General features: G+C 26.0%; 52 protein-coding genes and 1 tRNA gene (1 of these 53 running past the window's edge). 12 read left to right on the top strand and 41 right to left on the bottom strand.

What is annotated here, in order from left to right; all coding sequences use genetic code 11:
• The 3 genes from Q4E08_RS01215 to murI form a co-directional block, all read right to left on the bottom strand.
• A protein-coding gene (locus Q4E08_RS01215) for a DedA family protein (RefSeq protein WP_303127300.1) crosses the window boundary here: on the bottom strand, nucleotides 1–187 show its start. 458 nt of this gene lie to the left of the window's left edge; the window shows 187 of its 645 coding nt (coding positions 1–187); the start codon lies at nucleotides 185–187; its stop codon lies off the left edge, out of view.
• Nucleotides 188–384: 197 nt separating this feature from the next.
• A complete protein-coding gene (locus Q4E08_RS01210; RefSeq protein ID WP_303127298.1) occupies nucleotides 385–657 on the bottom strand; it encodes an STAS-like domain-containing protein in 273 nt (90 codons plus the stop codon).
• A 233-nt stretch (nucleotides 658–890) separates the two neighbouring features.
• On the bottom strand, nucleotides 891–1,664 hold the full coding sequence (murI, locus tag Q4E08_RS01205) for a glutamate racemase (RefSeq protein WP_303127296.1): 774 nt from the start codon (nucleotides 1,662–1,664) through the stop codon (nucleotides 891–893).
• Between the two features lie 255 nt (nucleotides 1,665–1,919).
• Here murI and Q4E08_RS01200 point away from each other — a divergent pair, with 255 nt between their 5' ends.
• Nucleotides 1,920–3,821, top strand: coding sequence for a glutamine synthetase (locus Q4E08_RS01200; protein WP_303127294.1), 1,902 nt, complete (start codon nucleotides 1,920–1,922; stop codon nucleotides 3,819–3,821).
• 85 nt (nucleotides 3,822–3,906) lie between these two features.
• On the opposite strand, the gene Q4E08_RS01195 is transcribed toward Q4E08_RS01200, so the two are convergent.
• The 9 genes from Q4E08_RS01195 to proB all read right to left on the bottom strand — a co-directional run bounded on the left by Q4E08_RS01195 (nucleotide 3,907) and on the right by proB (nucleotide 14,575).
• Nucleotides 3,907–4,149 carry a hypothetical protein gene (locus tag Q4E08_RS01195; protein WP_303127292.1) on the bottom strand — a complete coding sequence of 81 codons (243 nt, stop codon included), beginning with the start codon at nucleotides 4,147–4,149 and terminating at the stop codon, nucleotides 3,907–3,909.
• Between the two features lie 233 nt (nucleotides 4,150–4,382).
• Entirely contained in the window at nucleotides 4,383–7,598 is a 3,216-nt protein-coding gene (gene carB / locus Q4E08_RS01190) for a carbamoyl-phosphate synthase large subunit (protein ID WP_303127290.1), read from the bottom strand.
• 23 nt (nucleotides 7,599–7,621) lie between these two features.
• Entirely contained in the window at nucleotides 7,622–8,671 is a 1,050-nt protein-coding gene (gene carA / locus Q4E08_RS01185) for a glutamine-hydrolyzing carbamoyl-phosphate synthase small subunit (protein ID WP_303127288.1), read from the bottom strand.
• A 345-nt stretch (nucleotides 8,672–9,016) separates the two neighbouring features.
• The gene (locus Q4E08_RS01180) at nucleotides 9,017–9,820 is read right to left on the bottom strand and encodes an HAD family hydrolase (RefSeq protein WP_303127286.1); all 804 of its coding nucleotides are present in this window, start codon (nucleotides 9,818–9,820) and stop codon (nucleotides 9,017–9,019) included.
• 11 nt (nucleotides 9,821–9,831) lie between these two features.
• Complete coding sequence (locus Q4E08_RS01175; protein ID WP_303127284.1) at nucleotides 9,832–10,608, bottom strand: SDR family oxidoreductase; 777 nt, start codon at nucleotides 10,606–10,608, stop codon at nucleotides 9,832–9,834.
• Between the two features lie 284 nt (nucleotides 10,609–10,892).
• Nucleotides 10,893–11,813 carry a TraB/GumN family protein gene (locus Q4E08_RS01170; protein ID WP_303127282.1) on the bottom strand — a complete coding sequence of 307 codons (921 nt, stop codon included), beginning with the start codon at nucleotides 11,811–11,813 and terminating at the stop codon, nucleotides 10,893–10,895.
• Nucleotides 11,814–12,043: 230 nt separating this feature from the next.
• Complete coding sequence (locus Q4E08_RS01165; protein ID WP_303127280.1) at nucleotides 12,044–12,493, bottom strand: GNAT family N-acetyltransferase; 450 nt, start codon at nucleotides 12,491–12,493, stop codon at nucleotides 12,044–12,046.
• 18 nt (nucleotides 12,494–12,511) lie between these two features.
• A complete protein-coding gene (locus Q4E08_RS01160) occupies nucleotides 12,512–13,756 on the bottom strand; it encodes a glutamate-5-semialdehyde dehydrogenase (RefSeq protein ID WP_303127278.1) in 1,245 nt (414 codons plus the stop codon).
• Complete coding sequence (gene proB, locus Q4E08_RS01155) at nucleotides 13,757–14,575, bottom strand: glutamate 5-kinase (RefSeq protein WP_303127276.1); 819 nt, start codon at nucleotides 14,573–14,575, stop codon at nucleotides 13,757–13,759.
• Nucleotides 14,576–14,950: 375 nt separating this feature from the next.
• Between proB and Q4E08_RS01150 the strand changes: the two genes are divergently transcribed.
• Both Q4E08_RS01150 and glpK read left to right on the top strand, forming a co-directional pair.
• On the top strand, nucleotides 14,951–15,658 hold the full coding sequence (locus Q4E08_RS01150) for an MIP/aquaporin family protein (protein WP_303127274.1): 708 nt from the start codon (nucleotides 14,951–14,953) through the stop codon (nucleotides 15,656–15,658).
• A gap of 33 nt (nucleotides 15,659–15,691) precedes the next feature.
• A complete protein-coding gene (gene glpK, locus Q4E08_RS01145; protein ID WP_303127273.1) occupies nucleotides 15,692–17,191 on the top strand; it encodes a glycerol kinase GlpK in 1,500 nt (499 codons plus the stop codon).
• A gap of 81 nt (nucleotides 17,192–17,272) precedes the next feature.
• Here glpK and Q4E08_RS01140 read toward each other — a convergent pair whose 3' ends face one another.
• Nucleotides 17,273–17,461: a hypothetical protein gene (locus Q4E08_RS01140; RefSeq protein WP_303127271.1), complete on the bottom strand. Its 189-nt coding sequence runs from the start codon at nucleotides 17,459–17,461 to the stop codon at nucleotides 17,273–17,275.
• Between the two features lie 217 nt (nucleotides 17,462–17,678).
• On the opposite strand from Q4E08_RS01140, the gene Q4E08_RS01135 reads away from it, so the two are divergent.
• A complete protein-coding gene (locus Q4E08_RS01135) occupies nucleotides 17,679–19,034 on the top strand; it encodes a YjiH family protein (protein ID WP_303127269.1) in 1,356 nt (451 codons plus the stop codon).
• Nucleotides 19,035–19,074: 40 nt separating this feature from the next.
• Nucleotides 19,075–19,344: an ATP cone domain-containing protein gene (locus Q4E08_RS01130; protein ID WP_303127267.1), complete on the top strand. Its 270-nt coding sequence runs from the start codon at nucleotides 19,075–19,077 to the stop codon at nucleotides 19,342–19,344.
• A 194-nt stretch (nucleotides 19,345–19,538) separates the two neighbouring features.
• Here the strand turns inward: Q4E08_RS01130 and Q4E08_RS01125 are convergent, their stop codons facing one another.
• From Q4E08_RS01125 to Q4E08_RS01085, 9 genes are all read right to left on the bottom strand, one after another.
• Complete coding sequence (locus tag Q4E08_RS01125) at nucleotides 19,539–19,787, bottom strand: spore coat protein (protein WP_303127263.1); 249 nt, start codon at nucleotides 19,785–19,787, stop codon at nucleotides 19,539–19,541.
• A 13-nt stretch (nucleotides 19,788–19,800) separates the two neighbouring features.
• The gene (locus Q4E08_RS01120) at nucleotides 19,801–19,986 is read right to left on the bottom strand and encodes a hypothetical protein (RefSeq protein ID WP_303127261.1); all 186 of its coding nucleotides are present in this window, start codon (nucleotides 19,984–19,986) and stop codon (nucleotides 19,801–19,803) included.
• Nucleotides 19,987–20,128: 142 nt separating this feature from the next.
• Entirely contained in the window at nucleotides 20,129–20,449 is a 321-nt protein-coding gene (locus Q4E08_RS01115; RefSeq protein WP_303127259.1) for a DUF5661 family protein, read from the bottom strand.
• Between the two features lie 89 nt (nucleotides 20,450–20,538).
• A complete protein-coding gene (locus Q4E08_RS01110; RefSeq protein ID WP_303127257.1) occupies nucleotides 20,539–22,545 on the bottom strand; it encodes a molybdopterin-dependent oxidoreductase in 2,007 nt (668 codons plus the stop codon).
• 29 nt (nucleotides 22,546–22,574) lie between these two features.
• Nucleotides 22,575–22,784: a hypothetical protein gene (locus Q4E08_RS01105; RefSeq protein WP_303127255.1), complete on the bottom strand. Its 210-nt coding sequence runs from the start codon at nucleotides 22,782–22,784 to the stop codon at nucleotides 22,575–22,577.
• 38 nt (nucleotides 22,785–22,822) lie between these two features.
• Nucleotides 22,823–23,782, bottom strand: coding sequence for an alpha/beta hydrolase (locus Q4E08_RS01100; protein ID WP_303127253.1), 960 nt, complete (start codon nucleotides 23,780–23,782; stop codon nucleotides 22,823–22,825).
• A 155-nt stretch (nucleotides 23,783–23,937) separates the two neighbouring features.
• A complete protein-coding gene (locus Q4E08_RS01095) occupies nucleotides 23,938–24,105 on the bottom strand; it encodes a bacterioferritin-associated ferredoxin (protein ID WP_303127251.1) in 168 nt (55 codons plus the stop codon).
• A gap of 73 nt (nucleotides 24,106–24,178) precedes the next feature.
• A complete protein-coding gene (locus Q4E08_RS01090; protein ID WP_303127249.1) occupies nucleotides 24,179–25,882 on the bottom strand; it encodes an ABC-ATPase domain-containing protein in 1,704 nt (567 codons plus the stop codon).
• On the bottom strand, nucleotides 25,882–26,463 hold the full coding sequence (locus Q4E08_RS01085; RefSeq protein ID WP_303127247.1) for a DUF1836 domain-containing protein: 582 nt from the start codon (nucleotides 26,461–26,463) through the stop codon (nucleotides 25,882–25,884). The genes Q4E08_RS01090 and Q4E08_RS01085 overlap by 1 nt, the downstream gene beginning before the upstream one ends.
• Before the next feature lie 214 nt (nucleotides 26,464–26,677).
• Between Q4E08_RS01085 and Q4E08_RS01080 the strand changes: the two genes are divergently transcribed.
• On the top strand, nucleotides 26,678–27,325 hold the full coding sequence (locus Q4E08_RS01080; RefSeq protein WP_303127245.1) for a hemolysin III family protein: 648 nt from the start codon (nucleotides 26,678–26,680) through the stop codon (nucleotides 27,323–27,325).
• A gap of 22 nt (nucleotides 27,326–27,347) precedes the next feature.
• Here the strand turns inward: Q4E08_RS01080 and ybaK are convergent, their stop codons facing one another.
• A complete protein-coding gene (gene ybaK / locus Q4E08_RS01075; protein ID WP_368410140.1) occupies nucleotides 27,348–27,827 on the bottom strand; it encodes a Cys-tRNA(Pro) deacylase in 480 nt (159 codons plus the stop codon).
• A gap of 426 nt (nucleotides 27,828–28,253) precedes the next feature.
• Here ybaK and Q4E08_RS01070 point away from each other — a divergent pair, with 426 nt between their 5' ends.
• Complete coding sequence (locus Q4E08_RS01070) at nucleotides 28,254–29,843, top strand: ABC-F family ATP-binding cassette domain-containing protein (protein WP_303127243.1); 1,590 nt, start codon at nucleotides 28,254–28,256, stop codon at nucleotides 29,841–29,843.
• 58 nt (nucleotides 29,844–29,901) lie between these two features.
• Here Q4E08_RS01070 and Q4E08_RS01065 read toward each other — a convergent pair whose 3' ends face one another.
• Nucleotides 29,902–30,687: an HAD-IIB family hydrolase gene (locus Q4E08_RS01065; RefSeq protein WP_303127241.1), complete on the bottom strand. Its 786-nt coding sequence runs from the start codon at nucleotides 30,685–30,687 to the stop codon at nucleotides 29,902–29,904.
• A 71-nt stretch (nucleotides 30,688–30,758) separates the two neighbouring features.
• Nucleotides 30,759–32,513: a ferredoxin hydrogenase gene (locus Q4E08_RS01060; RefSeq protein WP_303127239.1), complete on the bottom strand. Its 1,755-nt coding sequence runs from the start codon at nucleotides 32,511–32,513 to the stop codon at nucleotides 30,759–30,761.
• 277 nt (nucleotides 32,514–32,790) lie between these two features.
• On the opposite strand from Q4E08_RS01060, the gene Q4E08_RS01055 reads away from it, so the two are divergent.
• Entirely contained in the window at nucleotides 32,791–33,681 is an 891-nt protein-coding gene (locus Q4E08_RS01055) for a phosphatidylserine decarboxylase (protein WP_303127237.1), read from the top strand.
• A gap of 20 nt (nucleotides 33,682–33,701) precedes the next feature.
• Here the strand turns inward: Q4E08_RS01055 and Q4E08_RS01050 are convergent, their stop codons facing one another.
• The 11 genes from Q4E08_RS01050 to Q4E08_RS01000 all read right to left on the bottom strand — a co-directional run bounded on the left by Q4E08_RS01050 (nucleotide 33,702) and on the right by Q4E08_RS01000 (nucleotide 43,872).
• Entirely contained in the window at nucleotides 33,702–34,823 is a 1,122-nt protein-coding gene (locus Q4E08_RS01050; RefSeq protein ID WP_303127235.1) for a DUF1887 family CARF protein, read from the bottom strand.
• 161 nt (nucleotides 34,824–34,984) lie between these two features.
• Complete coding sequence (gene pssE, locus Q4E08_RS01045) at nucleotides 34,985–35,452, bottom strand: PssE/Cps14G family polysaccharide biosynthesis glycosyltransferase (RefSeq protein ID WP_303127233.1); 468 nt, start codon at nucleotides 35,450–35,452, stop codon at nucleotides 34,985–34,987.
• Nucleotide 35,453: 1 nt separating this feature from the next.
• Entirely contained in the window at nucleotides 35,454–35,924 is a 471-nt protein-coding gene (gene pssD, locus Q4E08_RS01040; protein ID WP_303127231.1) for a PssD/Cps14F family polysaccharide biosynthesis glycosyltransferase, read from the bottom strand.
• 9 nt (nucleotides 35,925–35,933) lie between these two features.
• Nucleotides 35,934–37,085 (bottom strand): CDP-glycerol glycerophosphotransferase family protein, encoded by a 1,152-nt coding sequence (locus Q4E08_RS01035; protein WP_303127229.1) that lies wholly within the window; start codon nucleotides 37,083–37,085, stop codon nucleotides 35,934–35,936.
• Between the two features lie 57 nt (nucleotides 37,086–37,142).
• A complete protein-coding gene (locus tag Q4E08_RS01030) occupies nucleotides 37,143–38,162 on the bottom strand; it encodes a ribitol-5-phosphate dehydrogenase (protein ID WP_303127227.1) in 1,020 nt (339 codons plus the stop codon).
• Nucleotides 38,152–38,874, bottom strand: a complete 723-nt coding sequence (locus tag Q4E08_RS01025; protein ID WP_303127224.1) for a 2-C-methyl-D-erythritol 4-phosphate cytidylyltransferase — start codon at nucleotides 38,872–38,874, stop codon at nucleotides 38,152–38,154. Before Q4E08_RS01025 ends, Q4E08_RS01030 begins: the two co-directional genes overlap by 11 nt.
• Nucleotides 38,875–38,919: 45 nt before the next feature.
• Nucleotides 38,920–40,608 (bottom strand): CDP-glycerol glycerophosphotransferase family protein, encoded by a 1,689-nt coding sequence (locus Q4E08_RS01020; RefSeq protein ID WP_303127222.1) that lies wholly within the window; start codon nucleotides 40,606–40,608, stop codon nucleotides 38,920–38,922.
• A gap of 9 nt (nucleotides 40,609–40,617) precedes the next feature.
• Nucleotides 40,618–41,802: an ABC transporter ATP-binding protein gene (locus Q4E08_RS01015; RefSeq protein WP_303127220.1), complete on the bottom strand. Its 1,185-nt coding sequence runs from the start codon at nucleotides 41,800–41,802 to the stop codon at nucleotides 40,618–40,620.
• A gap of 12 nt (nucleotides 41,803–41,814) precedes the next feature.
• Complete coding sequence (locus tag Q4E08_RS01010) at nucleotides 41,815–42,630, bottom strand: ABC transporter permease (RefSeq protein WP_303127218.1); 816 nt, start codon at nucleotides 42,628–42,630, stop codon at nucleotides 41,815–41,817.
• A gap of 213 nt (nucleotides 42,631–42,843) precedes the next feature.
• Nucleotides 42,844–42,918 (bottom strand) — tRNA-Arg (locus tag Q4E08_RS01005).
• Between the two features lie 114 nt (nucleotides 42,919–43,032).
• Nucleotides 43,033–43,872 carry a sensor histidine kinase KdpD gene (locus Q4E08_RS01000; RefSeq protein WP_303127216.1) on the bottom strand — a complete coding sequence of 280 codons (840 nt, stop codon included), beginning with the start codon at nucleotides 43,870–43,872 and terminating at the stop codon, nucleotides 43,033–43,035.
• Between the two features lie 210 nt (nucleotides 43,873–44,082).
• On the opposite strand from Q4E08_RS01000, the gene Q4E08_RS00995 reads away from it, so the two are divergent.
• A complete protein-coding gene (locus tag Q4E08_RS00995) occupies nucleotides 44,083–44,958 on the top strand; it encodes a DegV family protein (protein WP_303127458.1) in 876 nt (291 codons plus the stop codon).
• A gap of 62 nt (nucleotides 44,959–45,020) precedes the next feature.
• Nucleotides 45,021–45,635, top strand: a complete 615-nt coding sequence (gene rbr, locus Q4E08_RS00990; RefSeq protein WP_303127214.1) for a rubrerythrin — start codon at nucleotides 45,021–45,023, stop codon at nucleotides 45,633–45,635.
• Between the two features lie 45 nt (nucleotides 45,636–45,680).
• On the opposite strand, the gene Q4E08_RS00985 is transcribed toward rbr, so the two are convergent.
• From Q4E08_RS00985 to Q4E08_RS00975, 3 genes are all read right to left on the bottom strand, one after another.
• Nucleotides 45,681–48,809, bottom strand: a complete 3,129-nt coding sequence (locus tag Q4E08_RS00985) for an SbcC/MukB-like Walker B domain-containing protein (protein ID WP_303127212.1) — start codon at nucleotides 48,807–48,809, stop codon at nucleotides 45,681–45,683.
• A 3-nt stretch (nucleotides 48,810–48,812) separates the two neighbouring features.
• Nucleotides 48,813–50,012: an exonuclease SbcCD subunit D gene (locus Q4E08_RS00980; protein WP_303127210.1), complete on the bottom strand. Its 1,200-nt coding sequence runs from the start codon at nucleotides 50,010–50,012 to the stop codon at nucleotides 48,813–48,815.
• An 87-nt stretch (nucleotides 50,013–50,099) separates the two neighbouring features.
• Nucleotides 50,100–50,885, bottom strand: a complete 786-nt coding sequence (locus tag Q4E08_RS00975) for a DUF1189 domain-containing protein (protein WP_303127208.1) — start codon at nucleotides 50,883–50,885, stop codon at nucleotides 50,100–50,102.
• 153 nt (nucleotides 50,886–51,038) lie between these two features.
• Between Q4E08_RS00975 and Q4E08_RS00970 the strand changes: the two genes are divergently transcribed.
• Both Q4E08_RS00970 and Q4E08_RS00965 read left to right on the top strand, forming a co-directional pair.
• Nucleotides 51,039–52,250: a L,D-transpeptidase gene (locus Q4E08_RS00970; protein WP_303127457.1), complete on the top strand. Its 1,212-nt coding sequence runs from the start codon at nucleotides 51,039–51,041 to the stop codon at nucleotides 52,248–52,250.
• 85 nt (nucleotides 52,251–52,335) lie between these two features.
• Nucleotides 52,336–53,673 carry a CCA tRNA nucleotidyltransferase gene (locus Q4E08_RS00965; protein ID WP_303127207.1) on the top strand — a complete coding sequence of 446 codons (1,338 nt, stop codon included), beginning with the start codon at nucleotides 52,336–52,338 and terminating at the stop codon, nucleotides 53,671–53,673.
• Between the two features lie 42 nt (nucleotides 53,674–53,715).
• Here the strand turns inward: Q4E08_RS00965 and Q4E08_RS00960 are convergent, their stop codons facing one another.
• On the bottom strand, nucleotides 53,716–56,424 hold the full coding sequence (locus Q4E08_RS00960; RefSeq protein ID WP_303127205.1) for a YfhO family protein: 2,709 nt from the start codon (nucleotides 56,422–56,424) through the stop codon (nucleotides 53,716–53,718).
• A gap of 15 nt (nucleotides 56,425–56,439) precedes the next feature.
• Nucleotides 56,440–57,438, bottom strand: a complete 999-nt coding sequence (locus Q4E08_RS00955) for a glycosyltransferase family 2 protein (RefSeq protein ID WP_303127203.1) — start codon at nucleotides 57,436–57,438, stop codon at nucleotides 56,440–56,442.
• Nucleotides 57,439–57,671: the final 233 nt, after the last annotated feature.

Raw genomic sequence — 57,671 nt, 5'->3', positions numbered from 1 at the left:
CCGCAAAGGCTGCTGATGCAAATATTAAAGAGTCACCTGGTAAAAATGGAGTAACAACTAACCCTGTTTCAATTAAAATTATAAAGAACAATATAGCATAAACCCATATACCATAGTTCATAATAAATATGTTTAAATATTTATCTAAATGAAGTATAAAGCTTATTATTTCACTTATAATACTCATTTTATCACTCCTAATAATATAATAAATTTTTATTTATTATTATAATTCAAACATGTTAATAATGAATTAATTTTAAATGATAACTTTATTAGTTTTTTCATTATAATTTTTTATAAAAAATAAGAAGTTACTATCTTTATTTAAAAAGACTATAACTTCTTATGATTATAAAAATTCATATTATTTTACTCCATTTATTAATTTAAAAATGTTGTTCCCATTACTACTCTTGAAAAATCATTATAGTTTGTTAAGTTCTTAACATTAATAGCGTTAAAAATTGTTTCTCTTCCATTTCTATTTATTAATTCACTAAAAAGACAAGTTAAGAATGTACTTGGTACTCTATCTAGTCCTTCAAAGTCTAAAACTACTTCTTCATTTAAATTATTTTTTATTTGTTCCCTTAGTACTATAGCATCTTCAACAGCAAAATTTTCTCCTAAAAACTCTCTAACATTTATAATCATATAAATCACCTCATAAATTAATTCTTATATATAAACACTTTAAATTTTATTTGTTTTTCAAATTTTCTGACAATTCATTTTACAATTATAATATACCAAGTTCATTTTTATTTGTCAACTATTTAACAAACTTTTTTAAAAAATTTTTCTCTCTTAATTAATTATATGATTAAAAATTAAATATGTTTCATATTAATAAAAAATAATAGTACTAAATTTAGTACTATTATTTTTTAAGATTTCAATAATCTTTCACTCAATTTTATTATTTCATTATCTTCTAATGAATTATAGAAAGTTATACTTCCCCTTTCAGTTGAATCATTTATTAAATCCTTTAAACCCATCCTTCTTCTAAGCTCTCTCACTGTACCTTCCCCTCCATCTATTATAGGAACATCTTTCCCGACTATTTCTATTAAACGCTCTTTTATAAATGGATAATGTGTACAGCCAAGAACTATTGCAGCTATATCTTTATCTTTATAGTCTTTAAATTTATCTCTAAGATAATTTTTAAGTTCTAAACTATCTAAATCTCCACGTTCTACAAATTCCATTAATCCCCCACAAGGCATAGGAGTTATATTCGCCTCATTTTTATAGCCTTCTAAAAGTCTTTGGAATTTTCTATGTGTTAATGTAAATGGAGTTGCCATAATTATTATATCTCCATCTTTATGTAATTCAACTGCAGGTTTTACAGCTGGTTCTATTCCTACTATAGGTAAATCTTTATATACTCTCCTAAGTTCAGCAACAGCTGCGCTAGTTGCTGTATTACAAGCCACAGCTAAAGCCTTTATTCCTTTACTTAATAGAAATTCAACCGCATTAAAAGTTAAATCTCTAACCTCTTTCATATCCTTTGTTCCATATGGAGCATTTTTAGAATCTCCAAAATATATGTAATTTTCATTTGGCATAAGTTTTATAGCTTCTTTTAATACACTTAAACCTCCAACTCCTGAATCAAAAAATCCTATTGGCAATTGTTTTTTATCCAAAGCCTAATCACTCCACTCTTTATAAACTAATATACTTCATATTCTATAACTTTAATAAAAATAAATCTATATGTACATAAATATTTTTATTTTCATTTATTGACTATAAATATATCTTGTAGTAAAATTTTTCTAAGATTTTAATTCCGAACATTTAACGAAATGTTCATAATTTCATTCGACTTAACTGTAGAAAGGATGTGACTTATTTCTAGATATAATTTTAAATATAGCATAATATCTAGAATATGTATTATGATTGACAATTTAATTTACACACTACCAAAAGAAACACATAATAAAAATAGTATAAAAGAAATATTAACAGAAAATCCACAAATCAAATTTGTATCCTTAGTTGGAATTGATTTATCAGGAAATGATACTGACGAAAAAATACCAGTATCTCTTTTTTTAGACGATATTGATTCCTTCCTAAATGGCGTTGCAGTTCAAACTGACGGTTCTTCAGTAGTACTACCTAACATAGCTACTCTAAATAACGCTAAAGTCGATATGATTGCTGATCTAGATTGTAATTGGTTCATTGACTATAATTATGATAATATAGACCCTTCAACTAACAAACCTGTCGGAACACTTAGAATTCCTTGTTTCTTATATCATGATAATAAACCTGTTGACTCAAGATTTATACTTAAATCCTCTGTTGAAACCTTCCAAAAGAATTTATTAGAAGAATTTAATAAAAATCCAAATCTTTTAGCTACTTATAATATAAGTATTGATGACTTAGAAGATATAAATTTAACTTCTGCTACAGAATTAGAATTTTGGGTTAAAACACCTAATGATGTTGCTTTAATAGAAGAATTATCAACATCTCAAGTTTTACAAGAACAATATTGGACAAGAACTAAAGGTAGTGTAAGAACTGCTTTAGAACAAACTTTAGATTTAATGGATAAATACGGATTTGAACCAGAAATGGGTCATAAGGAAGTTGGAGGAGTTAGAGCAAAACTTGATAGCTCAGGTAACTTTAATCATATAATGGAACAGCTTGAAGTTGATTGGAAATTCTCATCTGCATTACAAGCTGCTGATAACGAACTTTTTATTAGAGTTTTAATACAAGAAACATTTAGAAGAAATGGTCTTGATGTAACATTTATGGCAAAGCCTATTGACGGTGTAGCTGGATCAGGTATGCATACTCACTTAGGAGTTAGTGCCAAATTAAAAGATGGAAGAAGAATTAACTTATTCCATATGGGAAAAGAACACTTCTTAAGCGAAATAGGATATGGAGCTATAATGGGTATTCTTAAAAATTATGAAGTTATGAATCCATTTATATCTTCAACTAATAATTCATTAAAAAGATTAAAACCTGGATTTGAAGCACCTATTTGTACTGTTACTTCTTTAGGCACAGCACCTGATAATCCATCAAGAAATAGAACTATACTTGTTGGATTAATAAGAGATTTAGATAAGCCTATGGCTACTAGGTTCGAGCTTAGATCTCCAAATCCACATTCAAATACATATCTTACTATCGCTATTTCATATATGGCTATGCTAGATGGTATTTTATATGCATCAGAATCAAAAAAATCAAAAGATGAGTTATTAGCTGAACTTTCAAAGAAGCCTGGTGAAGATGCAACTTACCTAGAGAAATCTAGAGCCTATAGAACTGAAGAAGATGTGTTTGAAGATTTTACTGAAGAAGAAAGAATAAGCTATTTTGGAAAAGCACCTGCAACTGTAGTTGAAAATGTAATGCAACTTGATAGTAATAAAGAAAAAATAAATGCATTAAAAAGAAATCCAGCACTTACTGATCAAATTATTGATAGCTTTAAAATTGCAGCTTTAAATAGATGGTCAACTGAAATAGAACATAGAGTTATAATTAACTATATGAAGGAAATAAGAGAAACTAAGGCTCTTCATGCAGCTGAAAAAGCTCTTGATTTAGATATTACAAGATGGACTGAAATAAATAAATTAAGACACCACTTAATGAAAGATACTTATAACGAGAAATGCTTATTTACTCAAATCAAAGAAGCATTTAAAAATTCTAATTTTGAATTAGCATCAGAACTATATTTAGAAATTGAAAGTAAAATGAGTACTTTAAGAGATCTTTATTCTTCATATGAAAAAAATCTATTAGATATTTAATTATCAATTATAAATATATAATATTAAAATGAAGAATAGATATTAAATATCTATTCTTCATTATTTATATAAATTAACGCTTATTTTAGTTATACATAATAGCTTTATGTCTCGTGTTCTTAAAAGTGCTACTATTTACTATCTCCTCGGCTTCTTTGAAATCTTTTGCTTTAAATACTATTGTCCATCCATTTTTGTCGCATTTTCCAGCACACATTAAATATTTTTTTGATTCTCCAAAATTACCTTGTCTATCTATAATAAGACTTCTAACTTCACCAATATTTTTGTAATTTAATTTTACAAAAACGCTTGAATCTGATTTCATAAATAACACTCCTTTTATACGAACACACGTTTGATTATATTTTATCGAACAGAGGTTCGCATGTCAACATATTTTTTTCTTATGTTAACAATATATGTTTTATTTAATTATATATTCCTAATTATTTTTTTATTTTTATAGCAAAAACTTTGTCGATTAAAATATCTATATGTCATATAAAAAAATGCTATACAAATACAATTTGCATAGCACCTTAAATTTTATTAATATTTTTATATTTCAGCTATATTAAAAACCTCTAAATCATTCCTCTTATTTAATTTTTCTTTTCTTACATTTATCATAGCCCTTAATGTATCTAAAGCTGTTATAACTCCAATATTTCTCTCTACAGCAGCCCTTCTTATTAAGAATCCATCCCTTTTTGAATCATTTCCCTTTGTTGGTGTGTTTATTACTAAATCAACTTCTTTATTCTTTACTACATCTAATATATTTGGATTTTCTTCATTGATTTTTCTTACTTCTTCAGCTTCAATTCCATTATCTTTTAATAATTTACATGTTCCTTTTGTTGCTACGAATTTATATCCAAGTTTTGAAAGTTCTATTGCCATTGGTAAAAATTCTTTCTTATCATGTTTCTTAATTGTTGCAAGTATTTTTCCGTTATCAATATTGCTTAACATACCAGCAGCAACAAATCCTTTATATAAAGCTTCTTTTATATTTCTTCCAATTCCTAAGACTTCCCCTGTTGATTTCATTTCAGGTCCTAAAGATACTTCAACATTTGGAAGTTTTTGAGTTGAGAATACTGGAACCTTAACTGATACAAGATTTGGCTCTTTATATACATCTACTCCATATCCTAAATCTTTAATTTTATATCCAAGCATTGCCTTTGTTGCAAGGTCTACTATTGGTACTCCAGAAACCTTACTTATATAAGGAACAGTTCTTGAAGCTCTTGGATTAACTTCTATTACATAAAGATTTCCTTCAAACTCTATAAATTGAATGTTTATCATACCTTTTATTCCTATTGAAGTTGCAAGTTTCTTTGTATATTCTAATACTTTATCTTTTATTTCTTTACTTATATTTTGACTTGGATACATTGTTACACTGTCACCTGAATGAACTCCTGCTCTCTCTAAGTGTTCCATTATTCCTGGTATTAATATATCACAACCATCTGATATAGCATCAACTTCTATTTCTCTACCCATTAAATATTTATCTATAAGAATTGGATTTTTTGTATCTTTTTTAAAAGCATTTGTTAAGTAGTATGTTAATTCTTCCTCATCATGAGTTATTTCCATACCTTGACCACCAAGTACATATGAAGGTCTAACAAGTACTGGGAATCCAAGAATTTTCGCTTCATTTAAACCTTCTTGAACTGACCATACACCCTTTCCTTTTGGTCTAGCTACACCAAGTTCTTCTAATAGCTCATCAAATTTTTCTCTATCTTCTGCCATATCAATTTGATCTGCTGTTGTACCAAGTGCTGGTATATTTTTTTCTTTTAAAAAATTTGCAAGTTTAATAGCTGTTTGTCCTCCAAATTGAAGAATTACTCCATCTGGATTTTCTTTTTCAACTATATTTAATACATCTTCTTCTGTTAATGGTTCAAAGTATAATTTATCTGATATATCAAAATCTGTACTTACTGTTTCTGGATTATTATTCACTATTATTGTTTCTATTCCCATGTTCTTTAATGACTTAACACAATGAACTGAAGCATAGTCAAATTCAACACCTTGTCCTATTCTAATTGGTCCTGATCCTATTACTATAACCTTCTTTTTATCCTTTGTTACTTTAACCTCGTCATATTGTTCATAAGTTGAATAATAATATGGTGATAGTGCTTCAAACTCTCCAGCACAAGTATCAACCATTTTATATGCCGGTTTAATGTTCCATATATTTCTTAATTTATATACTTCTTCTGGACTAACATTTAAGAAGTCTGCAATTGCTTTATCTGAGAATCCTTTTTTCTTTAATGTTAATAACCAATCTTTGTTTAAATCTTCAATTTTACTTAACTTTAATCTTTGTTCTTCATCTACTATCCATTTTATTTTTTCTACAAAGAACTTATCCATTCCTGTTATATGGCATACCATATCAATTCTATAATCTCTTCTAAGCATTTCTGCTAATGCAAAGATTCTTTCATCATCTGGAACCATTACTCTTTCTTTAAGTTCTTGCATACTTAAATCTCTAAACTTCTTGTAATCTAATGAATATCTTCCGATTTCTAAACTTCTTATTCCTTTTAAGAAAGCTTGCTCAAAATTTGCCCCTATTGCCATTATTTCACCAGTTGCCATCATCTTTGTTCCAAGAGCTCTATCAGCTCCAAAAAATTTATCAAATGGCCATTTTGGTATTTTGCAAACTACATAATCTAATGAAGGCTCAAAGCATGCGTACGTCTTCTGAGTTACTGCATTTTTTATTTCATCCAATCCATATCCAAGTGCTATTTTTGTAGCAAGCTTTGCTATTGGATATCCTGTTGCTTTTGAAGCAAGAGCTGATGATCTTGAAACTCTAGGATTTATTTCTATTACTGCATATTCAAAACTTTCTGGATTTAAAGCAAATTGTACATTACAACCACCTTCAATTCCTACTGCGTTTATTATATTAATTGATGCAGTTCTAAGCATTTGATATTCCTTATCTGATAATGTTTGTGATGGTGCTACAACTATACTATCTCCTGTATGTATTCCTACTGGATCTATATTTTCCATATTACATACAGTTATACAGTTTCCGTATGAATCTCTCATTACTTCATACTCAACTTCTTTCCATCCTTTAACTGACTTTTCTAAAAGAACCTGTCCTATAGTACTTAATTGAAGACCTGATTGTAATATTTCTATAAGTTCCGCTTCATTGTCTGCAATTCCCCCACCTGTTCCTCCAAGTGTATATGCAGGTCTTACTATAACTGGATACCCTATTTTATTTGCAAATGAAATTCCAGCATCTAAGTCAGTTACAATTTCACTTTGTATAACTGGCTCATTTATTCTGTTCATCATATCTCTAAATAACTCTCTATCTTCTCCTTCTTTTATTGATTCGATAGATGTACCTATTACTCTTACGTTATATTTATCTAAAATTCCAGCATCATAAAGCTCTACTGCAAGATTTAACCCAGTTTGTCCCCCCATTCCTGCAAGTAAACTATCTGGTCTTTCTTTTTCTATTACTTTTTCAACAAACTCTAATGTAAGTGGCTCTAAATAAACCTTATCTGCAACTTCCTTATCTGTCATTATTGTTGCAGGATTTGAATTTATTAAAACTACTTCTATTCCTTCTTCCTTTAACGCTTGGCAAGCTTGAGTTCCTGAATAGTCAAACTCAGCTGCTTGTCCTATAATAATCGGTCCTGATCCTATAACTAAAACTTTTTTAATATCTTTATTTAATGGCATAACTTCAATCCTCCTAAAGTATCTTATAGTGCATAATTTAAAAATCTATCAAATATATATTCTGAATCCTTAGGTCCAGCTGATGCCTCAGGATGGAATTGAACTGAATATATTGGCATAACTTTATGCTTCATTCCTTCTACTGTTTCATCATTTATATTTACATGAGTTACTTCTACATCCTTTGGAATGTTATTTACGTAATAACCATGATTTTGTGATGTTATATGTACTTTTCCTGTTTCTAAGTCTTTTACTGGATGATTTCCACCTCTATGTCCAAACTTTAATTTAGCCGTCTTCCCGCCTAAACTTAATGCTAAAAGTTGATGACCAAGACATATTCCTACTACCGGCTTCTTTCCTATAATATTTTTTATAGTTTCTATTTCTACTTTTAAATCTTCCGGATCTCCAGGTCCATTTGATAAAAATACTAAGTCAGGATTTACACTAAGTACTTCATCTGATGATACATTTGATGGAAATACCGTTAACTTACATCCTCTCTTTTTAAAACATCTAAGAATATTAGTTTTTATACCATAGTCGATTACAGCTACGTGCTTTCCTGGACCCTCAATTTCATATTTTTCTTTAGTACTTACAATATGTACTGCCTCTTTATTTGAAAAACCCTCAATTTTACCCTTAACGTCTTCTAATTTAGAATCATCTAATACAATAATTCCTCTCATTGTTCCATTGCTTCTTAGAATTTTAGTTAATGCTCTTGTATCTATACCCTCAAGACCAATAATTTTATTTTGTCTTAAATAATCATCTAATGTTAATTCGCATCTAAAATTATTAGGTATGTCACATTTTTCTCTAACTATGAATCCACTCACTTGTGGCTTGTTTGATTCCATATCCTCTAAATTTATTCCGTAGTTTCCTATTAAAGGATAAGTCATAGTTACTATTTGTCCATGATATGATGGATCTGTTAAAACCTCTTGATAGCCAGTCATTCCTGTAGTAAATACTACTTCTCCAACATTTTCTTTAAGATATCCGAAGGCTTTTCCTTCAAAAATTACTCCATTTTCTAATATAAGCTTTGCTTTCATGCTTAGCCCTCCTCAAAAATTTAAGTTACTTGCTAAAAATACACTTTAAAGATAAATTTAAATTTTTGCATAACAAAAAGGACAATAAAGAGACCAAATTACTTTAAATTGAAATTGCTCTCCCTATTGCCCTGGTATATTCATTCTTATTTAAATTTAACTTATTAAACAAAGCTATAATATTTCCATTAAATAATAGCATAGTTCTATACTCCTTTCTGGCCTCACAGGACCAATTTAAAGTGTACTTTAACTTTTCTAAATTTATTCTTTTTTTACTATTTTAGTTTATATAAATTTCCATGTCAAGAAATTTAAAAATTTAATTATCATTATGATAATTAATTACTTTATATTATTTTCAATCCATTCTACTATAAATTTAATAGGATTATCATTGTTGCTTGGAGCTTTATACTTAACCTTATCTAATAATTTTTTATTTCCGTTTTTAACTATAAAACCATAGTCTGCATTTTCTAAAAACTCTTTATCATTCATATTATCTCCAACAGTTATAACCTTTAAATCATTGAGTTTATATTCATTTATTAAATCATTTAAAGCCTGTCCTTTTGAAGTATATTTTGGTACAATTTCAAGAAACCTTTCTCCACTTCTTATAGGTATTTCACTATCATATTTTGTAAAGTTTGCTTCAAGTTCATCCAATATACCTTCTTCACCAACAACTAATATTTTAGTCCACTTTGCATTCCAAATACTATCATCTATATCATATATTACTTTATATCCTTTTCCAGTAAATCTTTTTGTATATTTACATTCTTTAAATATATATATTTTTTCTTCAGAATAAACTTCAATTCCTATTTCTTTATTTTCCTGAAGTAATTTATTTATAACTACTTTTCTTTCTTCTTCTAAAAAATACTCCTTAATTACCTTTTCACTTGTATAATCATAAACTTTACTTCCATTATAAAGTATTATGGGCAAACTTAAATCAAGCTCTCTTGCAAACCTACCAGCTGATTCTAGCATTCTACCAGTTGCTATAGTAAATAAACCTCCATTTTCTTTAAAATACTTTATAGCATTTTTATCATCATCTGATATTTTTCTTTTATCATTTAATAAAGTTCCATCCATATCTGAAACTAAAAGATACCCTTCAAAAATCCCCATATTTTACACTCCTACTTATTTGTATTAAATATTATTTTTCTTATTATACTCCTTGGAAAAAACTTTGTAGCTATAATCATAACTTTATTTTTAAAACCTGGAATTATAATGTCTTTCTTTTTTTTATAGCCATTATACCCACACTTTGCTACTATTTCTGCATCCATTAAATATTTTCTTGCTTTTTCAGACTTAATAATTCCAGCATTTTTTTGAAAAGATGTTTTTACAGGTCCAGGACAAAGACAACTTACTGTTACTCCAAACTCTTTTGCTTCTTCATATAAAGCTTCAGATAAAGTCAGTACATATGCTTTTGAAGAATAATATGTGCTCATTTTTGGTCCCCCAATAAATGCTGCAGTTGATGCAACATTTAATATTCCACCATCATTCATTTTTTTTAATTTAGGTAAAAAATATTTTATAAGTTTAGTTAATGCTATAATATTTATATTTATAAGGTTTAAATCTTTTTTCTCATCTATTTCGTCAAAATAACCAAAACTTCCGACTCCAGCATTATTAACTAAGTTATCCACAATTAAATTTTTTTCTTCCACAAAATTTATAATTTTTTCAACGGAGTTATCCACACTTATATCTAAATCTAATATTTCCACAAATATTTTATATTTATTTTCTAAAAACTCTTTAACTTCCATAAGTTCATTAACATTTCTTGAAACAATGATTAAATTGTTACTATCCCTTGCAAATAATTTTGCAAGTTCAAATCCAATCCCCTTAGTCCCACCAGTTATTAAAGTGTAATTATCCTTTACCATATAATATCCTTTCCATAATTAGTTTTTATATTTTCTTTATTTATAAATTATACATTCTTTTTATACAATATCAACGAAATAGCTGACTTAAAAATTTATTTTAGGAAAAATATTTTTATTAATATCCTTATAAAATAATCTATATATAGATTATTTAGAATTACTGGATTTTTTAATCAAACTCAGCTCATTAAGCTTCAAGCTATATTTATACTCAAGCTGAAGAATTTCTTTAATATAAAAATTTAAATTTATGCAAATAAAAAGTGGCTTAAAGCCACCTTTTATTCTATAGAGTTAACCGTATAACCTTTATTCTCTAACATCTTTATTATACTTTCATCACCAAAGAAATGTAATGCACCAACAGCTACAGTATATGTTTCATTATCTAAAAAAAGCTCATCTATCTTTTTAGTCATAACTTTATTTCTATTAGTTATCATTATCCTATAACTTAATGGATTTTTCTTTTGTAATTCTATTGCCTTTTCCATAATAGCTTTATTACCTTTAGCATATCCATCCATAAGTTCTTTTGAATATTTTATAGTTTCTTCTCCACTTTCTAAAAATTTTCCCTTCTTATAATTATTTAAATTTAACTTTAATGATTCAAGTCCATTAATTTTACTTAAAAGATCCATTTGAAATTCCATATTTTCTAATTGAACTACTCTTTTTCCTTTACTAACTATAGTATCTTTTAACATATCATCAAAAGTTTCCATTACAAGATTTGCTTTATAATATAAAACAGATTCTAATTTATTCATAATTATATGAGGCTTTAAATTTTTTATATCTTTATAATCTATACCTATTTCATTACATATACTTTTTAAATTTTTTATTTGATTTTTATTAAGTTCATCTTCTATACTATGTCCATTTATATATACATTTTTTGCATTAATATTATCTATTTCCTCTTTAGATGGATTTATTTCAACTGCTAATACATCAGTTTTTCTTATTATATCTTTTACATTTTTATTGAAATAATTATATTCTTTATTTATAGGATGCATAGTCCCTATTAAGTACATACTTTTATTGTTTTTTGTAACTTCCCATTGAAAGCCTTTTGCTTCAGGCTTAAAATCTGATTTTAAATCAAGATTAGAAAAATATATTACTATACCTAAAAAAATAAAAATATCTATAAAAGCATATATTACTTTTTTATATTTTTTTATCGTCATATCATCCCACTTCCTATTTTTTAAATTTTTTCAATTTAATTGTAACATGTTTTAATATAAATACTATAATGTAGTATGAATTTGATTTTATTTTAAATTTATAGTATAATTTGTTTGAATATTCAGAAAATTATAGTAAGGGCAGCTACTAAAATTTTAGAGTTGACCACACTTACTATTTCAATACTATCTTAATTAAGCCTTCAGTTTATAAACTGAAGGCTTTTAATTTATCCTTTATACATCATTTTTATATGTGGTATTCCTGCCTCATCATATATATCTGATATTGCAACAAATCCAAGTGATTCATATAAACTTCTTATATACTCCTGAGAAGATAATTTTATTTTTTCATTATTAAAATTATGTTTAATATATTTTATAGCTTCTCTTAAAACAACTTTTGCTAAACCATATCCTCTATATTCTTTTTTTACTAAAACTCTGCCTATTCCTACTGCATCCTTATATCCAACACCTTTAGGAAGTATTCTAAGATATGCAGCTATTTTATCTCCGTCTTTTGCATATAAATGTATACAATCCTGATCTTTTCCATCAAATTCATTTTCACATGTTATTTTTTGTTCACAGGCAAAAACTTCAAACCTTTCTTGAAGTATTTTATATAAATCATCATTTGTAAATTCATCAAATTTTTGAATACAAAGTTTCATTTAATACCCTCACCACTTTTATCTTATTTGTCCGTTACCATATATAATATATTTTATTGTTGTTAACTCTTTAAGTCCCATAGGGCCTCTAGCATGTAGTTTTTGCGTACTTATTCCAATTTCAGCTCCAAAACCAAATTCTGACCCATCAGTAAATCTAGTTGATGCATTAACATATACAGCTGCTGCATCTATTCTTTGAAGAAATTTTTGTGAACTCTCATAACTATTTGTAACTATTGCTTCTGAGTGTCCAGTATTATGTTTATTTATATGATTTATAGCCTCGTCTATATCTTTTACTATTTTAACACTTATAATATAATCTAAATATTCTTTATAAAAATCTTCTTCTGTTGCCGCTTCAATATCACTAATTATTTTTCTTGAAGCTTCGTCCCCTCTTAAAATAACATCTTTTTCTCTTAAAGACTTCACTAAAATAGGAAGTATTTCTTCTGCCACATCTTGATGTATAACCAAGCTTTCTGCAGCATTACATACAGCAGGTCTTGATGTTTTTGCATTAACAACTATATTTTTTGCCATTTCAAAATCACAATCTTTATCAATATAAATATGACAATTTCCTGTTCCAGTTTCTATAACGGGAACAGTTGCATTTTTAACAACAGCATTTATAAGACCTGCTCCACCTCTTGGAATTAAGACATCTATATAGTCATTTAGCTTCATCATTTCCGTTGCAACTTCCCTACTTGTATCTTCAATAAGTTGAACTGAATCCTCTGGAAGACCTGCTTCTTTAAGTCCTTCTCTTAAAACTTTTGTTATTGCTATATTTGAATTTATTGCCTCTTTTCCACCTCTTAATATAACTGCATTTCCAGCTTTTAAACAAAGTCCAGCTGCATCACACGTAACATTTGGTCTTGCTTCATATATTATTCCTATAACTCCCATAGGAACTCTTTTTTGACCTATTTGAAGTCCATTTGGTCTATTCCACATAGAAATAACTTCTCCTACTGGATCTTGCAAATTAACAATTTGCTTAAGCCCATCAGCCATTGATTCTATTCTTGATTTATCTAATGATAATCTATCTAGCATAGCCTTATTAGTACCATTTTGAATTGCCTTTTCTAAATCTTTTTTATTTGCTTCTATTATTTCATTGCTTTTTTCTAATAGATTATTTGCCATTTTTTCTAAAGCTTTATCTTTATCTGTAGTTGTAAGATTAGCTAATATATATGCTGCTTCTTTAGCTTTTTGTCCCTTTAATATTAATTCACTCATCTAATTCTCCTTTCCATTCTTTAAAAATAAAGTACCAATTTCTTCACCATTTACAATATTAAATAATATTGAAGGCTCCTTACCATTAGCAAGAACCATATTTACTCCTTCATTATTTGCAGTTTTGGCCGCTGAAAGTTTTGTAATCATTCCACCTGTTCCAAAGCTTGTTCCTGCTCCACCTGCTGCCGCCTCTAATTCTTCTGTTATTTTAGATACTTCACTTAAAAGCTTTGCATCTTCATTACTTCTTGGATCTTTATCATAAAATCCATCTATATCTGAAAGTATTATTAAAAGATCTGCATTAACAAGCCCTGCAACTATTGCAGAAAGGTTATCATTATCTCCAAATTTAACTATATTTTCTATCTCATCTATTGCTACTGTATCATTTTCATTTACTATAGGCACTATTCCCATTTCTAATAATGTATTAAATGTATTACATACATTATTTCTTATATGATCATCCTCAACTACATCTCTTGTAAGTAACACTTGGCCTACAGTATGACTGTATTCTCCAAAAAATTTACTATATATATGCATTAATTCACATTGTCCAATTGCTGCTACTGCTTGTTTTTCTCTAATACTTTGGGGCTTTTCTTTAAGCTTTAATTTGCTACTTCCAACACCTATAGCTCCTGATGTTACAAGAACAACTTCTTTTCCTGAATTCATTAAGTCTGAAATAACTCTTGCAAGTTTTTCAATTCTTGTTAAATTAATATTTCCATTTTCATAAGTTAATGTTGACGTTCCTACTTTTACAACTATTCTCTTGGAATTTTTTATTTCTTTTCTAATGTTCATTTTCTTTACAACCCCTTGTATTATTTTTTAACTTCTTTTATTATATAACCTTATTTTTTTATTTTCTATTATGTTCTTAATTTTAGCATAATATATTTTTAATTTAATATATATTTAATAAAAAAAGATTTTTACAATTATGTTTAAATATGATATACTATTCTTGTAAATGTTTTCATTAAAGTGTTTACATTCAAATTGAATATATTAGGTGTTTATGTGGTAGAGATTTAGAGTTAAGCATAAATTAGGATAGCTTATTTTCCTATGCTTAACTTTTTTGTTTTTTAGATATAGGTTTAATTAACGAATATATTTCATTAACAATTATAGTTAATGTTTGTATTATAAAACTAATCTAATGGGGGTATTTTTATGGTTAACTTTCTAGCAGAAATGATAGGCACAATGTTCTTAATTTATCTTGGAGATGGAGTTGTTGCAAATGTTGTTTTAAAGAAAACAAAAGGCACAAACAGTGGTTGGATGGTAATCACAACTGGTTGGGCATTTGCTGTTGCTGTTCCTGCCTTTATCTTTGGTGCAACAAGTGGAGCACACTTTAATCCCGCTTTAACTTTATCCTTAGCTGCCATAGGTGATTTTCCTTGGAGCCAAGTTCCTATGTATATAACTGCTCAAATGATTGGCGCATTCTTAGGAGCTACTTTGGTATTTATACAATATTATAATCACTTTGAAGTTACTGATGATAAAGACGGAAAACTTGGTGTATTCTGTACAGGCCCTGCAATAAGAAATGGTAAATTCAACTTTATAAGTGAATTCTTTGGAACTTTCTTATTAGTATTTGCTATTTTAGGAATTAATGCAGTTCCAATGGCTAATGGTCTTAATACACTTGCTGTAGGTTTACTAATTTGGGTAATTGGTTTAAGTTCTGGTGGTACTACTGGATACGCAATAAATCCAGCAAGAGATTTAGGTCCAAGAATAGCACATGCTATTTTACCTGTCCCAGGAAAAAGGGATTCAGATTGGAAATATGCTTGGATTCCTGTAATTGCTCCAATTGTTGGAGGACTTCTAGGTGCATTTGCATTTGTAATCTTATTTAGATAGTTAATTTATGAGAATTTATATGAGGTGAGTGAAATGAAGAAATATGTAATCGCTTTAGATCAAGGAACTACAAGTTCAAGAGCAATTATTTTTGATAAATACCAAAATATAATTGCAGTTAGTCAAAAGGAATTTACTCAAATTTATCCAAAAGAAGGTTGGGTTGAACACAATCCAATGGAAATTTGGTCTTCTCAATTCGGTGTTTTACAAGAAGCTATAGCAAAAAGTAATATTTCTCCAAATGAAATTGCAGCTATCGGAATAACAAATCAGAGAGAAACTACAATCGTTTGGGATAAAAACACTGGTACACCAATATATAATGCAATTGTTTGGCAATGTAGAAGAACAGCTTCTATATGTGATGAACTTAGACAAAAAGGATTAGAAGAATATATTAAAGATACTACTGGCTTAGTTCTTGATGCTTATTTCTCAGGTACAAAAATTAAATGGATACTTGATAATGTTGAAGGTGCTAGAGAAAAAGCTGAAAAAGGTGATTTACTTTTCGGTACTGTAGATACTTGGCTTGTTTGGAAGCTTACAAATGGTAAATCTCATGTAACTGATTATACTAATGCTTCAAGAACTATGCTTTTCAATATAAAAGATTTAAAATGGGATGATAAATTATTAAAGGAATTAAATATTCCTAAAAATATGTTACCAGAGGTTAAAAGCTCATCTGAAATTTATGGATACACAAACCTTGGTGGAGAAGGTGGAATTAGAGTTCCTGTAGCAGGTATGGCCGGTGACCAACAAGCTGCATTATTTGGACAAACTGCCTTTGAAAAAGGTGATGCTAAAAATACTTATGGAACAGGTTGTTTCTTATTGATGAATACAGGAAATGAGCTAGTTAAAAGTAAAAAAGGCTTAATTACAACTATTGCTGCTAGCACTAAAGACAATGTACAGTATGCATTAGAAGGTTCTATATTTGTTGGCGGAGCTGTAATTCAATGGCTTAGAGATGAATTAAAACTTATAACAGATGCATCCGATTCAGAATATTTTGCAAATAAAGTAAAAAATAATGGTGGAGTTTATGTTGTTCCAGCATTTGTTGGTCTTGGTGCTCCTTACTGGGATATGTATGCAAGAGGTGCTATATTAGGATTAACTAGAGGTTCTAATAGAAATCACTTAATAAGAGCAGCTTTAGAATCAATAGCTTATCAAACTAAAGATGTTTTAGATGCTATGGTTTCAGATATGGGTTGCGAAATAAATATTTTAAGTGTTGATGGTGGTGCAAGTAGAAATAAATTCTTAATGCAATTCCAATCAGACTTAATAGGTAAAAAAGTTGAAAAACCAATAATCATAGAAACAACAGCTTTAGGTGCTGCTTACTTAGCTGGTCTTGCTGTTGGATTCTGGCAAAATAAAGATGAAATTAAACAAATGAAATGTATTGGAGAAACATTTGAACCAAAAATGGACTCTAAAGATGTTGACAAACTTTATTCAGGTTGGAAAAAAGCCGTTAAGAGATCAATGGAATGGGAAGATTCTGAATAAAATAAAAAAAAGAGCTATCATAAATATGATAGTTCTTTCTTTATTCTTATTTATTTTTTATTAAAAAATCCTTATTTCTAATTATTCTTGATAATTAGAAATTGTATTTTCTATTTTTTTAATAGTATCATGTACTGAACATAATGAATCTTCTATCATTTTTTTGTTTTCTGATTTTTCAACAGTAATTGCAGCATGATTTAACATTGATTCTGCTTGTTTTAATTCATCTAAAGAACATCTTACATTTTGAATAGCATTTCTTTTCATTTATAATGCACTCCTTTCATTCTTATACTAATAGTATGTATTATTTTTTTAATATTAAACCTGTATATTTAAGGATGCATTTATAATATTCTTATGTATATTTATAAATATTTTTAACAAAACTACTATCTTTTTTCATATTTTTGATGTATTATTAATATACATAGTGTATAAATATTAATTTTTAATGCATAAAATTATAAAAGGAGTGTAATTTATGAGTAATTGTATGAATAAATATAAGTTAAATTCATTATTAAAATTTTTAATTCCATCTATAATAGGAATATCTTTATTTATGATACCTTGTAAAATTAATGGCCAAGTAACAATTCCTATAGCTTTTCTTGCTAATTTTATAGAAGGAAATTTTACTGATTTATTAAAACTAATGGCTTTAATTTTAATATCGATATCTGTTATTGGAAGTATAATCATAAAAATATTTAAACCAAAATTTTTAGTAAAAAATGAATATCTAAATAATTTATTTAATGTATCACCATTATGGTTTATAGCTAGAATATTAGGAATGATTTTTATTATATGTTCTTATTTTCAAATAGGACCTGAATTTATATGGTCTGAAAATACAGGAGGACTTGTTTTAAATGATTTATTACCAATATTAATTGCAGTATTTTTATTTGCTGGATTTTTACTACCTTTGCTTTTAGACTTTGGTCTTTTAGAATTTGTAGGTTCTCTTCTTACTAAGATTATGAGACCTATTTTTAATCTTCCTGGTAGATCATCAATAGACTGTATAGCTTCATGGCTTGGTGATGGAAGTATAGGAATACTTTTAACTTCAAAGCAATATGAACAAGGCTTTTATACTAAAAGAGAAGCTGCTGTTATAGGCACTACTTTTTCAGCTGTATCAATAACATTTTGTTTAGTTATAATATCACAAGTTGGTCTTGCTCATATGTTTTTACCTTTCTATTTAACAGTTACACTTTCAGGAATAGTTGCAGCAATAATAATTCCAAGAATACCTCCTCTTTCAAAAAAAGAAGATTCTTATTTTGGAGGACAAGATTCAAAAAATCTAGAAGTTATTCCTAGTGGATATACTCCATTTTCTTGGGGACTTGAAAAAGCTGTTGAAAAAGCTGAAAGTAATACTAATGCAAAAGATTTCTTTATATCAGGAATAAAAAATGTTTTAGATATGTGGATTGGTGTACTTGCAATAGTTATGGCTATGGGTGGAATAGCACTTATGATTGCAGAATATACTTCTATATTCCAAGTTATGGGTATACCATTTATTCCATTCTTAAAGTTACTTGGAGTACCTGAAGCTGCTGCCGCATCTCAAACTTTAATTGTTGGATTTGCAGATATGTTTATACCTTCAGTTCTTGCAACTACAATAACTAATGAAATGACTAGATTTATAGTAGCTTGTATATCTGTAACTCAACTTATATACATGTCAGAAGTAGGAGGTCTTTTACTTGGATCAAAAATCCCTGTTGGAATAAAAGATCTAATAATATTATTCTTTGAAAGAACTATAGTAACATTACCTGTTATAGTTCTTATGGCGAATATTTTCTTTTAATTGATAAAATACTAATATTAGTATTTAGGGAGGTTTAGCTATGGTAATAATAAAAAAAGATGGTCGTTTAGAAAATTTTGATATTAATAAACTAATTACAAGCATTAAAAGTGCTTTTAGCGATTGTGGCAAAATATTAAATGAATCTGATATAAACTATATAAGAAAAACTTTTGACTCTAAGCTTACTAACTTTATAAAAAAGAATCCTGATAGAATAATTTCAAGTTTAGAAATTAAAATATTTTTATTTGAATCATTAAAAGAATGTGGATTCAATGACATATCAAAAAAATATGTTTTATTTTAAATTTATAGCTATACCAAAATATTTGGTATAGCTATTTAAATATAGTATTCTATCTAACTCATTAACAACTTATTCTAATAAATAATAAATTTAAATATTAAATAACTTAAAATATAACTTGTAATCTTATAATCATTATCTTAATTATATTTTAATTAATAAAGGAATAGAAATTTCTATTCTTTTATTTTTTATTATCCTTGAGATAATTGAGATTTTACAGTATTAATTTCTTCTGGAGTTGCTTGTTGAGCTGGAATATAATATCCCTTTTCTTTTGCTTTTTGGAATAATGCATATTGACGAGCTTCATCTTGATTTCTCATTACTTGAATTGTCTGTCTTAATTGTTCATTTTCTGTTTGTGATATTATATCACCATATTTTGATAAACTAGCATTAATTGAAGCTAAATAATCGCTTATCATTTCTTTTTCTTGCATTTTATATACCTCCCTAACCTAAGAATGACATTAGTTTTTCTTTGCTTGCCTTTGCATCTTGAGAATCTTTTTTAAGCATTTCTTTTAATTGAGGATCTGTGCATTGTTGTGCATAAGCTTCTAGTTTCTTTTCAACAGTACTATGACCACCAATTAAATGTCTTAAGTTTTGTAACTCTACTTCATTTAAATTAGCCATATAATCATCTCCTTTAATTTTCTACAATATTAGTATCTATTAGTTATAAAAAAATATTCATTTCTGTAATATGATTAACTTTGTAATAACTGTAAAATAAAAAACCTTTGAGTAAAATTTAAATATTACTCAAAGGTTTTCTTTATTTTTTCTTACCCCAATAATCTTTTGCCTCATCTTCTAACTTTTTCAATCTTGTATAATAATCAGGAAACTCTAATAAATGAGCTAAAGCGATTTGTCCTGTAAGAATTGGATCATTATTTGTAACATTAGTATTTGGAAATTTAGTTCCATGTTCAAGTTCAACTTCTAATCCCATTTTAAATTGTTTAAAATCAAATTTTTCTTTTGAAAAATCTATTTTTAATTTTTTAGCTATATCTTTTACTTCCTCATCTGAAAAAGAAACTTTTCCTAATTCACCTCTAAACTTAACTAACATCCACTTACTATTTTTCATTTTAAACCTCTTATAATAAATTATTTTTAAATTTATTATATTTATACATAAACATAAATGTTCTAATTTAAATATATTTTTAAGTAAATTTATTTTTCTATACTAACAAAAGTCTCATTATAGGTTATTTGTCCACCAATATCAGATATATCTGAAACAGTTATGTAATTAGGATTTCCATGTTTTGTCCACCAACCTACATACATCATTACAACATAATCAGCAATAGAATTATCTATTATAATTTCTACATTTATACTTCCATTTTTAGATTTTAATGTTACTTCTTCATAACTTTTTATTTTTAAATTACTAGCCATAGATTCATTTATATATGCTTTTGATATTCCTTCTTTATCCATCATATGTTGACTAAATAAAGTATCTCTGCTGTGATTAGTTAACAACCTAAATTTATTATTATTATTATTATTATCTTCAATAAAATCCTCTTTATATAAATTAATTTCAAATTTTCCCGACTTAGTTAAAAACATTTTATCTCTCCATGCAACTGAATCATGTATTGTTATATAATTATTTTTTATTTTTTCTATATATATATCATCTATATATTTATTAAGAGGTTCTATTATTTTTTCGATATATTCTCTTTTAGATACAAAAGGATAATTTTTTATATTTAATTTTTTAGCTAACTCCTTAAAAAATTCATATTCATCCATTCTTTTGTCTAATGGCTCTACAACTTTTTCATTATATATTATATATGGATTAGTCATTGAACTATAAAGTAAATCTTCGCTTTCTAAAGTACTTGTTGTTGGAATAAATAAATCACACCTTTTTGCAGTATCAGTCATAAACATATCAAAGCAAACTTTAAAATCTATTTTATCAATAGCACTATTTAATCCGTTTAAATTTGGTAATTGATTTAATAAATTACTCTTTACTATTACAGCCATCTTTATAGGAACATTGCTTTTAGTCAAGTCATCTTTAATCTTAGGTTTTTTAATATAAATATTATCTTTATAATATGTATTACCATTAATAGATTCATTTATAAAGCTAACTATATCACTAGTATAAAATTTTCTATTGATACAAAAGTTTTCACTATTAAAAGGATCTGTATTTAAAACTGATGGATAAACTTTATTAGCATAATTAACTCCACCGCCACTTACTCCTATTTGCCCTGTTATAGCTCCTAATGTATCTATCGCTCTTATTGTATTTCCACCATTTTTATATTTTTGTATTCCATATCCTAAAAGTATAGTTGAATACCTTTCTGTATATAATTTTACAAGCTTATATAAATCATCTAAATTAACTCCACATTTATTTAATAATATATTGAAATCTAATGATTCTAAATATTTCTTATACTTATCAAATCCTAAAACATATGATTTTATATAATTATCATCATAAAGTCTTTCTTCTATTATTAATTTTCCCATAGCTAATGCTAATGCACCATCTCCACCAGGTTTAATTTGTATATAAACATCAGATAACTTTGCTGTATTTGTATATATTGGATCAATAACTATTATTTTAGCACCTTTATCCTTTGCCTTTTTTATCATTTGCATAGTATGAATTGTTGTATTTGCAGGATTTTTTCCCCACACAAATATATTTTTACTGTTTAGCATATCTTCTAAGGAATGACTTCTTGAGTCGCCAAAATCTAATTTTTGTGCAGCAATTCCAGCACTCCAACATGGTCCACCTTTTTGTTTACTTACTCCCCCATAAAAGTTAAAAAATATATCCCCAATACTTTTTAAAATAGACCCATTACCATATTGCTCATAATACAATATTGAATTAGAAGAAAATTCTTCTTTATAATATTTTAGCTTTTCAGTAATAATATCCAATGCATCATCAAAAGATATTTCAATCCATTTATTCTCTCTTTTAATCATAGGTTTGTATATTCTATCTTTATGATTTAATCTATCTAGATGAGCTAATCCCTTTTTACATATAATACCTTTAGTATATGGATGATTTTTATCACCTTCTATTTTAATTTCTTTACTATCATTTACATAAATATTAAACTTACAACAATCAAAACAATCTAAGGTACAACCATGACTTAACTTTTTCATTTAATACCTCCATTTAAATTTAGAAAAAATTATTTTTTTCTTTTATTTACTGATTTCCTATAAATATATATTCCATATATCATAACTGCAATTAAAGCTATTATATTTTTGATTTGATCTGAAAATGTACTTTTTCCTGAATAAATATCAAAAAATATAATTCCTCCACATAAAACTTCTCCTATAATTGCTACTACTAACGTTATTTTAGCTATTAATTCTTTATTTTTTAATTTCAAGTTCATTACTCCCCATTCTTTATATTTTATTTAACTTATTAAATATTTTTATCAATAAACTCCCTTACTGTTTCCCAGTATTTTTTAGGATTAACTGTAGCTGCTTTAGCATGTCCAGCTCCTTTTATTACTAACTTTTCTTTTTTACAATTAGCAGCACTATAAACTTTATCTAACATATAAAAAGGAACAAAATCATCCTTATCTCCATGAATAAATAAAATAGGAACCTTTGCTTTTGCCAATTGTTTAACTGATGATGCAGCTCCTAGAAAGTACCCTGCTCTAATTTTACATACTAAACTTGCCACGTTCATAAAAGGAATTGGTGGTAACTTAAATAAAACTTTTAATTCATATGCAAATTGATCCCAAACTGAAGTATAACCACAATCTTCTATTATCAATTTTAAGTTGCTTGGAAGTTCTTCTCCAGATGTCATCATAACTGTTGCTCCACCCATTGATATTCCATGTAATATTGTTATATTATCTCTTTCATTTTCATTTAAAAAATTAATCCAACTAATTATATCTAATCTATCATCCCAACCCATTCCTATATAATCACCTTGACTCATTCCATGACCTCTTAAATCTGGAACTAATAAATTGTATCCCATTTCATAAAAATGTTTTGCAAAATTAGACATAAGTTTTCCTTCACTCGTATATCCATGAACTGTTATAACCCACTTATTTGTATCATTTTTATTTTTAATCTTATATCCATGAAGCTTTAACCCATCATATGAATTAATATAAATATCTTCATAATTTGAGTCATTTAAAAACCACTTTAAATCTTCTTTTGCATTTTCACCACTTGTTTTATCTTTTGTTAATTTTTCTTCATTTTTTTCATCTTTAGAATTAAAAATAATATCTTTTGATACTTTAGGATTTATAGCTAAATTATAAAATTTATTGCCTATAAAAATTAATCCAATAATTATTAAAAAAATTACTATAAAGCATATGATAATTAAACTTTTCATAATTCTTTCCTCCTTATACCTTTTAGTTCTATATTGATATTATATGATAATAAAATTAGAAACTAAATTTAAAAGTGTGAAATATAATAAATTTTACTAAATGTTTTATTTATAAAAATAAAGTATCTAGCATTAATGCTAGATACTTTATTAAACTACTTATTTTCATCTATTAACCTTTGAATTTCATCTTGGCAACTACCACATATAGTGCCAGCTCCTGTTGCTTCACCAACTTCTTCAACAGTATGTGCACCATTTTTTATTGCTTCAATTATAGTGTCATCTGTTATTCCAAGACATGTACATATAACATCACTCATTATAATCTCTCCTTTTCTTACATATCATAAATATTATTTACAAAATTTATGTTAAATATAACTAAATACTTTATTATTTAATTTTAAGCTTTCTATATCTATTAAAAGCTGCCATTATTTCCTGTCTTCTTGGCATAGCCAAATTGCAAGCTCCACCTTTTGAATTATTAATTGATATTAATCCTTTTTCTTTTATTCTATTTAATATCTTATCTGTAACCTCTTTTAAAGTTGAATTATTATCAATAGCATTATCCTCTGCCCATTTCATTATATATCCTATTGAGGTTACTTGCTCTTTATCAACTATTTGTTCAACTGCCCTTAAATTTATATCTTCTTTATTTATGCTAATTCCATCAGTTCCTAAGGTTTTAATTTTAACTCCTTTAGGTCCATTTTGTATTATTCCCTTTAAAATTTTTCTATCAAAATCTATTTTAATACTTAAATCATTATTTTCAATCCTTTTAAGTATTAATCCTTTTGCAAGCTCATTGGCTCTTAAAGTTACATCCCTTGGTTCATAACAATCCATTTGAATTACTGAATCTGCTATATCAAAATAATCTCCTGAACTACCCACAACTATTATTGTTGATATTTGCTTTTGCTCATATATCCCTTTAACTAATTCTATAAATGGTGTTATAGGTTCTTCTTCATTAGAAACTAATTTTTGCATTATATCATCCCTAATCATAAAATTAGTAGCTGATGTATCCTCATCTATAAGTAATAACTTACTATCACTTTCTATTGCTTCAACGATATTAGCAGCTTGTGATGTACTACCACTAGCATTCTCACTAATAAATTTTGTAGTATTTTTTCCATTTGGAAGATTATTTATAAATAATGATATATCATCTTTTACTATAGACCTTCCATCTTCTGCTCTAACTTTCATAGCGCTATTGTCAGTTATTACATATTCTCTTCCATCACCCTCAATATGATTATATACTCCAAGCTCTAAAGCATTTAAAAGTGTCGATTTACCATGATAACCACCACCAACTATTAAAGATATACCTTTTTTTATTCCCATCCCCTTTATTAACCCTTTGTTAGGCAAATTAATTTCTACTTCTAATTCCTTAGGTGATATAAAGCTTTTTGCTGACTTTAAAGGTTTAGTTGATATTCCACTTTCCCTTGGAAGTATAGACCCATTACCAACAAAAGCTACTAAATTTAATCTTTTTAATTCTTTTCTTATAAATTGTTGATCACATACAAGCTCAACTCTTTTTGTAAGTTTTTCTTTATTTAATCTTTCATACTTTAAACTATTTTCAACTATATTTGGTAAAAAATCATAAAGTATCTTATAAAGTTCCTTACCAAGTACAGTTCTTCCTCTAGCAGGAAAACCAATTTCAAATCTTACTTCTATTTTTTCTTTATCTATAATAACTGCTGTTCTATCTAAAATTTCTTGTGGACATTTGCTAATACTTATAATTCCACTCTTACCAGAACCCATAACCCTTTCTCCAAATTTATTTATGCATTGATTAAAAACTCTAGCAACAAAATCCTGAACAGCTATTTTTTTATGATATTCATTAAATAACTCATATGGTATTTTATTAATATTTTTATTCATACTCACTCTAATTCTTGATGGTGAAGCAAAAGGGTCTCCCTGAACATGATCTATAAATAAAATATAATCATCAAAATCATAATTTCCTTCTAAAGTTTTATATGCTTTATATCCTCTACCATCTATACTATTTATAAGATTTTTTAAATCACTTGCACCTTTCATTACTTATCATTCTCCTCTTTAACAAAAAACTCATCAATAAGTTTTTCACTTAATCTTCTATACATATTACTCATATTTACCATAGAACATAATAACAAAAACTTTTCTTCAAAATCGTTATTTCCTTTTACCTTTTTTTTAACCATTGTTTCTTTCTTTATAACATCTTCTCTAAAACTATCTATATCGCTATTGTACTGATTTAAATAATTTTCATATATATTTCTTAAATTTAATCTTTCTTCATCATTAAAATTTTCTACTATATTAGTTATAGATGTTTTTATATCAGTTAATGATAATGCGCCTTTTAAGTTATATATAAAGCTCATAAGTATTAAGTGCTCTTTTGAATATTTCTTATTTTTTATAGGCATAAGAAGTTTACCCTTAGCATAATTATTTATCATTGTTTTCGTAAGTACTTTATCATCTTCATTTCTTTTTGTTTCGTTATACTTTCCTTCAAAAAGTTGTATTACTTGATCCATATATAAATCTATTTCAGGTATATCATTTAATTTTATATTATTCTCTAAGTGTAATTCATCTATTAATTTATTTAATTCTTTAAATTCCATCTTGTTTCTCCTAATGTAGTTTTAAAAACTATATATTAAAATGTCCATATTTTTATAATAATAGTATTTATAAGATAATTCAATATTATTAAAGGAAATTAAGTGTTAATTTTAAAATTTAAGCAAATAATAACTTTGACCAAACACAAAATAAAAACATATAATAATATTATAACATGTAGTTTTAAAAACTACTTTATTAAAGGAGGTATTTATGTATAAATATTTAAGAGAACCATTAAATGGTTTAACACATATTATTGGTGCTGGTCTTTCATTAATTGGACTAATAGCATTAATAATAAAAGCTATTATTACAAATAGCAGCCTAATGACCATAGTTTCTGTAATTTTATTTGGTGTTAGTATGATTTTACTTTATTCTGCCTCTGCAACATATCACTCTGTAATTTCAACTGAAAAGGTTATATATACATTAAAAAAATTAGATCACTCAATGATTTTTGTTCTTATTACTGGGTCTTATGCTCCATTTTGCTTAATCGCACTTAATAATAAAGTCGGATTTATTCTTTTTGGAGCTGTTTTAATTTCAGCAATACTTGGAATTATATTTAAAATGTTTTGGGTCACTTGTCCTAAATGGGTATCAAGCGTTATGTATATAGCAATAGGTTGGTTTGCTATCTTTGCGATTTATCCATTATCACAAGTATTAATTCCAAAAGCTTTATTTTTATTAGTTCTAGGTGGAATTATGTATACAATAGGTGGTATAATCTATGCTTTTAAAGATAATAAATTTCAAATAGGTCAATTTGGAACTCATGAAATATTCCATATATTTATTATGCTAGGAACTTTATGTCATTTTCTTGCAGTATTTTTATATGTAATTTAAAAGGACTACAAACTTGTAGTCCTTATTTTATTAAATCTTTAAATTCAACTTTTATAGCTTTTTCTATATCATTAGGATTCATTTCTATTTGAAGCCCAATTTTTCCTCCACTAAAAACAATTTTTTCAAGTTCTAATGCTTCTTGTTGAAAAAAAGTCTTATATTGTTTTTTCATTCCTATAGGAGAACAACCTCCTCTTATGTATCCTGTAAGCTTATTTATATCTTTTACATGTATCATTTCAACTTTCTTTTCTCCACATGCCTTTGCACATTTTTTTAAATCTAACTCTTCTAATACAGGAATAACAAAAACATACAATTCTTTTGAATTTCCAACAGTAACTAATGTTTTATAAACTGTTTTAGGGTCTTGACCTGTTTTCTCTGCGACAGCAGCTCCATCTATATGTCCATCTGATGCATCATACGTTAATGCATTATACTCTATTTTATTTTTATCTAAAATTCTCATCGCGTTAGTTTTTTGCATTTTTTGCATTTTATTTACTCTCCTTCTTTAATCTAAATTTATATTTTATATTATAACATTGTATTTTTAGTTATTAATAAATACTTTTCATGTGATAATACTCTATAAATTTTTAAATAAACAAAGAACCACATAGTATAAAACTATGTGGCTAAATATATAAAATCCGAACAAGTCATACGCTATATTAACCTTTTATAAAGTTAATGAATCTCATGACCATTCTCCAACCTACAACTTTAATTATAAGATAATTTTATCATTTCTATAAAAACATTGTCAATAATATTTATCCATTTCTTCCATTTGCTTTAACGCTTTATTTTTACTTGCTTTGAAGCATTTTACATAAGTAATATTTTATTATAGTATTTATTTGAATTTATATGTTATAATAGGCAAATAAATATATTTATGAAATGAGGTAGAATAAGATTGATAACTGTATCAAATGTTAGTTTAAGATATGGTGGACGTAAACTTTTTGAAGACGTTAATTTAAAGTTCACTGCTGGAAATTGTTATGGTGTAATTGGAGCTAATGGTGCCGGTAAAAGTACATTTTTAAAAATCCTTGCTGGAGAAGTTGAACCAAATACAGGAGATGTATCAATTGCTCCTAATACAAGAATGTCTGTTTTAAAACAAGATCACTATCAATATGATGAATTTGAAGTTTTAGAAACAGTTATAATGGGTAATGAAAGACTTTACCAAATAATGAAGGAAAAAGATGCTCTATATGCTAAACCTGATTTTACTGATGAAGATGGAATCAAAGCATCAGAACTTGAAGGCGAATTTGCTGAACTTAATGGATGGGAAGCTGAAGCTGAAGCATCATCATTACTTCAAGGACTTGGAATAGGAACTGATATGCACTATAAAAAAGTTTCTGAATTAACTGGTGGAGAAAAAGTTAAGGTTCTTTTAGCGCAAGCTTTATTCGGTAATCCTGGAATACTTATACTTGACGAGCCTACAAACCACTTAGATATTAAATCAATCAATTGGCTTGAAGAATTCTTAATAAACTTTGAAGGAACTGTCATTGTTGTATCCCATGATAGACACTTCTTAAATAAAGTTTGTACTAATATAGCTGATGTTGACTTTGGTAAAATTAAAATATTTACTGGTAACTATGATTTCTGGTATCAATCAAGTCAATTAGCTCTTCAAATGGCTAAAGAACAAAATAAGAAAAAAGAAGATAAAATTAAAGAACTTCAAGACTTTATTGCTAGATTTAGTGCTAATGCATCAAAATCAAAACAAGCAACTTCAAGAAAAAAATTATTAGATAAAATTACTTTAGATGATATTCAACCATCAACTAGAAGATATCCATTTGTTGGATTTAAACCTGAAAGAGAAGTGGGTAATGATATATTAATAGTTGAAAACTTATCAAAAACTATAGATGGAGTTAAAGTTTTAGATAACGTAAGCTTTAGAGTTAATAAAGATGATAAAATTGCTTTAGTTGGAAGCAACGAAATAGCTATTACAACATTATTTAAAATAATAAATGGTGAAATGGAGCCAGATAGTGGTTCATACAAATGGGGAATAACTATTTCAACAGCATACTTCCCTAAAGATAACTCAGAATTCTTCAACGATTGCCATCTTTCATTAGTAGATTGGCTTAGACAGTTCTCTGAAGAGAAATCTGAAAGCTACATAAGAGGATTCCTTGGAAGAATGTTATTCTCAGGTGAAGAAGCTCTTAAAGAAGCTTCTGTTTTATCTGGAGGAGAAAAAGTTAGATGTATGTTATCTAGAATGATGCTTTCAAATGCTAATGTATTAATGCTAGATCAACCTACAAACCACTTAGACCTTGAATCAATAACAGCTGTAAATAATGGTCTTAAAGATTATAAGAGTGTATTATTATTTGCATCTCATGACCATGAGTTTATACAAACTATTGCAAATAGAATAATAGATATTAAAGAAGATGGTTCTATAGTTGATAGAGTAATGTCTTATGACGAATACTTAGATACTATGAATTAATTAAATTTAACAACATTAAAAAGTTAGTGCATTAATTTATGCACTAACTTTATTATTATTATTTTATTATGTAATCTACTATTTCATGAACATAATCTATATGATTTTTTGCATACGCCTTAACACCATCTTCCGCTCTATTAAATGTATAACTATTATTTGTTATTTCAAACATAGATACATCATTAAACGAATCTCCTACAGTATATATATCATCAAAGTTTTTATTTTCTAATTTTAAAACTTCTTTTAATCCATTTCCCTTAGATGATCCTTTAGAAACTATATCAATAAAAAATTGATTTCTAAATATGCCAAGTTCATCACCAAACATATCTACTAATCTAGACTTTATTTTTTCAGCTCTTTCTATAGATCCATCTGCTGCAAATACACTCAAAATTAATGCTCCACTTTTTAAATTTAATATATCTTCCTTTTTAGCTACTTCAACTTTAAATTCTTCAAACATTTCAATATTTTCTAAATCAGTATTTTTATTATCTATTAAGTTCATTCCATTTCCATTGTCAAAATAAATTACTGTTTGTTCTTCATCTGAAAATTCTTCTATAATCTTTTTAACATTATCAAAATTAATCATACTATTTTTTATTATATTTTTATCCTTATCTAGTATTAAAGCTCCATTACATAAAACTAAATAATCAAATTCTAAATCATATTTATCAAATACTTCTTCCATACCTAAAAGTGTTCTACCTGTAGATACAATAAATTTATGACCCTTTTTACGTAAAGTTTTTATTCCTTCAAGATCTCTCTTGTGTATTTCCTTATCAACCAATAATGTTCCATCAAAATCACTTGCTAATAACTTCATAAATTCCTCCCTAAATAAAAAAATGTATCTCATACTTAATATAGCATGAGATACATTTTTATTATATAGTATTATATAATTTCTTCTGAAGATTTATCTTTTCTCTTATATTTTAAGTGTAATAACTCATGAGCTCTTCCATGTCCAGGTTCTCCCATATACGTTTCATACATCTTTAATAAAGCTTCATTTTCATGTGACTTTCTCTTCTTGAAGTTTTTATCTTGATTATATAAAACTGAAGCTCTTACGGCTTTTACATTTATCTTTTCTCTATTTTCAGCACTTACGTGTGGTTGACCACCACCATCTACACATCCTCCTGGACATGCCATAACTTCTATAAAGTGATAGTCTTTATTATTCATTCTTCCACTTTCCATGAATTCATAAAGGTTTGCTGAACCATTAACTACTGCTACATTATAATCTTTTCCACCTATATTTACTGTAGCTTCTTTTATTCCATCTAAACCTCTTACTGCATGGTATTCTATTTCTTCTAAACTTTTCTTTTCAACAAAGTCTTTAGCTGTTCTTATTGCAGCTTCCATAACTCCACCAGTTGCTCCAAATATAGCTCCTGCACCAGTGTATTCTCCCATTGCAGGATCTTGAACTCCATCTTCTAACTTAGCAAAGTTTATCTTTCTTGCCTTTATCATTTTAGCTAATTCTCTTGTAGTTATAACAGCATCAATATTTCTTAATCCGTTATTTTCCATCTCTGGTCTATCAGCTTCATACTTTTTAGCTGTACATGGCATTACAGTAACTGTAAATACATTTTTAGGATCAATATCTGCTATTTCTGGATAATATGTTTTTGTTGCAGCACCAAATATTTGTTGTGGTGACTTAGCTGATGATAAATTATCTATAAGCTCTGGATAACTATTTTCTACTTGTCTAACCCAAGCAGGACAACATGATGTAAGCATTGGGAATGGACCACCAGCTTGTATTCTTTGAATAAGTTCTGTAGCTTCTTCCATTATAGTCATATCTGCACCAAAGTTTATATCAAATACTTTATCAAATCCTAATTCTCTTAATGCAGTGTATAATTTTCCTGTTACATCTACTCCGTAACCCATATTGAATAATTCACCCATTGCTGTTCTTACAGCTGGAGCCATAGCAACTATTACGTGTTTTTCTGGATCAGCTAAAGCTTCTTCAACTCTTTCAATATGTGACTTTTCTTCTAATGCAGCTACCGGACATGCAGCAACACATTGTCCGCATAATAAACAATTTGTTTCATCAAAACACTTATTATCTGTTGGAGCTACCATTCTTGTTCCATCTATGTTTGTTATTTTTATAGCTTCTGTACCTGATTTTGATTTACAAGCAGCTTGACATCTTCCACAAAGTACACATTTTGTTCTATCTATAGTTATTGATTTACTTCTTTCATCAATATATTCACTCTTATCTTTTGGTAAAAAAGGTGTTGTAGCTCTTCCTTTGCTCTTTATAACTAATTTTAAAAGTTCACAAGTTTCTCTTCTTGAACATTGTCCACACTTAAATTCGTGTTTATTTAATAAAGTAGAAACTCTTGACTTAACTCTTTCTTGAACTTTTTCAGTATTTGTTCTTACAACCATTCCATCTTCAACTTTTGTAATACAAGCTAAAGCAAGATTTGGTTTTCCTTCTATTTCAACAGCACATACTCCACACTTACCTATATTTGAACATTCTTTTAAGTAACAAAGTGTCGCTATATCATTTATGCCATTTTGTCTTGCAGCATCTATTATAGTAGTACCTTCTGCAACTTGGATTTCCTTGTCATTAATAATTAATCTTTTCATCCTTAAAAACGTACCTCCATTAACTTAAATTTAAACCCTCTCAAAACTAAAAAGTTATAATTTTAACTAATCGAATTATATATATTTAAAATTATTAAAAATAATCTTTAAAATTTAATCACTATTTGATTTTAACCTATTCTATACATAATATCAATTGCTTGTTAATATGTTATAATTTTCAAACTACTTCAACTTGCATTAAGTATTACTTTACTCTATACTTTTATTATATTTGTTAAGAAAATTTTTATAAAATTTCACAGAGGAGTAAAATATGATACTTGTATACAATAGAACTACAAAATCATACGAAGAAGAAAAAGTTGCCGGAATAAAATATTTAGAATGGTGCTATCAATCCCCTTCTGGAAGACGTATTACAGAACTTATTGTCAAAAAGAAAATTTGTTCAAAATTATATGGTTTTTTTTGCGATTCAAAATTAAGTAAAAAGAAAATACCTCAATTTATAGATAATTTTAATATAAATATGAGCATGTATTCTAAAGCACCTAAAGAATTTAAAAACTTTAATGACTTTTTTGCTAGGGAAGTTATCCCTACTGCAAGACCTATCCCATCAAATAATAATTTGTTAATGTCTCCTGTTGATGGAAGATTACTTGCTTATGATAATATAAACATGAATAAATTAGTTCAAGTAAAAGGAATAACTTATAGCCTTAAAGAACTAATAGGAGATTCTGAAATAGCAAAAAATTATGATAATGGAATTTGTTTAATTTTTAGGTTATGTCCTACCGATTATCATAGATATCATTTTGTTGATTCAGGCATACCACTTAAAAATCATAAGATAAAAGGGAATTACTATTCTGTAAATCCTATAGCAGTTGATAAAATACCTAAACTTTTCTGCCAAAATAAACGTGAATGGTCAATTTTTAAATCTGATCATTTTGATAATATACTTTATGTAGAAGTAGGTGCAACATGTGTTGGTAGCATAATTCAATCTTATAAAGAAAACAAAAAAGTAAATAAAGGTGATGAAAAAGGCTACTTTAAATTTGGTGGTTCAACAGTAATTTTATTTCTAAAAAAAGATACAGTTAAAATTGATAGTGATATACTAAAACAAACACAATTAGGTTATGAAACTAAAGTTTATATGGGTGAGTCAATCGGTAAAAAAATAAAGTAACTAGATAATATCTAGTTACTTTATTTTTTATTTATTATAAATTCTAAATCTTTTTTAAATTTATTTAAATCTTTGTCTAGTATTACAATATTTATATCCATTTCTTTAGCTCTATCAAATATAGATGTTTTTATTGGTCTTTTTGTTGCAACAAGTATTTTCTTGGTGTTTTCTCCACCTAATTTATCGCTATATACTTTTAATTCATTTAGTGTATTTTCATCGTATTTTGAACTATCCTTACATGATATTACAACCATTATAGAGTCTTTTACCGCAACGACATCTAATTCATTTTTTATATTTCCTTTTGGCTCATTCCACAAAAAAACTACGCCACTTTTTACATCATCAATTGTACTTATTTCTTTTACTACACTTTCTGTTAGTATTTCAAGCCAAGTTCCACTTTTAAATATAAATGCTTTTAATTTATCATTTAAAAAAATTACATCTATACTATTATCATTATTTTCTCTTACTTTTATTAAATTTAATTTTTTAAATTTATCAATTATATTTAATAAAAGCTTTTTTTCGTTACTATCTAATTTATATAAATTAACTTTTACTAATTGAGGATTATTATAATCATGTTCAAATAAAGATGTATCATATAATTTTTGCTTATACTTATGCCACAAATCAATATTTTTATGTATTATTTTTGTAAAATCTATTATATTATTATCTTTATTTATTTTACACTCATAAGATATTATATTATTTCCATTAGCCTCAATTATATCATCTACATCTAAATCTGCTAATTCTTCCTCTATTAACTCTACTCCATTCTTAAACCAATACTCTCTTTTATTTGATATATCAACATATACAGATTCTATATTGTATTCAATACATTTAATTAAATATTTTAGAGCATCGAGAGTATTATCTATAGTTAAATTTAAAACTTCCTTACCTGTATTATCTATTAAGTTGATATCCTTTTTATTTATTATTTCTATATGCATATCTTTATTATATTGTTTATAAATGTTTATTAATTTATCTATCTTTTCATTTTCATAGTTAGAATCTATTATTATTTTTATATTATTAAATTTATATTTTTTAAACAATATTAAACTACTTTCATTATGTTCACCAAATATAGTGATTAAAGTGTTTTTTGCCATAGTGTTTCTCCTTATATAATTAATAGTTCCTCAACTTATAATTATCAAATTATTTAATACAAATAAATAATTCATTTATATATTAGTTTTACTTATATAAAAAATTTTATACGAAATGAAAAATACACGTAACTTTAAAATTGTTACGTGTATCTTTTATATTAAATATTATCTATTGTTTCTGTTAAAAAATTTATAAGTCTACTATTATCAAAGATATATGGTCTTAATTCAATTTTCTTATAGTTTTCTATAAATTCTTTTAAAGAATCATAATCTGTACAATTCATTGTATAACCTTCTTTTGAAAGCTTATTGCATATTTCTAATTGATGGTCATCATTATGCTCATTATATTTAGAAAGTCTTGGCATTGTTATAACCTTCTTTTTATGCCTTAATGCAGTAAGTATAGATCCAACCCCGCCATGAGTTATTACTAATGTACTTTCCTTAATATATTTATTAAAATCATTTTGATCTAAAAAAGGAATTACCTTGTATTTGTTAGATGTAAAATTAGTATTTCCTGATTGTATTATTACTTCTTCTTTTATATCCATATCTTCTAAATATTGAAGTAATCTTTTAAACTCTAATTCATGAGTTCCTAAAATAACAAATATCATATTAATACAAATCTCCTCTATATATAGAATTATCATAAACTTTAGTCATTTCTTCATGCTGAACTAAAAATACATCAGCAATTTTATTTATCATATTTCCTGACATACTTTTTGATTCTACCCTAGCAAATGTTTCAATAAATATTATTTTCTTTTTAAATAGCTTTGCAATGTAGCACATAGGAACTGCTGTATGTGCACCTGTTGTAACTACTACATCTGGTTTTATTTTAAAATACAAAAATAATGATTTTAATATATTGTATGGAAACTTAAACATATAACTTAACATATAGTTTCTAGCTCCATAAACTAAATAATCTATTCTATCTCCATATTCATTTTTTAACTTTAATGTAGTATCATTCTTTTCTGTAATTATGTGATAATCATATCTATTAAATATTTTTTTTAATTGCATAAGTTCCGATAAATGTCCACCAGTTGATGATATAAACAATACTTTTTTCACTTTAATCACCTAATTTTCCTTTTTCAAAATTATCTTATCAACGAACCTTTTTGATGATAACCCATCAACATAATCAAAAAACTTATTTTTAAAAGCTCTAATTTTTTCGTAATCACAAGTATCATTATTTAATACTTCTATTAATTCATCAGTATTTTTAACTATAGGACCCGGCACAAAACTTTCATATGGATAATAAAAATCTCTTTCATGTTCATATGAGTCTAAATCATCTGCAAAAAATATCATAGGTCTTTCTAATAATGAATATTCAAAAACTATTGATGAATAATCAGTTATAAGTAAATCTGTCATTATAAGTATATCATTTATTGCTCCATAATCTGATAAATCAATTATTCTGTCATTATCTATATTAATTGAATCTTTTACAAATGGATGCATTTTTAATGCTAATACATATCCTTCAGGCAAATCATTTACTACTCTTTCAACATCAAAATTTATATCCATCTTAGCATCAGATTGACTATTTCCCCTAAATGTTGGTGCATACAAAACTATATTTTTTCCCTTAAGGTTAGGATACTTGCTATAAACTCTTTCTTTAGCATCCTTTTTCATCTCTTCATTAAAGAATATATCAGTTCTTGGTATTCCTAATGGATCTATGTTATTTTCACTCATATTAAATGCCTCTGCATAATATTTAGCTACTTCCTTTGAACTAACTAATACATGTGAATAATTACTATGAATAGGAATATATTTCACATAATTATTATCTGCACCAAAGTTTTTATCTAATATACTAAATCCAAACTTCTTAAATGCACCACATGCATGCCAAACTTGAATAACTTCAGTATTTTTCCTAAGTTTTTTAACTGTATATACTGGAAAATAAAAATCATCTATCAAAAAATATTCTGAAGTTGCCATATAATATGTTGCTTTCATCATATGAAAAAAATATGTTATTATTCCTTTTATTCCTTTATTAAATTTTTCATAAAGAAATACACATTTATAATCTGTATCTCTACTTTTTATTTCATCATATATATATTTGAAATTACCATTCATAGTATCATTTCTATACGTTGCAAATATTACTCTTTTTTTTACAGGAACTATATAAGAAATATAATATACTACTCTTAAAAGATACTTTAGTATAATTCTTTCTAATGTTTTCATTTATAAAATCCTCACTTTAATATATATTTAAAGACCCTTTTAAAGGGTCTTTTTATATTAAACTCTCCAGTTTAAAACAGTCTTAAACGGTGTTGTTAAGTCATGTTCAAATCCTTTTACAATATCTTCAATTCCTCTTACATCAATAACTGCTGATATAAGCTTTTGTAATTGATTTTGAGCATCTTCATGAGCCTCTAAAAAGTTAACAGCTTCTTGAAAATCAACTCTTCCACTTCTACTACTTCCAACTATAGTTAATCCCTTTTCTAAAACCATTCTAGTATTTATTGGTACTGGATTTTCTGAAACTCCAAGTATTGCAATTACTCCCTCTGGATTTATGTAATCAATTATTTGATCTATCGCATATTCACTACCTTTTCCACCTACAGCTTCAAATGCGTGATCTACTCTTAGGTCATCTGGTATATTATCTATTTGATAAGTTTCATCTACAAATGAGAAGAAGTTTAGCTTTTCTTCATTTTTTCCAAAAACTATTATTTCTGATTCTGGGAACTTCTTTTTAAGTATTAATGCAGTTATAAATCCTACATTTCCATCTCCCCAAATACCAATTTTATTTCTTCTCTTATGAGCTTTTTTATCAAATCTATCTATGGAATGAGCTGATACACTTATAAGCTCTAAGAATGAAGCAACATCATGGTTTATCTTATCATATTTTATTATACGATCTCTTGCCATAAATACATATTGTTGCATAAATCCATCATATCCACTAGCTCTAAACTTACTTGTTCTTAAGTAATTTTCAGCTATTACATTATCAACTTGAGTTGGGGTATTTGGAATCATAACAACAGTATCACCTGCTTTAAATTCTCCCTTTGGATCATATATAACTTCTCCAACACCTTCATGAATAAGAGCCATAGGAAGTTTTTTTCTCATAGCTTCCTTCCCTCTAGTTCCTGTATAATATCTTTGATCTGCTGCACATATTGATAATCTAGTTGGTCTTACAATAATTCCTTCGCCATCTAAGCTTCTTTCTTCAAATTCAACTGTAATTTGCTTAGGAGCAATTAATCTATATACCTTATTTATCATTTATATCATCCCTCACTAAAGCATTAGCTAATTTTAAATCATAAGGAGTTGTTATTTTCATATTAAAAACTTCTCCTTGTACTAACTTAACATTTTTACCTTTTACAACAAATATCTTTGCAGCATCAGTTAAGATTTTCTTTTCATCATCTGATAAAGAATCATATAACTCAACTAATTCCTTAATTCTAAAACTTTGAGGTGTTTGCCCTTGATACATAAAATCACGTCTTGGAATGTCACTTATTATGTCACCATCTACTGATTCAACAATAGTATCAAATGCTGGAACAACTGTGTCACAAGCACCAAATTCTAAAGCAGAATCAATATTATCATTTATTATTCTATGAGTTAAAAATGGTCTAACAGCATCGTGAGTAACGATTACGTCTTCATCATTTATACCAAAGTTTTCTTTTATATATCTTATTCCACTCATTATTGATTCATTTCTATCTGTTCCACCTGCACATACAGCAATTTTTTCTTTTAATTGCGCTGGAACAAATTTATTTAATAAATCATTAGTATGTTGTATCCATTGTTTTGGTGTCGTAATAATTATTTTGTCAAATCTTTCATTTAACAAGAAAGCTTCAATTGTATGAATTATTATTGGCTTATTACCTATCTTTAAAAATTGTTTTGGCATTTCAGTATTACCCATACGAGTACCCTTACCACCAGCTAATATCTCTGCATATATCATTTTATCACTCCCATAAAATTTAATTCTTTTTAATTATGCTATTATTTAATTATCTAATTTTAGAAGCATATCTACAACTCTCTCTGTTGACTTTCCATCAAAGTGATCAAAGAAAGTTTTCCTAAATTTATCAAGTCTTTCAACTTTAAAGTCATTTTTCTTTATTATATCTATTATATCTTCAGTTGTCCTTGCTATAGGACCTGGTACAAAACTTTCATATGGATAATAAAAATCTCTTGATGCAATATAATCTTCTAAATCATAAGCAAAGAATATCATTGGTTTATTTAATAATGAATATTCAAAACAAACCGATGAATAATCTGTTATAAGAATATCTGTTACAAATAACAAATCATTTATTTCTCTTTCTTCTGATAAATCTATGATAAAATCCTTACACTCATACGGTATATCCATAGTTTCCTTTATAAATGGATGTAACTTAGAAATTATTATGTAATCATTTCCTAAAGTATTGTAAAGTTTTTTTATATCAAAAACTTCAAAATCATAAGTTGCACTCTTTTGACCACTACCTCTAAATGTTGGTGCAAACATTATTACTTTTTTCTCCTTAAGTTTAGGATACTTATGATAAAGTTCATTAATCTTTTTATTTTTATATTCTTCATCAAAAAATATATCAGTTCTAGGCACACCAGTTGATACTACTCTTTCTTCTGAAATTCCAAAAGCTTCTGCATAATGTAATTTTATATTTTTTGAACTAACTATAGCTTTTGTATAGTTTCTATGATTTCTAGACTTAACCTTAGGTCCCCCTTTTTTTCCTATTCTACTAAATCCAAATGTCTTAAAAGCCCCAGTTGCATGCCATAATTGTATAACCTCAATATCCTTTTTAATATCATATTTATATATTTGAGGATAGTAATCATCAAGTAAAATAAATTTACTTGTTGCTAAATAATTAACAAAAGTAATCATTTCTTTTAAGGATCTTTTTGCTGTTATACTTTGCTTTAACATAGATTTTATTTCATATCCGCCTCTTTTTTGTAATTCATTATATATAAATTCAAAATTACCCGTAAAATCAATTCTACTATCTGATAAAAATACTACTCTATTTTCTACTATTTTTCTATACTTAGCTATATTATATATTTCCTGTAAGATCCAATTACCAAGTTTTCTTTTTTTCTTTTTTAAATAACTCTTTAATTTAATTATCATAGGACTATTTATAGTAATATTTTTTATATATTCATTATTAGATATCTTCTCATCTAGTACTTCTATAGTTATAAAATCATCTTTAAGCTTTAACGATTCTTTTCTTATAAATTTATTACTATCAGATTTCATATTTTTTGACTTTATTTGTTTAATTTCTTTTTTATCTCCAATATATTTTAAATCTGTTTCAATTTTTTCTCCATTAGCATTTAAATATAATCCTATTTTCCAAATTCCTTTTGATAAAGGTTTTCTATAATTTATACTACTTAAATCTATAAACCCTTCAAACCCTGAATAATTATAGTTAATACCATCCTCTTTATAATCATTAGTTATATCAATTCTCAATTCATTTTTAGCTGGTATTATAAATTTTTTATTATCATTATATATAAATAAAGACTTTTTTACATTATAATCTTTACCTATATCTTTTCCCCTAATTAATGCATATCCTTTTATATATATTCTTTCTTCATTTGAATTCCAGTCTATATATTCAGCTCCGCATACTAACCTATTCATTTCATCACCTTACTCATTCTTTAAAACATCATGATTCATATAAACTAATCCATTTCCATTTTTATTATCATTTTCTTTATATTCAATATTAAACGTTCTTTTATTTGAATATCCTACAAAGAAAATTCCTGTACCTTCTCTTAATTCACCTGATAACAAATATTTCCCAGGTAGTAATATATTTCTTATTTTTATTTTTAAAGTATGTTTTCCTATACTATTTTTAATTAAATACCCTTTATCCATTTTATCACTTGAATAAATTAAATTAGTTGCTGCATCTCTAACTGTAAATGACCACTTTAAATCTGGCATATCTTTTTTAACTTCGTAATCAAATGAGTATACTATATCCTCTCCAACCTTGAACTTTCCTTTATTCTCAAACTTAAAATTTGTTACTTCTATATATGCCTTTTTATCTATTTGTGCTTTTCCTTGTGTCTTTTTCTTTCTTGATTCTTTAGCCTTCTCTTCTTTTAAAAAATTCTCGTATCTTGGCAAAAGTTCCTGTGTTGGTCCATAATCTATTAAATTTCCATCCTTAATCCACATACATTTTGTACAAAAAGATCCAACTGTATATAATGAGTGACTTACAAAAAATATTGTCTTACCATTTTTTCTAAATTCACTCATTTTTCTTAAACATTTAGTTTTAAAAACATCATCACCAACAGCTAACGCTTCATCAACTATTAATACATCTGGATCAACATTAACTGATATAGCAAACCCTAATCTTGCTTTCATACCACTTGAATATGTTCTTACCGGTTGATTTATATGTTCTCCAATATCTGCAAATTCAATTATTTCTTCAATTTTTTCATCTATTTCTTCTTTTTTATATCCGAGTATAGCTCCTTTTACATATATATTTTCATATCCTGTAAGCTCTTGATCAAATCCTGAATTTAACTCAAGTATTGCTGATATTTTACCTTTAATATCAACACTTCCTGATGTCGGCTTTACAACACCTGTAATTATCTTAAGTAATGTTGATTTTCCTGCACCATTTTTGCCTAAAACACCAACTGCTTCGCCTTTTTCTATTTCCACATTAATATTTTGCAATGCTTTGTATTCAGTATAATTTTTCTTATTAAACATCAAATCTATAACTCTTTGGAAAGGTTTTTGATATATTCTATACGTCTTGCATATATTACTTATCTTAATAGCATACATCTTTAATCACTCCTATAATATGTCTGCAAAATAATCTCTTAATTTACCATGTATTAATATTCCAAATAACATTAAAATTAAAACTACACCCCAAAAATATAATGTTAATATAGGGCTTTCCCAAAACCACTTATGATATAAAATAGATTCTCTAAATCCTTCTATAACATAAAAAAATGGATTTAATTTAACAATTGTATTTAATAATGGATTTGTTATATTTGCGATAGGCCATAATATAGGACTAACCCAAAATATTAATACTATTATGGAATTTAATAAAAATTCAACATCTCTACTTACTACAACTAATGCAGATGTTGTCAATGATATAGCAACCAACAAAGTAAATGCTGAAAAAGCATAATATATCGCTTGTAACCAATATATATTTGGATAAATACCACTAGCTATACACATTATAATTGCAATTCCAACAAACATAAAGCTACTAATAAATCCTGATAAGACCTTAAAGGTAGGTATTATAGAAGTAGGAAATACTATTTTAGTTACTAAATACCTATTTCTTCTTATAGAGCTTGCTGCAGGAACTAAAGTATCTCTTATGAAAAACCATGGTACTAATCCTATTACTAACCAAATTATGTAAGGTTCATCTATTGATTTTGTAGTACCTTTAAGACCTATTTGAATAGTAAACCAATATGCAAAAACAAATATCATGTTTTTTATTAAAGGCCATAATACACCTAAGGCAGTTCCTGAAAACTGTTTCTTTAAATCTTTTTTTGCCATATTTACTATTTGTAAAGGATTTTTTACATGTTCATTTACCACAACCTTAACGCTATCTGTAAATTTCATAATCTACTCTCCTTGTCTATGTTATAACGCCTCTATTATATCATATTTTGAAATCTATAAAAAACATTAGAATATTAAGAATAACTTATTTTATAATAACTTATATACTCCCATTATTAACTAAATCAATGAAATAATACTTTTAATTTCACACTCTATTTAAAATTAAATACAAAAAAGGATATTTTATATAAAATAAAATATCCTTTATAGTGGTAGGGCGTATAGGAATCGAACCCATAATGTACCGTCCGTAGCGGTATGTTATATCCATTTAACTAACGCCCCATATTTTTTATTATCAAAAATATATTAACACAAAAATTTATGTAGTGCAAATTTAAAATAAGCAAATTAATTAGAAAGATTAAAATTTAAATTAATCTTTCTAATTATAATAGCTTATTTTAGGTATATATCAGAAAACTCAATTTCAAGCAATTGAACTTTATCTGCATTTTTACTTACTTTAACTTCTTCATTATCAATTTTAATATTTGGTATAGTAACAGTAAAAGTAGACCCTTCACCAATTTTACTTTCTACAATAATATTACCATCATGTAACTCAACTAACGATTTAACTAAATCCAGTCCTATACCACTACCTTTTTGTTCTTTATTACTACTTGCTTGAACGAATCTATTAAATATTTTAGATTTTTCTTCATCCATTATTCCAATTCCATTATCAGATACTTTTATATTTATATAATTATTATCAATAACTAAGTATATAAATATATCAGATCCACAATCTGAAAATTTTATTGCATTTGATATTAGATTTATACAAATTCTATCTAGCGCCTGAGGATCAACCGCTACAATGCATTCTTCCTTGTTTGTATCAAAAACTAATGTTAAATCTTTTTGTTTTGCAAACCTATCAATAGACTCTATTGTACTTTCAATAAAACTAACTATTTCTATATTTTTTTTATTTATATTAAAGTAGTTTTTTTCTAGTCTAGTTATATCAATTAAATTTTCTATAAGTTTTAACATTTTATAACTGTTTCTCTTTAACATTTTTAAATATTCTTTTTCTTTATCTATCAAACCGCTAATATTTTCTAACATTTGATTAGCACTCATAATTACATTTAGTGGAGATCTTAAGTCATGAGATATATTAAGTATAAATTTTTCTTGCATCTCTCTTTTGTGTTCTAGTTCATCTATAATCAATATCATATCTTCTTTTGATAAATTTTTAAAATTATATTTCTCTTCTCCCATTTTTACCCCTACTTCATTTTATCCTAAGCCCTATTGCATATAATATTAATACCAATATAAATTTTAACATTTACCAACACTATTATCAACCATTTTTTGTATATTATTCTATTTTAAGGTATGTAATATTTTTTAATTGCTATTTTTTATTGTATAATGTCTATAATATAACTATAGTTATAATTTTATTTTAATTAAGGAGGTTTTATTATTAATAATTATATAATTTTAACAGATTCCAGTTGTGACTTACCACAATATATAATAGATAAATATTCTATTATAAACATAGGTCTTATTTGTAGTTTTAAGAATAAAGAATATATTGAAGATGGTGGTAAATCTCTTGAGTATACTAATTTTTATAATGGCTTAAGAAATGGAGAGATGCCAACTACATCTCAAGTTAACAGTTATAGATTTTATGAAATATTTGAAAAATATATAAAAGAAAACTATTCAATAATATACATATCATTTTCTTCTGCATTAAGTGGAACTTATAATAGTTCTTTAATTGCAAAATCTGAAATTATTGAAAAATATCCAAATGCTGATATTTCTATAATTGATAGTAAATCAGCTTCATTAGGAGTTGGACTTATTGTATATGAAGCCTGTAAATTAAAAGAAGAAGGAAAGTCTAAAGAAGAAGTGGTAAACTATATTGAAAATATGAAGCTTAAGGTAAATCATATTTTTACTGTTGATGATTTAAATCATCTTAAAAGGGGAGGTAGAATATCATCAACTGCAGCAACTATAGGAACTCTATTACAAGTTAAACCTCTTTTATACGTTCCTGATAATGGAACTTTATGTAACTTTGGAAAAGTTAAGGGAAGAAAAAAATCAATAAAATCTTTATTTAACAAACTTGAAGAAAAAATAGATATAAACTCAAATAAAGTTATATTTATATCTCATGGTGATTGCATTGAAGATGCAGAAAAACTTAAAAGTATGATTACAGAAAAATATAATATCGAAGTAATTATAAATTATATTGGTTTGGCTATAGGTAGTCATTCAGGCCCTAATACACTAGCCCTTTTCTTTAAAGGTAAAAACAGAAATATTAATTAATCATAATCCTCTTTTAAATGGTAAATACTATAAACGAATACTATTCGAAAGGGGATTTTTTCATGAAAAGTTTAAAAGGAAGTAAAACTGCTGATAATTTAGCAAAAGCCTTTGCAGGTGAATCTCAAGCAAGAAATAGATATACATTTTATGCTAGTGTTGCATCTAAAGAAGGACATAAACATATAGAGTCTATTTTTCTTGAAACTGCTGATAATGAAAGAGCACACGCTAAAGTTTTTTTTGATTTATTAGTTGAAGGACTTGGTAAATATCAAATTCACGTTGATACTGATTATCCTGTTGGATTTGGAAATACTCTTGATAATTTACAATATGCTGCTGAAGGAGAAAAAGAAGAATGGGGTACTGCATATCCTGAATTTAAAAAAATTGCAGAAGAAGAAGGTTATCCAGAGGTCGCAGCTGCATTTTCACATATTTTAGAAGTAGAAAAACATCATGAACAACGCTACTTAGACTTATATGCTAATTTAAAAGATAATCTTTTATATAAACGTAATGAAAGAGAATATTGGAAATGTAGAAATTGCGGATTTATTTATGAAGGCTTAGAGGCACCTAAAGTTTGTCCTGCTTGTAAACATCCTCAAGGGTTCTTCGAAATCGCATATGATCATAAGGCAAATGGTCCTAGTAAAGAATATGCTAAATAATAAATTTTAAATAAAAAAGGCGAGTATTATCTCGCCTTTAACTTTTTATAAAATATTAAATTCTGCCATGCTACCTCTTTTAGTTGATATTACTTCTATTTTTGCATCTACCCTATCCTTAAGTTCTTGAACATGAGATATTATTCCAACTAATCTTCCACCTTTTTGTAACTCTAAAAGACTGTCTATTGCACTATCTAATGATTGAGGGTCTAATGTCCCAAAACCTTCATCTACAAACATCGTTTCTAATGATACTCCTCCAGCACTTGATTGTACAACATCCGATAAACCGAGCGCTAAGGATAATGAAGCTTTAAAACTTTCACCACCTGATAAAGAGCTAACATCTCTTGAGGTTGCTGTATAATTATCATATATTTCTAGTTCTAGCCCCTTTTGACCTGCTCCTTTACTTAATGTAGTTTTTCTTTTAAGTGAAAATCTATCTCCAGTCATTTTTTCAAGTCTTAAATTAGCTGCATCTATTATATCTTGAAAATATGATGCTAATACATATCTTTCAAAAGATATATATGGACTTCTTTTTCCATTAGCAAGATCTGAAAGTTCACCAATTATTTTATATTCTTCTTCCTTTTTGCCTAATTCTTTATTTAAATCTTTTACTTTATATAATACATTTTTATTATTTTCTATAATAGTATATAAATCCTTAATTTCTTTTTCATTTATTTTTCTTATATCTTCTAATTCATCAAGCTTTTCATTTATATTTTTCAAATCTATAAATACTATTTTTTCACATTGCTTATCTAATTTTTTATATTCACTTTTTACTATAATTAATTCTTTATCAAACTTTTCAATTTCTTTATCCAATTCAATATATATTGGAATATTACTTTTTGCTATAATATATTCTTCGCAACTATTAAAATTATTTTCTTTTAAAGATTTTTCAAAATTATTTTTTATTTCTATTGTATCCTTTTTTAATATTTTTATATTGCTTTTTATTTCATTTAACTTTGCTTTTTCACCTTCAAGTAGCATTATATTTTCATCTCTATTTTTTATAGCTAATAATAATGATTTTTTGCTCTCCTCTAATTTAAGTAATTTACATTTTATAAGTTCATTAATCTTTTCAATAGATTCTATATTTTCTGGTATATCATTCCTTAATTCATTTAAAGTAGCATTTAAACTTTGAATGCTTGCATAAATATTTTTATCTTTTTCTTTTAATGAGTTTAATTCTGATTCCGAATCAGATAAATATTTACTTATATCTATTAATTTTTTTTCTATAGTTTCTTTAAATTTTATTTTTTCATTATATACTTTAAGTTCTTCCTTATATAATAAAATCTCTGCTTTTAATTCTTTTCCAAATTTAGTAACTTCATTTTTAGATTCTTTTTTATTATATTCATTATTTATACAATTATCTTTTCCTGAAATCTTATTTAATGAATTATTTACGTTATCTAAAAGACTTTTAACTCTAGCATTAATAGATGTTAACTCTAAAAGAACAGAACTATTTTCTTTTTCAATCTTCTCGTATTCTAATTTCTTTTTCTTTAATTCTTCATCAGTAGGTACATTTTCACTATTTTTTATTGCTTTCATTGGATGCTCTTTCGAACCACACACAGGACAAGGTTCTCCATTTTTTAAACTATCTGCAAGTATGCCAGCTTGTTCTTTTCTATATATATCAATCATATATTCATACTGCAACTTAATATTATTATATATACCCTCAACCTTTAAATACTTATTCTTTAATTGATTATGTTTTTCTACTTCACTTTCATACGCTTCTATAACCTTAAATATTTCCCTTAATTCCTTTATAATCTTTTCTTTATTATCAATTTTATTTTTAAAATTAACCGCTTTTATTTCTATTTGATTTATTTCTTTTATATTTTTCTCATTAACCTCTTTTTGTTCTTTATAATTTTTTATACTTTCTTCTTTTAATTTTATTTTATCTTTTATTAACTCTATATCTTTTTTAAAAGCTATAGTTTTTATTTTATTTTCTTCATATAATCTAATTTTAGGCTCTAAGCTTCTTAATATTCCAATTTCTTCTGTAAGATTATTTCTAAAATCTTCTTTAAGCTCTTGTTTTTTTACAGCTTCTTCAAGTAATATTAATTTATCTTCTAACAATTTTATTTTTGATAATGATTTTTCCTTAGCTTCTTCTTTTTTTAATAGTTCTTCATTTTTTTCTAAATAACTTTTTTCTATATACCTTACCTCTTTAGCTTTTTTAGCTTTTTCACTTATAACTTTTTTATTTTTAAACTCATCTTCCATTAAAATTAATTCATTTAACTTATTTTTAGTATTTTGCTTCTCCATTATCAAATTATTATTCTGTTCTAATAAGGATTTTTCAACTCTTTTTTTATTTATTTCTAAATTTAGTTCTTCAATCTTTTTTTCTTTATCCTTATATATATTTTGCTCACTCTTTATAAGTTCTGTAAGTTCCTCTATAACCCTTGGAAAGTCAATATATTCCCCAACTTCTATATTATTTTCTCCTATAATATTTCCTAAATGAACCTCCATTTTTTGTTTGCAAAAATTTCTTTCTTTGCTTATTTTTATAGCTTTTTCTTTCAAATCAGCTTGTATACTTTCAAAATTATAAGTATTAAATATTTTTCTAAATATATCTTCACGTTCAACAGAATTTGCAAGAAGTAACTTCTTAAACTCACCTTGTGGTAACATAACTATCTGCTTAAATTGCGCTTTATTTATACCAAGAATTTCTGTTATTTTTTTATCTACATTATTTATTCCAGTTATTGTTTTACCATTTGGTAAATCGAGTATTGCTTCTGAATCTTTCTCTGTAAATCCATTTCCCCTAATTTTCTTTTTAGGTTGTTTAGGACTTCTTCTAATTTTGTATATGTCTCCTTTTAGTTCAAATTCTAATTCAACAAAAGTTTCTGTATTTGTATCTGCAAAATGACTTCTTAAAGAGTCATTTTCTCTACTTTCTCCACTTGCTTCACCGTATAAAGCATAACTTATTGCATCAAATATAGTTGTCTTTCCTGCACCAGTAGCTCCTGTTATAACAAAGATATTCCTTCCGTTTAACTTTTCAAAATCTAAATTTTGTTCCTTAGCATAAGGTCCAAATGCTGATATTACTAAATTTATAGGTCTCATACTCTACACCTCCTTTTTTAAAACTCTATTTATAGTTTCATCTATTAATTTTTCTTTTTCTAATGTAAATTCTCCATTCCCTAAGGATTCATAAAACTCTTTAAAAAGCTCTTTTTCAGACTTATTTTTATATCCCTTCTTTGCAGATGTACTATTTGCATCATAGCTTCTTTTCTTTTCTCTAGTTATTAACATAATATTTGGGTATATAGATCTTAATTTTTCTATTGGATTTATAATTTCACCTTCATCTGTAAGAATAGCTTGTATATAATCTTCTTTTCTTTCATCACTTCTTCCAAGCTCTATAAGTTCTTCTATATCTCCTTTTATTATTCTTAAATCTCTAATTGATTTAAGCTCTTTTAAATCTATAGTAATTTCTTTATTTTTATTTATATTTACTAAAGTAACTCCCTTTTTTTGATTAACTTCAGAAAAAGAATACTTAAGAAGCGAACCTGAATATCTAACTTCATCTCTTGAAATTTTCTGTCTTCCATGAAGATGTCCAAGCGCTACATAATCAAATTCATTAAATATATTACAATCTATAAGCTCTGCCCCTCCAATAGACAAAGGTCTTTCAGATTCCGAAACTTCAAGATTCGCTACTTTATACATTTCTTCATCACTTAAATTTTTTGCCTTATCTCTATACATAGTTACATATCCATGAGCTACTATAAAATTTATTTCATTAAAATTTATACCTAATTTTATTTTATTTAAAATCTCAATCATAGCATCATTATGACTTTTTATATTTTTATTTTCTGTAAGTTTTCTTATAACTGCTGGATCCTTATATGGAATTAAATAAAAATTAACTTTTTCATTGTTTTCTTCTATGGTTACTTTCTTAAATAATTCATTATCCTTTCCAGCTATATATAACCCTTGCCTTTCTAATATTTCAGATCCAAAGCTTACCCTTTCTCCACTATCATGATTTCCTGAAATAGCAACTACTTTAACTCCTTTGTTAATTACAATTTCATTTAATGTATTATTTAAAAGTTCAACTGCTTCAACTGGAGGTATTGATCTATCATATATATCTCCAGCTATTATAAGAACTTCCGGTTTTTCTTCATCAATAAGCTTAATTAATTTTTGTAATATATATTTTTGATCTTCTATCATAGAAAATTCATTTACAATCTTTCCAATATGCCAATCACTAGTATGAATTATTTTCATAAGTAATCATCCCCACTTCATTTAATCTAATAACTTAATTATAACAAAAAAAGTAATTTCTAATACTTAGAAATTACTTTTATAATGCTATCTTTTATTGTTTAAAAGTTCATACTTTATATTCCTTAATACAAAAACTGAAAATATAATTGTTCCTACAGAAAATGCAACATCAAAATATATATCAGGTCTTATTAAACTAAATGGTAATAATAATAAATTTGGAAGAGTTCCAGCATATATAGCTAATGAATACATTGCACTTCCTCTCATTCTTAACCCCATAAACATTCCTATTATCATAGAAAATGCAGATACAATTAAACAGTTAAGCATATAGTTTATAAAATATTGTACTATCATAACAATAACTATTACTGGTAATATAAATTTACCTACAATTTGTAACTGTTCTTTAAGTATTTCATTATTTAATTCATTAAAAGCAGAATCTTTATATGAAATAGTTTGACTTAAACTTCCTGATCCAACTTCTATTCCATCTTTTAATAATAATACATACATATCTGATTGAATATACTCATCTTTAAAACTATCAGCTTCATTTAATTTTTTATTACTATCTAAATATATTACTGTATTTCCATCTTCAACTTTAATAGGATTCTTTTTAGTATGAAGTATTCCATCTTTTATAGAAAACTCATAATTTGGATTATTTAATTCCTCTATACTACTCTTTATTGCATTTTTAGTTTTAACTCCTGTATATATTCCTTGAATACCTCCAAGTATCAAACTTAATATTATTGCATATAATATTGCTCTTCCTAATCCTTCTTTTATATAATCTGAAAAAGTTTTTATATTATATACGTTATTCTTTAACTTAACAAAAAAATTGCTCTTCACTATAAATACTCCTTTTTACTCTTATTTAATAAACCTCTATTTAAATATAGTAACATACTAATTTATAATATTAAACAATGCATGTTTAATATCTTATATAATGGTAATAATTCCTAATAAGAAAATTTTAGGAGGAGATTGCTTTTGTCTAATATGGATAATTTCGATAACATTAAAGATATTAATATACCAGAAAACAATAATAAAAATTCTAATTTAAGTAAACTTAAATCAAACTTAAAAAAACTCTTACCCTTTACTATAGCAGTTATTTTAATAATTAGTACACTTCTAACGTATCAAGGATTTAGTTATAAAAATTTATTATCTAACTTTAAAAATAAATTTGACTCATCTAATTATAATGATGCAAATAACTACATTTTAACAAAATCAAATTTTAATATATTTAAATCTATTTTATTAAAAAATGATTTAAAAGAATATTTTGAAGACAAACTATCTACTGTAGAAAGTAATTTAACTTCAAATAAAATAACTTCAGATGATGCAAATATTATCTTAAATGAAATAGACCATTATAATATTTTATCTTCTGATAAAACTCAATCTGTACTTTCAAATAACATAAATGATAATAGTGAATTATCTAAAGGAATACGAGAATTTAATAATGGAAATTTTGAAAATGCATTAAATATATTTAATTCTATAAACGAAAGTGATTCATCATATTCTGTCTCTAAAGAATATATAGAAAAATGTAAGGCTGAACTAAAAAAAACCTTACTAAATCAAGTGGAAGAATATAAGAAAAAGGAATATTTTACTGCAGCTATAAACCTAATACAAAATAAACTAGACTTATTTAAAGATGACGAAGAATTATTAAAAAAGATAGATGAACTTAAAACGGCTAAAAATCAATATTTAACTAACCAAAAACAATCTACTACTGTTAGTTCTAGTCAAATTGTAAATGTAATAAATACATCAAATATAAATTCATTAAATATAGAAAGTTTAACTGATTATTTAGTTTACGTTGATACTAATGCCCAAGTTACTAATGTTTATAAAGGAAACTTAAACAATTGGTCTTTAATAAAATCTATGAGTTGTTCAACAGGCAAAAAAGGTAGTGAAACTCCAACTGGTGTATTTGATGTAAGAGAAAAAGATGAATGGTTTTTCTCTGAAAGATATCAGCAGGGCGGAAAGTATTGGGTTCAATTTCAAGGAGACTATCTTTTCCATTCAGTCCCTTATGCAAAAGATAAAAAAACAATACTTGATACAACTCTAGGTACAGCTGCTTCTCATGGATGTATAAGATTATCATTAGAAGATTCAAAGTGGCTTTATGAAACAATTAACGCTGGAACTAAAGTTATAATAAAATAAAGCTTTATTTATCTAAGCTTTTATATTAATACCTTACATATTAATTTATAATATATGTAAGGTATTTTAATATAGGAGGTAAATAATGAAGTTTAAAATTCCTAAAAATGCACAATATATAATAGATACATTTTATAAAAATAATTATGAAGCCTTTTTGGTTGGAGGATGTATAAGAGACATGTTGCTAAAAAAAGAACCTAAAGATTTTGACATAGCAACATCAGCAATTCCAACAACTACAGAAATATTATTTTCTAAAACTATACCAACTGGAATTAAACATGGTACTGTTACTGTAATTATAAATAATGAATCTTTTGAAGTTACAACATATAGAACTGAAGGTACTTATAAAGATAACAGAAGACCTGAAAAAGTTTCTTTTGTAACTAATATAAAAGAAGACCTTTCAAGAAGAGATTTTACTATAAATGCATTTGCATATAATAATATAGAAGGACTTAAAGATTATTTTAACGGCATAAATGATTTAAATAATAAAATAATAAAAACTGTTGGAAATAGTGATACTAGATTTAAAGAAGATGCTCTTCGTATGCTTAGAGGAATAAGATTTTCTGCTCAGCTTAATTTTAAAATAGAAAAGAAAACTTTCGAATCAATTAAATCAAATAAAGACCTAATTAAAAATGTTAGTATAGAAAGAATACGAGATGAATTATGTAAATTATTACTTTCTGATAATCCAAGAAAAGGCCTTAATTACTTAAAAGACTCTTGTATATTAAATATAATATTACCTGAATTGTTACCTTGTATAAATTTTGAGCAAAAAAATAAATATCACTTTGAAGATGTTTTTAATCATACTATTTCAGTAATAGAAAAGTCTCCTAAAAATATAGTAATTCGTTTAGCGGCACTTTTTCATGACATAGGAAAGCCCGAATGTTTCTTTGTAGATGAAACTGGTAATGGAAGATTTTTTGGTCATAATATAAAAAGTGAATATATAACTAAAAAAATACTTAGACGTTTTAAGTTTGATAATAAAACAATTGATTCTGTTTGTATATTAATTAGAGAACATATGAATGTTTTAGAAAATCCAACTGATGTTGCTGTTAAAAGGCTTATAAATAGAGTTTCTATTAAAAATATAAATCTATTATTTAAATTACAAGAAGCTGATATAAAATCTCTTAAATTATATGAAGAACCTCTAAAAAATCTAAATATTATGATAGAAAAATCAAATGTTATTATAAATTCAAAGGAACCTTTATCAACTAAAGATTTAAATATAGATGGTAAAACTTTAATTGATGAATTAAAGTTAAAACCAGGAAAAATAATTGGTGAAGTTCTTAATTACTTACTTCAATTAGTTTTAAAGAACCCATCATTAAATAAAAAAGAATTTCTATTAGAAAAAGCTAAAATTTATATAAAAAAATAAAAAGGTTAAATATATTTAACCTTTTTATTTATGTTTATTCTTTTATTTTTTATAAAACTTCTTTTTATCTAAGAAAGATATAATTATAAGAAGTATTATTCCTACAAAACTACAAACTGCTCCTACTCTTAAAAATGGTGTTTTGTATATTAACTCTATGCTATGATTTCCCTTATTTAAGTTTGCACCTAAAAATGCCTTATTAACAGGAAAAGTTTTAGTTTCTTTTCCATCTATTTTTAAAGTCCATCCTTTAGAATAAGGAATTTGAAATGTAATTATTCCATCAACTTTTGAGTCTATGGTACCTGTTACTTTATCATTTGATATACTATCTATATTCATAGAATTTGCTTTAAGTTTGTTAAATTCATTATTATATTCTTTAATAGGTAAACTAAATATATCTAATGAATCAAAAGTATATTCACCAGGTTTATCAAATGTTAAAATAATTTTTTGATTATTATTTAACTCTTCCTTATAATATCCTAAGTTAATTAAAGTTGCATCCATAGTGAATGCATCTGATCCGTCTAATGATCCTCGTTGATCAAATGTTTTGCTAATATCCTTATATGATGCCTTTAACTTAAAAGCATCATACTTACTAATATTATTTATTTTAATTTCTTTATTTTTAGGATTATATTTTAAATTACTTATATTTATATATAATTCACCATCCGGAATGATATTATTTTTTATATTAAGTATTACTTCTTGATTAGCTTTAGTAATTAATACTTTATTTTTTTTAACATCTGCTGTACTACCTTTTGTATTAAAACTTATATTTTTTATTTTTGTATTTATGTGATTTATATTACTTTTAGTGTATTCTGAAGATACAGCTGCTGCATAAGCCAATGACTCCTCTTTTTTTAAACCACTAAATGAATCAAAGATATTTTCATCCAAAATATTATTATAAACATACCCCATAGGAAGTACATTTTCTTTTTTATATATATAAAAATCTCCAACATCTTTAATCTTTTTAATTGATGGGTCAAAATGTGGATCTTTTGATGATTTTCCTATGTAATATTTAACTCCCATTATATTACTAACTATAGATCTATTATCAAAATTAATAATTGGACTATTAGGAGTAAATGACCTATTATTTAACTTATTAGCAAATTCTGATAGTTTAGAATTATTAACTGATAAATATGAATCTATTCCATTATAATTTAGAACTAAGGAATTATTTCTAGTATTATTACGAGAAATATTATCAGCTTTAGCTATCCTATAAAAACTTTTATCACTTTTCTTAATATACTTTTCAGCACCATCAAATGATTTTTTATAATAACTTAAAGCTTTATCTTTTTGCATAAATTGTCCTATATAATTGTCTCCATTAGGACTATATCTATAATAATTATTAATTACTATATTTACTGAAAGTAAAACTAAAATAGAAATAAACATCGATTTATTATTAATATTTAATTTAATTTTATAATTATATATTATTGTTACTAAAATAATAATACCAATAAAAATGCTAGGCCACATATTATTTTTAAATTCAGTAAATTTAAATTGTATAAATGCAAACACTATATAAAATATTATTATAGAAATCATCCAATAAATATCTTTCCTACAAATATTTTTTATATTATCATATCCAATACTTATAATTATGCTAGATATAAATGCAAAAGCAAATGTCCACCTATTTGATATAGATAAAAATCCATTCATAATTCTTCCAATAATGGGGAAAAGAAGCATTATAAAAAATATAATTATCATATAAAAATATGTTTTATATTTTTTTCTGTTTCTAAAAACAATTGGTAATAAAATAATTGTTAATATAGGAAATACTAATATAACCCAAAATGGATAACTTCCACTTGATATAGATCCATAAATTAAATTTAAATAATATGAAATTGGATATAATATAATACTTGTTTCAATGTTTTCATTAGCCAATCTAGATGAATTCAGTATTGTATATAACGTTGGTGCTAAAATAATTCCCGAAGTTAATAAACCTATTACAAAATATATAATTAAATTCAATATATATTTACCAAACCTTATATTTTCTTTCTTATATAATTCAAAATATCTTAATAATGCATATAATACACTTATTATCGCAATCATATAAAAGAAATAAAAATTAGAAATCATAGCTATTGCAACAATTATTGAAAACATATATTTTTTTCTATTTTTTATCATATTCTCTATACATATAAATGCTAATGGTAATATAATTAAAGGATTTATAAAATATGGATGCTTAATTGCTGACATAAAAATAAATCCTGAGAAAGCATATGAAATACTTCCTAGTATAGAAGAATATTTAGAAAATCCCATTTTTTTAGCATATAATATAAATACTATTCCAACAAAATATACTCTTATTACAATTAATAAATTAAATACTAATTCTAACTTATTTAATGGAAATAATAATGATATATAATCAAACAAATCTCCTAAAACATAATATGAATATGTTGCTATTAAATCATTTCCATATCCTACTGACCATGACCATTCTTGAAAACCCTCCCCTGGATTTTTAATAAAATTTCTTATTGTTTCATTAAAGTTATACAAAATCGAATAATGTTGTCTTATTCCATCAGCATCCCAAATTAATGATTTATTAGCTTTAATGAACATTAAATAAAATAATGAAAATACTATAAAAAATACTATGGTATATATGAATACTGGCGATTTTTTTATTTTATTAAAAATTTTCATATTTATTCTCCTAGTTTATATCTCAATTTTTCCCACTGTATCAAAGTTCTTATTTATTTCATTTCTAATAACTTCTTGATCTTCATCAGTTCCTGAATATTCATCTATAAAATATAATGGTCTTCTTTTTACTTCTATAAATATTCTTCCTAAATATTCACCAATTACACCTAAAAAAATAAGCTGTATCCCTCCAATTAATAGCATTACGCATATTAAACTAGAATATCCCGGAACATCTATTCCTGTAACTAAGGTCTTAATAACGGTAAATATCATATATAAAAATGATCCAAATGCAATTATTCCGCCAACAATAGTTGAAACTCTAAGAGGTGCTGTAGTAAATGAAGTTATACCTTCAACTGCTAGGTCTATTAACTTTAAATAATTCCATTTAGTTTCTCCAGCAATTCTTGGGTCCCTATCAAATTCTATTGCTTTTTTCTTAAATCCAATTAAACTAAACATTCCTTTTGTATATCTCTGTTTTTCTGGGAAAACCTTCAAAGCCTCTATTGCACGTCTACTCAATAATCTAAAATCTCCCGTATCTTCTTGAATTGGAACTCTAGATACCGATTGTAACATTCTATAAAACATCTTTGAAGTAAACTTTTTAAAAAATGTTTCTCCTTTCCTGCTTCTTCTTTTAGCATATATATCATCGTATCCTTCTTCAAAATATTTTATCATTTCAACTATAAGTTCTGGTGGGTCTTGAAGATCTGCATCTATTATAGCTACAGCATCTCCTGTAACATAATCAAACGCTGCACCCATCGCTACTTCTTTACCAAAATTTCTTGATAAGTTTAAGTAGCAAACTCTTTTATCATTTACTCTATATGACTTTACTATATCCAATGAGCTATCCTTACTACCGTCATTAACAAATAAAAATTCTAACTTATAATTTGGTATATTATCAGCTAATTTTATTAATCTCTCATAAAGATGAGGTAATGATTCCTCCTCATTGTACATGGGAATTATTATTGATAACTTTTTCATATTATCTATCCTTTCTATTAAAATTTAATTATCATAAGTAATTATACACAATTAATGTAAATTTTAAAAATTTATAAAAAATTCTTTCAAAAATCCAAAAATAATATATTTATTATCATAACTTTTATTTTACATGTATTTTTTAAAATATATATTAAGAATAAATTATTCATATATATTTTATATTTCTATTTCTCTTTCTAAGTAAAATAAATATAAATACCTACTTACAA

Source organism: Clostridium sp. (genome assembly GCF_030532265.1).
GTDB lineage: Bacteria > Bacillota > Clostridia > Clostridiales > Clostridiaceae > Clostridium.
This window is presented reverse-complemented; position numbering and strand designations above follow the sequence as displayed.

Coding starts and splice junctions, on each gene's coding strand:
- Q4E08_RS01110 (WP_303127257.1), bottom strand. CDS start 22,545: ATGAAAAAGTTAAGTCATGGTTGTACCTTAGATTGTTTTGATTGTTGT.
- rbr (WP_303127214.1), top strand. CDS start 45,021: ATGAAAAGTTTAAAAGGAAGTAAAACTGCTGATAATTTAGCAAAAGCC.
- Q4E08_RS01200 (WP_303127294.1), top strand. CDS start 1,920: ATGATTGACAATTTAATTTACACACTACCAAAAGAAACACATAATAAA.
- Q4E08_RS01050 (WP_303127235.1), bottom strand. CDS start 34,823: ATGGCAAAAAACACTTTAATCACTATATTTGGTGAACATAATGAAAGT.
- Q4E08_RS01180 (WP_303127286.1), bottom strand. CDS start 9,820: ATGGGGATTTTTGAAGGGTATCTTTTAGTTTCAGATATGGATGGAACT.
- pssE (WP_303127233.1), bottom strand. CDS start 35,452: ATGATATTTGTTATTTTAGGAACTCATGAATTAGAGTTTAAAAGATTA.
- Q4E08_RS00965 (WP_303127207.1), top strand. CDS start 52,336: ATGAAGTTTAAAATTCCTAAAAATGCACAATATATAATAGATACATTT.
- Q4E08_RS01060 (WP_303127239.1), bottom strand. CDS start 32,513: ATGAAAAGATTAATTATTAATGACAAGGAAATCCAAGTTGCAGAAGGT.
- Q4E08_RS01065 (WP_303127241.1), bottom strand. CDS start 30,687: ATGAAGTTATTAGCAAGTGATTTTGATGGAACATTATTGGTTGATAAG.
- Q4E08_RS01175 (WP_303127284.1), bottom strand. CDS start 10,608: ATGGTAAAGGATAATTACACTTTAATAACTGGTGGGACTAAGGGGATT.
- carA (WP_303127288.1), bottom strand. CDS start 8,671: ATGAAAGCAAAGCTTATATTAGAAAATGGAGTAATTTTTGAAGGAAAA.
- glpK (WP_303127273.1), top strand. CDS start 15,692: ATGAAGAAATATGTAATCGCTTTAGATCAAGGAACTACAAGTTCAAGA.
- Q4E08_RS01210 (WP_303127298.1), bottom strand. CDS start 657: ATGATTATAAATGTTAGAGAGTTTTTAGGAGAAAATTTTGCTGTTGAA.
- Q4E08_RS00980 (WP_303127210.1), bottom strand. CDS start 50,012: ATGAAAATAATTCATACTAGTGATTGGCATATTGGAAAGATTGTAAAT.
- Q4E08_RS01125 (WP_303127263.1), bottom strand. CDS start 19,787: ATGCAAGAAAAAGAAATGATAAGCGATTATTTAGCTTCAATTAATGCT.
- Q4E08_RS01015 (WP_303127220.1), bottom strand. CDS start 41,802: ATGTATGCTATTAAGATAAGTAATATATGCAAGACGTATAGAATATAT.
- Q4E08_RS01120 (WP_303127261.1), bottom strand. CDS start 19,986: ATGGCTAATTTAAATGAAGTAGAGTTACAAAACTTAAGACATTTAATT.
- Q4E08_RS01090 (WP_303127249.1), bottom strand. CDS start 25,882: ATGAAAGGTGCAAGTGATTTAAAAAATCTTATAAATAGTATAGATGGT.
- Q4E08_RS00970 (WP_303127457.1), top strand. CDS start 51,039: ATGGATAATTTCGATAACATTAAAGATATTAATATACCAGAAAACAAT.
- Q4E08_RS01100 (WP_303127253.1), bottom strand. CDS start 23,782: ATGAAAAGTTTAATTATCATATGCTTTATAGTAATTTTTTTAATAATT.
- Q4E08_RS01080 (WP_303127245.1), top strand. CDS start 26,678: ATGTATAAATATTTAAGAGAACCATTAAATGGTTTAACACATATTATT.
- Q4E08_RS01170 (WP_303127282.1), bottom strand. CDS start 11,813: ATGACGATAAAAAAATATAAAAAAGTAATATATGCTTTTATAGATATT.
- Q4E08_RS01135 (WP_303127269.1), top strand. CDS start 17,679: ATGAGTAATTGTATGAATAAATATAAGTTAAATTCATTATTAAAATTT.
- Q4E08_RS01030 (WP_303127227.1), bottom strand. CDS start 38,162: ATGATAAATAAGGTATATAGATTAATTGCTCCTAAGCAAATTACAGTT.
- Q4E08_RS01055 (WP_303127237.1), top strand. CDS start 32,791: ATGATACTTGTATACAATAGAACTACAAAATCATACGAAGAAGAAAAA.
- Q4E08_RS01010 (WP_303127218.1), bottom strand. CDS start 42,630: ATGAAATTTACAGATAGCGTTAAGGTTGTGGTAAATGAACATGTAAAA.
- Q4E08_RS01150 (WP_303127274.1), top strand. CDS start 14,951: ATGGTTAACTTTCTAGCAGAAATGATAGGCACAATGTTCTTAATTTAT.
- Q4E08_RS01195 (WP_303127292.1), bottom strand. CDS start 4,149: ATGAAATCAGATTCAAGCGTTTTTGTAAAATTAAATTACAAAAATATT.
- Q4E08_RS01130 (WP_303127267.1), top strand. CDS start 19,075: ATGGTAATAATAAAAAAAGATGGTCGTTTAGAAAATTTTGATATTAAT.
- carB (WP_303127290.1), bottom strand. CDS start 7,598: ATGCCATTAAATAAAGATATTAAAAAAGTTTTAGTTATAGGATCAGGA.
- Q4E08_RS01035 (WP_303127229.1), bottom strand. CDS start 37,085: ATGAAAACATTAGAAAGAATTATACTAAAGTATCTTTTAAGAGTAGTA.
- Q4E08_RS00955 (WP_303127203.1), bottom strand. CDS start 57,438: ATGAAAAAGTTATCAATAATAATTCCCATGTACAATGAGGAGGAATCA.
- Q4E08_RS01095 (WP_303127251.1), bottom strand. CDS start 24,105: ATGAGTGATGTTATATGTACATGTCTTGGAATAACAGATGACACTATA.
- proB (WP_303127276.1), bottom strand. CDS start 14,575: ATGAACATTAGAAAAGAAATAAAAAATTCCAAGAGAATAGTTGTAAAA.
- Q4E08_RS01165 (WP_303127280.1), bottom strand. CDS start 12,493: ATGAAACTTTGTATTCAAAAATTTGATGAATTTACAAATGATGATTTA.
- Q4E08_RS01025 (WP_303127224.1), bottom strand. CDS start 38,874: ATGATATATGCAGAGATATTAGCTGGTGGTAAGGGTACTCGTATGGGT.
- Q4E08_RS01000 (WP_303127216.1), bottom strand. CDS start 43,872: ATGGGAGAAGAGAAATATAATTTTAAAAATTTATCAAAAGAAGATATG.
- Q4E08_RS01140 (WP_303127271.1), bottom strand. CDS start 17,461: ATGAAAAGAAATGCTATTCAAAATGTAAGATGTTCTTTAGATGAATTA.
- Q4E08_RS00960 (WP_303127205.1), bottom strand. CDS start 56,424: ATGAAAATTTTTAATAAAATAAAAAAATCGCCAGTATTCATATATACC.
- Q4E08_RS01020 (WP_303127222.1), bottom strand. CDS start 40,608: ATGAATAGGTTAGTATGCGGAGCTGAATATATAGACTGGAATTCAAAT.
- Q4E08_RS01160 (WP_303127278.1), bottom strand. CDS start 13,756: ATGAGTGAATTAATATTAAAGGGACAAAAAGCTAAAGAAGCAGCATAT.
- Q4E08_RS01115 (WP_303127259.1), bottom strand. CDS start 20,449: ATGAAAAATAGTAAGTGGATGTTAGTTAAGTTTAGAGGTGAATTAGGA.
- ybaK (WP_368410140.1), bottom strand. CDS start 27,827: ATGCAAAAAATGCAAAAAACTAACGCGATGAGAATTTTAGATAAAAAT.
- Q4E08_RS01085 (WP_303127247.1), bottom strand. CDS start 26,463: ATGGAATTTAAAGAATTAAATAAATTAATAGATGAATTACACTTAGAG.
- Q4E08_RS00985 (WP_303127212.1), bottom strand. CDS start 48,809: ATGAGACCTATAAATTTAGTAATATCAGCATTTGGACCTTATGCTAAG.